The following is a 40,830-nucleotide window of genomic DNA, read 5'->3' as shown; positions in this document are numbered from 1 at the left end:
GCAACAGAATGCGCAGGCAGCGTAGCCGCAATCTAGGATCTCGCAGCTAACCACACCGCCAACATGCCGGTGAGCGATTTGCCGCGCTGCGCAAGGCCATCACCAGGCACCAGCACGACCTCTATTTCGTCGCGTTCGATCTGCTGCATCTCAACGGCCACGACTTGCGCGACATGGTGCTGGAGGACAGGCGGGAAATCCTGGCCGGCCTTATAGGGTCTGACAGCCGCATCCAGTTCAGCGAGACGATGCCAGGCGAAGCCAACGGGATCTATCATCTGATCGACGCGGCAGGCCTGGAAGGGATGGTATCGAAGCGTCGAGACAGCAAATATCGCAGCGGCCCGACTACAAATTGGCTGAAGACAAAATCCTTCACCGAAAGCGAGTTTGAACTTCTCGGAGTTGAACGCGAGAGGGGCAAGCCGGCGTTTGCTCTGATGGCTGACCCAGGTACCCGGAAATATGTCGGCAGTGCGTTCGTGAGCGTCAATCGCGAGATGCGGGAGCGGCTTTGGAAGCGCGTCCAGGAACATGCCGGGCCACCGCCCAAGGACATGCCAAAGCGGCCGGCAACGCAGTGGGTTAAGCCGGGGATCAAAGCCCGCGTAAAGCACCTCAGAGGCGAGGAAGACCTTCGGCACGCCTCACTGCAGGATTTCTGGACGACGATTGAAGACGACGACGTGTGTCTCCCTCTATTCATGGCCCATACGCCACTCCATCCGGCCCCACGCATACCCACGGCTGCTGAACGCCTCCGATCTGGAGGTTCCCCTGGGTGTAGCACTCGGTCCGCGATCCTCGAATGTTATCCAGCACGAGGATGCAGACGATGAGAATGGCCGCGACGACTAGCGTCTTCATGTCGACGCCTCATCCAAAGAAGTAGTGCTCGCCGCCACCGAGGTCGAGGCGGCCAGCTGGACCCCACTTGTCGTCGCTCTTGGGGTCTGCTTGTCCATGAGGAGGCGGGCGTAGTCGGCTGGCTCGATGCCCGGTGGCAGGTCGATCATGGTGCCCCCGCTTGATGTGATAGAGCAAATTTTGATGCCGGTTATACCACAAAATGTTAGAAGCTGCTAATGTTCAGGTGCCCTGGATGGGGCCGCGGCGTAGTTCGAGGGTGGGGCAGCGAACGCCTCATGTCCGCTATGACGCCGGGCCAGTTAGCCGGGCGGCATCGCTGAAGACTCGAGACGCTATCAGCGAGGCCGAGAAGCGAGGGTCGGCAAGCTTCCTCGCGCTCCAACCCGCTTGCCAGCGACATCAAATTTTAGGAATATAATCTCCATTGCGGCGAACCCCTTTTACGGAGATCGCCATGCCTTTAAAAACCCTCGCCGACACCCTGGCCGCCCGCGAAACCATCTATGTCAATTGTGCGCACCCGATGTGCTGCAAATCGACGAAGCTCGACATCCAGGCGCTGATTGACAGGCTCGGGCGTGACCACGGCTCGATGCATGACGACCTGGTCGGGCTCTTTGTCTGCTCAAATTGCAAGGCTGCTGGCCGTGACCGCCGGCAAGTGTTCTTCACAGCAGCGGGCGCGCAATCGCGACTGGAAGCCAACCTTCGAACGAAAGGGCTGAAAGTGGCCGGCGCCGCTTGCTGCAAGGCGCGCTCGACGATTTGAGCGTAGCTCGTCTTGTGCTTAGGGCCCTGCTTTGACGGCGCATTGCGGAAACTGTCCCGCGGCCCGATCTGCAAGCGCCTTTTTCGTCTCAGCTTCTGTCACGCAGGCTCGGCCATCCATCTTGACGGTGAAGCCGTTGGACTGGAGGCAGCGAACTATATATCGGTCGCGCAATTCGCCATTAACGTCATAGGTTGTCGAAGAGGCCGGGATATTCACGGCGCCGATTCGGTTGCACGTCACCATCGTTCCATAGGTGTTGCACTGGATTGTGCCTGGGTTGTTGTATCCAGGGCGAACATCCGTCGCGAGCGACTGCGGAATCTCTTTGAAGGAGTCGATCTTGCATTGGTCAAGCGCTACGACGGTCGAATTCAGATCCACGCCCGGCTTGAAGATGATCGGCGCCGGACCTGTCTGACAGCCGGCAATCACAGCGGCGGGCTGCAAGTAGAAAGCGTTTGCGCATTGTGGTTCCCCCTCCACACACTGAACTTCAAAAGCTGCGCCCCCGCAAGAGGCGCCCCTGACGTCTCAACGCGATATTCCCGGTTAGCCCGCTGCCTCATGGTGGCGGCTTCGTCCTTTGGGGAACAGGCTAAGAACGTGCTGCTACGCTTTTTGCAACGCAATGCTACGGTATCGGACGGGACGACTTGGCACAAACGGCGCTGGCGAGTCTTCAAACCCTTGCTAGAGAAGGCTTTGCAGGGACGCTGCGATATGGCTCGGTATGGCTGGCACCGAATTTCAAGACCGGTGCCTTAAACCGCTCGGCCATCCCTCCATCGTGATTTTTCAACCACCTGGATGCTCGTCCTGATCGCAACGCGTACCCTGTGGGCACGCCTTGGAGATCGTTCGCGCTTCATTGCTCTAGTGCGCCCAACGAAGTCCTGTCAACCGGCTGTTGCCGGTTCCTGCCAGGGGCAGGGCACGGGCGCTTGACGGCGGGGCTTGAGCAGGACGAGCAGCGCTGCGCCAAAGCTCGATACGCTGTGATTTCTCACAGCGATCGCCGGGACGGCTTGTGCCACAATCTCGCCCGGTTCCGACCATAATCGGTTAATACGGTGATAAACAATTCCTGTGCACAAGGGATTGCGAATCAAGGCGGCGCTGGCATTGTCGGGTAGGTTTTGGCCCTGCCGACGGTCAAGTTGCGGTGCCTTTGTTGAGAGGGGACAATCAAAAAATGCCAAGCACGACGCGCCCGCGTCTTCGTCGCGCTTCCGCTTTCGCGTTGTGTGCCCTGTCGGCTGCCTTGCTGGCGGCTTGCGCGGCGCCGCCACAGCCGAAGGCAATGGTCAACAAGAAGCCTCGCTCCAAGGAATATTTTGCCGAATCCGAATATGGCGTAAAAGCCAGCCCGCGCGTTAGCTTCAAGATGTCGGGCCTGCAGCGTGGCGGCGGACGCGATCAGCTCGGCAAGCCCTATCAAGTGCGCGGCAAGTGGTATTATCCGAAGGAAGACAAGCGCTACGCCAAGAAGGGTCTCGCCTCCTGGTATGGCGAAGCCTTCCACGGCAGGCTGACCGCAAACGGCGAAGTCTATGACATGACACATCTGACCGGCGCGCATCCGACAATGCCACTGCCGAGCTATGCGCGCGTCACCAATCTGAAGACCGGCAGCTCGGTCGTCGTGCGCGTCAACGATCGCGGTCCTTACCATGACGGGCGCATCATCGATGTGTCGAAGCGCGCCGCCGAAATGCTCGACTATGCCAATATCGGCACGGCCAAGGTGAAGGTCGAATATGTCGGACGGGCGCCGCTGCACGGCAATGACGAACACTATCTGATGGCCTCTTACCATCCCGGCAACAGGGCGCCGGATCCGTCGGACGGCCTGCCCATCGGCGTCATGATCGCCATGAATGGACCATCGCCGAGCACGGCGTTGGCCGCCGCCGCTGCCTTTCCCGGTCAGTTGACGAATTCCGCATCGGCACAGCCTGTCGTGGCAGCGCAGACGCCGGCCGCTGGCAGCGTGACGCTGCCCGATTTCGGGCCGATCGTGCCGGAACGGCCGCAGATCAATCTGCCGCCGCAATCGCCGTTCAGGGTAGCGACGCTGTCTTATGCGAGCGAACGCGTGCAGCGCTCCTCCACTGTCTTTGCCGCGATGGATGGCGCCGGCATGTCGCCTGCCGAAATCCTGCAATCGTGGAAGCGGCAAGGTCCTTCGGCCGCTTCGCCCACCGACTATATCGCGGCGGGCTCGTTCGAGGATGCCGCCGAGGCGCAGCAGGTGGCAACCCAGCTTTCCGGCTTTGGCAAGACCGAAATCCAGCGCTCCGAATTCGAGGGCAAGGACTGGTATTCGGTCAATCTCTATCCGGACGGCCATGGCAGCCTGGACGACATGCTGCAGGCGGCATGGTCGCACGGCGCGCCGGACGCGCTCGTGGTTCGGAATTGACCGGCAAAACCTGAAGTTTTGGCCGGTTGTCCATCGCGCGGTTGCTCGGCCGGGACAAAGCCTGATAATGCATGTCGCGCAAAGGTGTGCAGCGGTTTTGCGATAACGACATGCATAAAACAACAGCCTAAAGCACGTCGCGTGAGGTCGTCGAAGGCGACGCGCTTTACAGCTTGCCCGGAACTACCGGCTGACAGGTCGAACTTCTCATGAAATTTCGCTTCGCCGCGCCTCTCGCCGGGCTTCTGGGTTTTGGCCTCCTGCTGCTTTCGCTGGCTCCAGCCGCGGCGCAGCTTTTCGAAACCAAGGCCGCGCAGGCCTTCATGATCGATGCCGAAACCGGAACGGTGCTGTTTTCCAAGGATGCCGACAGGCCGATTCAGCCGGCGTCGCTGGCCAAGCTGATGACGATGGAGGTGGTTTTCAACGCCATCAAATTGGGGCGCGTGACGCTCGACGATACATACGTGGTGAGTGAGAACGCATGGCGCACCGGCGGCGCGCCATCCGGTACGTCGACGATGTTTGCCCAACTCAAGTCGACGATCCGGCTTCAAGACCTGATCCAGGGCGTGACGGTCCAGGCAGCCAATGACGGCTGCATCATCATCGCAGAAGGGTTTGCCGGGTCGGAGGCGAATTTCGCGACTGAGATGACCGAGCGCGCAAGGCAGATTGGCCTCGAGAAATCGACATTCGTCAATGCAACCGGCCTGCCGGCCGATGGTCAGCAGACGACGGTTCGAGAGCTTGCGCTCCTTGCCCTGCATATCTGGCGCGAGTACCCGGACATCTATCGCTACTACGGCCAGAAGGATTTCACCTGGAACAAAATCACCCAGAGGAACCGCAACCCGCTGCTGGCGATGGATATCGGCGCCGACGGCCTGGCGATGGGCAGGAGCGAGGCATCCGGCTTCGGCATCGTCGGCTCGGTCAGCCAAGGTGGCAGGCGGGTCATTGCGGCGATGAGCGGCCTGGCAAGCGACCGCGAGCGCGCCGAGGAAGCGCGAAAGCTGCTCGATTGGGGCCTTCGTTCCTTTGAGAAAACCGAGATTTTCGCCAAGGACGAGGTGGTCGGCGAGGCCCAGGTTTTCGGCGGTGCGAAATCCGGCGTGGCGCTGAAGGCAAAAGCGCCCGTGGTCATCTTCCTGCCGATCGCCAACCGCGACAAGCTGACCGCCAGGATCGTCTATGAGGGACCGGTTGCAGCCCCCGTGGAGGAGGGGCAACCGGTGGGTGCGCTGCGGGTCTGGATCGGTGACACGCTGAGCCAGGAGACGCCGCTTTTTGCCGCCGAGCCGGTTGACGTCGGCTCGCTGCCGCAACGCGCGCTCGATGCCGCCAAGGAACTGGCGGTCGGCTGGCTGCGTTAGCAGCCGCGGCGTGGACCTTTTCTCAAGTCAGGACTATTACGGTCCCGCAGCATGGACAAAGGCTTTGGTGAGCGGATTCTTCATCACCTTCGAAGGCGGAGAAGGGGCAGGCAAGTCGACGCAGATCGAGCGCCTGGCCGGCAAGATGCGCGCCAAGCAATACGATGTCGTTGTCACGCGCGAGCCGGGCGGCTCGCCAGGCGCAGAGGCGGTCCGGCATGTCCTGCTTTCCGGCGCTGCCGAGCCATTCGGCCCCAGAATGGAGGCGCTGCTGTTCGCCGCCGCGCGTTCCGACCATGTCGAGCAGGTCATCCGGCCGGCGGTCGAGCGCGGCTCGGTCGTGCTTTGTGATCGCTTCATGGACTCCTCGCGCGTCTACCAGGGCGTCACCGGCGGCCTCGATCCAGCCTTCATGGACGCGCTGGAAAAGGTCGCCATCAACGGCATGGTGCCCGACATGACGCTGATCTTTGATCTCGACCCGGCCGAAGGACTGCGGCGCGCCACCGCACGGCGGGGCACCGATGCCGGCGCCGACCGCTTCGAAAAGGAAACGCTTGATATCCATCAGCGCCGCCGCGAAGCGTTTCTGGCGATCGCCGCGGCAGAACCCGAGCGCTGCATCGTCGTCGACGCGTCCGCCGACCCCGACACGGTGGAGAATGTCGTCGCCGGCGCCGTGTTCGCGGCGCTGGAGACGACGACGCCGAGACACAGGAAGCAGGCGCCGGGATGATTTTCGAACGGATCGCACCAGAACAGCACGACACACTTGACGGCGTACCGGAGCCATCCGAGACGCCGCGCCTGGTCGGACATAACCAGGCAGCGAACATGCTGGCGTCAGCCTATCGCTCCGGGAAGCTGCCGCACGCGCTGATCTTTGTCGGGCCGGTCGGCATCGGCAAGGCGACGCTCGCTTTTCATCTGGCGCATCATCTGTTGAAGCATCCGGCGTTCGAACAGGCGCCGGAGGTCCTTGCCGTTCCCGATCCGGCGTCATCGCTGTTTCGCCAGATCGCCACCGGCGCGCATCCCTCGGTGCTGCATCTGACCCGCCCACCGAACGACAAGACGAAAAGCTTCAAGACGGTCGTCACTGTCGACGAGATCCGCAAGGTCAGCCGTTTCCTGTCGCTGACCTCGCATGACGGCAGCTACCGGGTGGTGATCGTCGACCCGGCCGACGACATGAATACCAATGCGGCTAACGCCTTGCTGAAGAATCTTGAAGAACCACCTGCACGCAGCTTGTTCATCCTCATCGTCCACGCGCCGGGCAGCCTGTTGCCGACGATCCGCTCACGCTGCCAGATGGTGCGGCTCACGCCGCTCGATGCCGAGAGCCTGATGACGGTTTTGGAAAGCGTCGAACCACCGCCTCCGGACGATCCCGCGGCGCGCGCGGCACTGGCCAAGCGGGCAGGGGGCAGCGCCCGCACCGCAATCCTGTTGACGCAGTATGGCGGGCTGGAAATCGCCGAGACGCTCGACGCCCTGGCGACAGCGGCAAAGAGCGATGTTGCCGGCGCCTATCGCCTCGCCGAGGCGGTCGCCGGGCGCGACCGGGCGATCCAGTTCGATATTTTCAATCGCCGTGCGCTCGACCTGCTCTCGACCGGCGCAAGCCAGGCCGCGCTGGCGGGCGATCTGGCGCGGGCCAAAACGCTGTCAGACACTTGGCACGAGGCTTTGAACGCTATATCTGAAACCGACACCTACAATCTCGACAAGAAGCAGCATGCCTTGACCATGATCGACCGCCTGAATTCTGCAATGCGAATGTGACGGCCCATCGGGATGGCAATCGCCGTTTCGATGCGATATCCACCGACATCTTTCATTCAGACATTCATGACGGTTCATTCATGTCACGCGAAAAATACTACCTCACGACGCCGATTTTCTATCCGAACGGCAAGCCACATATCGGTCATGCCTACAATGTCATCGCCAGCGACACGCTGGCCCGTTTTCAGCGGCTCGACGGTAAGGACGTCTTCTTCGTCTCGGGAACCGACGAGCACGGTTTGAAGATGCAGCAGACGGCGGACGCCGAAGGCCTGACGCCGAAAGCGCTTGCCGATCGCAATTCGGCGATCTTCCGCTCGATGCTTGAAGCGACCGGCTGTTCGAACGATATTTTCATCCGCACCACCGAGGAGCGCCACTACAAGGCCTGCCAGGCGATCTGGACACGCATGGCGGAAAATGGCGACATTTATCTCGACCGCTATAGCGGTTGGTATTCGGTGCGGCAGGAAGCCTATTTCGACGAGGCCGAAACCAAGGTCGGCGACGACGGCGTCCGTCGCGAACCGCTCGGCTCGCCCGTCGAATGGACCGAGGAAGAGAGCTATTTCTTCCGCCTTTCCGCCTATCAGGATAGGTTGCTCGCGCTCTATGAGAACAGCCCCGAATTTGTCGGACCGGCGGAGCGGCGCAATGAAATCGTCAGCTTCGTCAAATCCGGGCTGAAGGACCTGTCGATCTCGCGCACCACGTTCAAATGGGGCGTGCCGGTGCCGGGCGACGACAAGCATGTGATGTATGTCTGGGTCGATGCACTGACCAACTACATCACGGCTGCCGGTTATCCGGATGCGGCCGATGACAGATGGTCCTTCTGGCCGGCGAACGTCCACGTCATCGGCAAGGACATCGTCCGCTTCCATGCCGTCTACTGGCCGGCCTTCCTGCTGTCGGCAGGGATCGAACTGCCGAAGCGCGTATTCGCGCATGGCTTTCTGTTCAACCGCGGCGAGAAGATGTCGAAGTCGGTCGGCAATGTCGTCGACCCGTTTGCGATGATCGAGCATTACGGCCTCGATCAGGTACGCTATTTCTTCATGCGCGAGGTGCCGTTCGGCCAGGACGGCAGCTACAGCCACGAGGCCATCGTCAACCGCACCAATGCCGACCTCGCCAACGGCCTTGGTAATCTGGCGCAGCGCTCGCTGTCGATGATCGCCAAGAATTGCGGCGGCGTGGTGCCGAAACGCAGCGATCTGGCGGAGGCCGACAGGGCGATCCTCGACCAGACGGTGGAGGCGGTTGCTGCTGCACGCAAGATGATGGCGGAGCAGGCCATCCATCTGGCGCTGGCGGCGATTTTTGGCGTCGTGGCGGAGGCCGATCGCTACTTCGCCTCGCAGGAACCCTGGGCGCTCAGAAAGACCGATCCGGCGCGCATGGAAACGGTGCTGTGGACGACCGCGGAAGTCGTCCGACGCGTGGCGCTGCTGTGCCAGCCCTTCATTCCGGGGTCGGCCGCCAAGCTGCTCGACCTGCTGGCTGTGCCACAGGACCGTCGCGATTTCGCGCATGTCCACGCGGACTATGCGCTGGTATCGGGGGTTGCCTTGCCCGCGCCGGAGGGCGTGTTTCCGCGTTACGTCGAGCAGCCGGACGCGAACATCTGATGTTGGTCGACAGTCACTGCCATCTCGACTTTCCGGATTTCGCTGAGGAGCGGACGGCCATCGTCGCCCGCGCCTTGGCCGCTGAAATCGGTCGCATGGTGACGATCTCGACGCGTGTGAAAAAATTTCAGCAAGTGCTTGAGATCGCAGAATCTTTCGACGAAGTCTATTGCTCGGTCGGCACCCATCCGCACAACGCCGCCGAGGAACTGGACGTGACTGTCGAGGCGCTTGCCCGGCTGTCCGCGCATCGCAAAGTGGTGGCGATCGGCGAGGCCGGGCTCGACTATTTCTACGATCATGCGCCGCGCGACGCGCAGGCTCAGGGCTTTCGCACGCACATCGCGGCAGCGCGCGAGACGGGCCTGCCTCTGGTCATCCATGCGCGTGATGCCGACAGCGACATGGCTGATATCCTCGAGGACGAAACAGGGAAGGGCGCCTTTCCCTTCGTCCTGCACTGCTTTTCGTCCGGGCGCAGGCTGGCCGAGATCGGCGTGGCGCTCGGCGGCTATGTTTCCTTTTCCGGCATCGTGACTTTCAAGAATTCGGCCGAGCTGCGCGCCATCGCCGCCGATGTGCCACACGACCGCCTGCTGGTCGAAACCGACGCGCCGTACCTGGCGCCGATCCCGTTTCGCGGCAAGCGCAACGAGCCTGCCTATGTCGCGCATACGGCCAAGGTGCTGGCCGAAACGATCGGCGTCAGCGAGGCCGACATTGCTGCCATTACCACCGACAATTTCTTCCGGCTGTTCAGCAAGATGCCGCGCCCGACCGCGCTGAGCGCCTGACGCATGAGCGACCGGCTGCGCCTCACCATTCTCGGCTGCGGCTCATCGCCGGGCACGCCGCGCATCACCGGCGACTGGGGCAATTGCGATCCGGCCAATCCGAGGAACCGGCGCATGCGCACCGCAGCGCTCATCGAGCGGATCGCGGCAAACGGCGACAGGACCACAGTCGTCATCGATACCGGGCCGGACTTTCGCGCGCAGATGCTGCTCGCGGCGGTCAGGCGCATCGATGCGGTCGTCTATACGCACCCGCATGCCGACCATATCCACGGTATCGACGATTTGCGCGGCTTCGTGCTCGAGCAGCGTCATCGGATCGATATCCACGCCGACCAGCCGACCATGCTGCGGTTACGGGAAGCGTTCGCCTACTGTTTTGAAACACCGCCAGGCAGTTCCTATCCGCCTATCGTCGAGCCTCATATCATCGACCATGCCAGGCCGGTGGTGGTCGAAGGCGAGGGGGGTGCCCTCACCCTCGAGCCGCTGCCGCAGATCCATGGCGACATCATATCGCTTGGTTTTCGCATCGGCGGCCTCGCCTATTGCCCCGATGTCAGTGATTTCCCCGACGCCACCGCCGAACGACTGCGCGACCTGGACGTGCTGGTCATCGACGCGCTGCAATATAGGCCGCATCCGAGCCATCTGTCGCTCGGCCAGGCACTCGGCTGGATCGAAAAACTGGCGCCGCAAAAGGCCGTTCTGACGCACATGCATGTGCCGCTCGACTACGCTGCGGTGATGGCCGAGACGCCGGCCGACGTCGACCCGGCCTATGACGGCATGGCGATAGAAATCCCTTTTGAATCATTATGATAGGTTTGGTTCTTCATGGCTGGAAGCATTGAACGTGTGACCAGGGCAGCGGCCGATGCCGGCCTCGACATCGAAATCAGGCGCATGGGCGCCTCGACACGCACCGCCGAGCAAGCCGCCGCGCAATGCGGCTGCACAGTCGCCCAGATCGTCAAGTCCCTGGTGTTCCAGGGAGAAACCAGCGGAAAGCTGTTTCTCTTCCTGGTTTCCGGCTCCAATCAGCTCGATCTGGCCAGGGCTGCCGCACTGGCTGGCGAGCCGCTGAAGCGCGCCGATCCGCGGCAGATCCGCGACGAGACCGGCTTTGCCATCGGCGGCGTGGCGCCGATCGGCCATCTGATTGCAATCCCGGCGTTCGCCGACGAAACGCTGCTCGGTTTCAATCGCGTTTGGGCTGCGGCCGGCGCGCACGACGCGGTGTTCGCCGCCGAGCCACAGGCGATGGTCCAGGCAGCGCAGGCTGTCGTCGCGACGCTGGCAGTCTGAATCGAACACGCTGGATATCGCAGCGCGGCGAACAGCCGGGGCAATGGGACCTCGGCGCGCCGCAACGTGCGACCGGAGCACTCTATTCGGCGGCGATGGCGGTGGGCGGCTGCATGATTTCGGGCGCCGCCGGCGCGAACAACATCTTTATGACGTTGCGGAAGGCGAGGATCTGGCGTTCGAGGACACGCGGGTCGCCGAGCCCCCGCGACATGATGATGCCGCCGTCGATCACACAGGAGAACATGATGGCGACGTCGTCGAGGTCCATGCCCTTGCGGGCAGGGTAAACGGCCGCGATCTCGTTCAGCGCATCGCGAAACCGCCCGTTCCAGGAGCGGACGGCGGCGGCGGCGATGTCGCGAACGGTACGGTCGAAGAGGCGCTCCTGATAGGTGAATGTCGCGATCAGGCAGCCGGGGTGGCCGTTCGGCAAGTCACCCATCAGCTCGGCAAGCAGCTTGAGCGTGATCAGGAACGACTGCAACGGATCATCGGACAATTGCCGGCCGCGGTGAAACACATCGTCGAAGATGCGGTCGTTCTCCTCGACGTAGCGCAGCATCAAGGCGCGGGCGAGTTCGTTCTTGTCCTTGAAGTGATAGAAGAAGCCGCTCTTGGTGATGCCGGCTTCGGCGATCACCTCCTCGATGGACGTCGCGCCGAACCCTTTGGCGAGCACCGAGGCCTCGGCGATCTCCAGAATGCGTTCGCGCGTTTCCGCACCCTTGCGCATGACCGAATGCCCTCAAATCTACTGTACCGGCGGTATGGTTTTCACACCCGGCAACGTCGGCACCGACAGCAATACGACCGGCCCAGCGCGGCTATCCCTCTGTAATTGCTGCGGTTTCCGCTTCGGTGGAGTACCGGACCACAAGCCTTCTACCGCACTGGCGGCACGTGCTGCTAAAACTTGGCTATTCCGAGCCGGCCGCCATCAGGGCGGCATGGTGTCATCTTACCACTGGAGACAAACATGGCCAAGTACCGCCAGAATCTGCCGCAACTCGCCAACAGAACATTCCTGAGCGATGGCGGCATGGAAACGACTTTCATCTTTCACGACGGCCTCGACCTCCCGCACTTTGCTTCATTCACGCTGATGGCAACGCCTGAAGGCCGGCAGAAGCTGAGGGAATATTACGTCCGTTATCTGACCATTGCGCGCAGAAGCGGAACCGGCTTCATCCTCGACACGCCGACGTGGCGGGCCAACCCGGATTGGGGAGCGTTGCTCGGCTACGGGCCGGAAGCGCTACGCGCCGTCAACGAGGCCTCGATCGAGCTTCTTCTCGACCTGCGCCAAGAGTTCGAGACCACCGAAACGCCTTGCGTCATCAGCGGCGCGATCGGGCCGCGCGGCGACGGCTACAAAGCCGGCAAGATGGACGCCAGCGAGGCGGAAGCCTATCACGCGGCGCAGATCGAGAGTTTCGCGCGGACCGAGGCCGACATGGTTGCGGCCTATACGCTCACCAATTTCCACGAGGCAATCGGCGTGGCGCGGGCGGCCAAGGCGCATGATATGCCGTGCATGATCTCGTTCACGGTGGAGACGGACGGCAAGCTGGTGACCGGCACGACGCTCGGCGAGGCGATCGACAGGGTCGATGACGCGACAGACGGTGCGCCGGCCTACTATATGATCAACTGCGCCCATCCGACGCATTTCATGCAGGCGCTGAACAAGGGCGAGCGCTGGCTCGATCGCGTCTATGGCGTGAAGGCGAACGCTTCAACCAAAAGCCATGCCGAACTGGACGAATCGGAAACGCTCGACGCGGGCGACCCGGACGATCTCGGGCGGCACTACAGCAGGCTGACAGCTTCGTTTCCGACGATGCGTATCCTGGGCGGCTGCTGCGGCACCGACCATCGGCACATCGCGGCGATCTGCGAGGCCTGCGTGCCGCAAGCGGCGTAGGACTTGGGTGCGTTGCAGGAGACGCGCAACGCACTACCAACCGCAGTTCCGCTGGTTCCAAGGAAACAAGGAACTGCGGCTGGGCCGAAAAGCAGCGCTATCAGTTCCATAATCTATCTTATGCGACTTTATGATGGGTGGAAGCGGGTTCTATCTTGAAGTGCGACATTGCAGCCATATCAACGTCTTATCGCATAGAAGGAGTCACTCACGTCGGAAGATCGAGTGCTGGCGACGCGTCCGGCGTCGCTGTCGACGCCCGCAATGCCATGGAGGTGCATGCCGCCTGTGGATTGTTCGTCGACCGGCCCATCGAAAGATTGCTGCGGGATGCGCACCAAATCTTCGCGCCGGCGGGGACCTCTGACGTGCAGCTCCTCAGGTTGGCAGAGTTCGCCTTGGGCACCTCGAAGACACAGTGGTCACAGCGGCTTGCTTTTCGGCTGGATCGCAGGCGTATCGCCACCATGGATGCCCGGTCTCCTACCAGCCAGCTTCGCCCGATGCAGCCACTCAGCGACAGGCCCGTATCAGCCCGACCTTTTCCTCGATTGCCGTGCCTCCTACCCTCCCCGGCGCCATGTAGTATGGGGCGCCGGGCTGCACGACAATCTGATCGTTGATGAAGCGTTCCGCTGGCGGCGCGCGGCGGCGTCTGCCGCTCGACCTTGGCAAGTTTCTCGAAAAGAGTGGCGATCGCCTGCTGATCGTTCCTGTCCATGGGAAGCAACTCCGATATCCAGGCGCGCCGCGTCCCGAGAGATTTTCGCGGCGCGTTTTCCAAGTCTCTGTTCACGCATGTCGCTGCTCCAAAACCGCTGCCGCGACATGCATGGATTTGACGCGGCTATTCGCGCTCGCCGGTGAAGTTCAACAGCAGCTGGAAGATGTTGATAAAATTCAGATAGAGTGAGAATGCCCCGAAGACGGCGAGCTTCTGCTGCGATTCAGCACCAAAATTTTCCGCAAACTGCTCCTTGATCGTCTGGGTATCCCAGGCGGTGAGACCGATGAACACGGCGATGCCGATCACCGAGATAGCGAACTGGAGCGCGGTCGAGCCGAGGAAGATGTTGACGATGCTGGCGATCACCACGCCGATCAGACCCATGATCAGGAAGGACGAGAACTGGGTCAGGTCGCGTTTGGTCGTATAGCCGTAAAGGCTGGTCGCGCCGAACATGGTGGCGGCGATGAAGAAGGTGCGCGCGATGCTGGTCCCGGTGAACACCAGGAACACGGAGGCCAGCGACAGGCCCATGACCGCACAGAATGCCCAGAACATCGCCTGAGCGCCGGCTGCGGACATCGTCTGTATCCGGAACGAGAACAACAGCACGAAGGCGAGCGGCGCCAGCATCACCACCCATTTCAACGGAGTGGAAAAGATCGGCACGTAGAGGGCTGGCGTCGAAGCCACGACGAAGGCGATCACGCCGGTAACGACGAGGCCAACACCCATGTAGTTGTAGACGCGCAGCATGTGCTGGCGCAGGCTTTCGTCATAGACGGCGCCGGTTTGGGCTCCGACGCCGGTGCGGTATCCTAGATTGGGGGTGTTCATGCGGGTTCTCCTTTGTGAAGGTCAGTAAAGCGTGTTGGCGAGCGTTTCTGCGGTGCGATCGAGATCGCGGACACCGCTTCGGGCGACGACTGCGTAAGCAACTTCGCCGATCTGGAAATAGGCCGAGGAAATTTCGCCCGACGGGGCGACGGTCGGCTGGACCACGTCGAACGTTCCGGGCCTGATCGCGAACAGCGAGACCAGTCCCAGGTCTGTTGTTTCGACAGCCATCTCGACGCTCGGGCCGAACTGCGATGGATAGATCTGGACGTCACGGACCTTCCAGTCCTTCGGCAGCGACGGCATGACGATCGCCGTGGCGGCGCGGATTTCGTCCGCATCGTAATCCGGCGCCTCGGGCTGGGATGACATGGCTTCGCGCAGGATCGTAGTCCTGTGCGCCCGGATCGCCTCCTCCAGATAGACGGGCGGCTGGGTCGAGGCGACGACCTTCGTCACCGATATCGGCCCGACGATGCCGTTGGCCAGCCAGCCCGCAGCCACCAGGACTGCGACCGCCGCAGCCCGCTGCAACGTGCGCAAGGCGCGCCCTCGAGCCAGTCCCCGTTCCAGCCGCCGTGCCGCATCAGCCGTCGCCAGCCGCGCCATGCCCTTGCATCCGGCAAGCGCCAGGCGCAGTTCGTCGCGCGTCCTGAGGTCGGACATCACGCGGGCGGCAGCCTCCGGACGGGCGGACAGAAACGCCTCGACCTCAATGCGGCGGGCAACGTCCAGCTGGTCGTCGACATAGGCGTCGAGGTCGGCATCGGTCACCGGGTCGCGCAGTTCGCTCATCATGGACATCACGGGCCTCCCACGATCTTGAGGTGGGTTTTCGCATGTGGCGGCAATTTGTCCTCCATCTCGCGAAGCGCTGCGCGCGCCCTGCCGATGCGCGACATCAGCGTTCCCAGCGGCACGCCGCTGGCCTCGGCCGCCTGGCTGTAGGTAAGTCCCTCGATGGCGACGAGATGCAGCGCCGAACGCTGCTCATCCGGCAATTTGAAAAAAGCTTCGCGCACCTGTGCCAGGCGGACGGAATGCTCCTGGGGTGCCTGCATGCTGGCGTCGGCAAGATACCCGGCCTGCTCGACGCGCGCCGCTTCGGATTTGCGGGACCGCAGGCCGTCAATGAAAGCATTGTGGACGATCGACAGCAGCCATGCGCGCAGGTTTCCGCCGGATCGAAAGGTGCCGCGCCGCTCATAGGCACGCACCAGCGCGTCATGCACCAGATCCTCTGCTTCTGCGCCGTCGCGCGTCAGCGAACGCGCGTAGCGCCGCAGAGAACCAAGCTGTCCTACGATATCGAAGCGTGGCATCGACCCTCTCACGTCCTGTTTACGGAGCATGGCAGGTTTTTAATCCCGCTCTTTGAGTTTTTTGCGATCCGGAATGTCAGGCACAACCGGTACAACGCCACCAGCGCGCGTACGGCTTCCTTGTCCGGGAACGAGCGGCCCTCCCCGCAGCCGCCTCAATTCGCCGCGCGGTTTTAGCGCCACCGGGGATTTCGATGTTTATCCCTGAATTAATTTGTGACGCGAAAAATCGCGAAAGTGTCATCTTTTTCGGGGCACTTGCGAGTTATAGGCAGGAAACATTCACCGCCGAATCTTCCCTTCGCCGACGGCGCTTTGGGCCCGCTTTTGTTCAACGAATTATCGACCCGACATGACAAGCCCCGACATGACAGGCAATGTGCCAGCCCAGCGGGATACCCGCATCGATGTCTTCCGCGCGCTAGCGCTGCTGACGATCTTCGTCAACCACGTGCCGGGGACGATCTTCGAGTATGTCACGCACAAGAACTTCGGCTTTTCCGATTCGGCCGAAGCATTCGTACTGATTTCGGGGATTGCCGTTGGGCTCGCCTACGGACTGAAGTTCCAGCCGGGGAATCGGTTGCTTATCACCCTGAAGGCCTGGCGGCGTGCCGGTGTCCTCTATGTCACCCACGTCATGACCACTGTCGCGACGCTGGCGATCTTCTCGGCGGCTGCATTGCATTTCTCGCGGCCCGATCTTTTGAAGCTGATCAACATCCAGATGATCATCGAGGACACGCCGGAAGCGCTGCTCGGCATCGCGGCGCTCGGGCATCAGATCGGCTATAACAACATTCTTTCCATGTATGCCGTCGTACTTCTGATGATGCCGCTTTTCCTGTGGATCGGCACTTTCAGCCTGCGCCTGATGCTCGCTGCGTCCGCTTTCCTCTGGCTCATCGCCGGCATTTTCCAGATCGCGCCTTCGAATTTTCCCGGCGACGGTTTCTGGTTCCTGAACCCGCTCTCCTGGCAGTTTCTTTTCGTCATCGGCATCGCCGGCATGCTGCATATCAAGCGCGGCGGCGAAATCCGCTTCAACTGGATGATGGCGAGCGCGGCCGTCCTGTATCTGGTCGGCGCGCTGATTTGGGTGCGGCTGCCGCTTTGGGGTATCGAGACGGCCTCCGGCCTGCCTACCGTGCTGACTGGCTTCGACAAGACGTTCCTGTCGCTGTCGCGCCTCATGCACATTCTGGCGATCGCCTATCTGATCGTGGCAATCCCGGCGCTTTCCAACCTGGCGAAGACGAGGCCCGGACACCCGCTCGCGGTTCTCGGCAAGCATTCGCTGCCGGTCTTCATCGCCGGAACGATCCTCGCCATGATCGCGCAGGTCATGAAGGTCGTCAGCCCGGGCGGCCTCCTCGACGACGCGATCCTGATCTCGACAGGCATCGCGCTGCAGTTCGGGTTCGCCTACTACCTCGAATGGTTGCCGCGGATCGGTTGGGGCGGCAAGAAGCGGCAATCTGGAGCCGCCTTGCCGTCTGCTGCTCTCAAACCGGCATGATAGAACGGCGCGACGCGCCGTGCGATCAAGGCCTTTCGCCGGTGCGAGCCTCGCCTCCAGGCCACGCTTTGGATTCCTGTGTCCAGTCTCCCGGTTGGCGGTTTTCAGCCTGGCGCAAATGAAAACCGCTGGCGCAGCACAGCCGATTTGCGTATCACTCCGCCGCCAACGGAGCCGCGCCGATGTTCGAAAACCTCCAGCCTGCCCCAGCCGACAAGATCCTCGCCTTGATCGGCCTCTATCGTGCCGATCCCCGCCCCGGCAAGGTCGACCTCGGCGTTGGCGTCTACAAGGATCGCGATGGCAAGACGCCGGTGATGCGCGCCGTGCGCGAAGCCGAAAAACGATTGCTGCAGAGCCAGGACACCAAGACCTATCTTGGGCTTGCCGGCGATACCGGCTTCAACACGGCGATGGCGAGGCTGGTTTTTGGCCCTGCGGCCGAGCTAATGCGCATCCGTGCGGCGCAGGCGCCCGGCGGCTCGGGCGCGCTGCGGCTGGTGGCCGAGCTGCTCAAGAGGACGCGATCCGACGCGACGATCTGGCTGTCGGACCCGACCTGGCCGAACCACATGCCGGTGATGCGCGCCGCCGGCCTGCAGATACGCGAATATCCCTACTTCGACGCAGCCTCAGGTGCTGTTCGCTTCGCCGATATGATGAGCGCGCTGGCGACCGCCAGGAGCGGCGACGTGGTGCTGCTGCATGGTTGCTGCCACAATCCGACAGGCGCCAATCTGGACATCGCGCAGTGGGCTGAAATAGCAGACCTCGTCGTCGAGCGCGGCCTGCTGCCCTTTGTCGACATTGCCTATCAGGGGTTTGGCGAGGGCCTTGACGCTGACGCCGCCGGCTTGCGCCTGCTGGCAGCAAAAGTCCCGGAAATGGTCGTTGCCTCGAGCTGCTCGAAGAACTTTGCCGTGTATCGTGACCGCGTCGGCGCGGCAATGATCCTGGCAAAAGACAGCGCGCAGGCGGATGTCGCAATGAGCCAGATGCTGTCGGCGGCGCGCGCCATGTACTCGATGCCGCCGGACCACGGCGCGGCCGCCGTGCGCATCGTGCTTGAAGACGCCACGCTGCGCGCCGACTGGGAAGCGGAGCTCGAGGAGATGCGCCTGCGCATGCTGCGGCTTCGGGTGCAATTCGCCGAAGCGCTGCGGCGGCAGTCCAATTCCGATCGCTTCGATTTCGTCGCCAGCCATCGCGGCATGTTTTCCCGGCTTGGCCTGTCCGAAGCGCAGGTCGAGCGGCTGCGCGCCGAGCACGGCCTCTATATGGTCGGCGACAGCCGCATCAACGTCGCCGGCCTGCCGGAGGACGGCATGGACGCGCTCGCCAAGGCGATCGTCTCCGTGCTCGACTGAGACTTTGAGCGGCGCTGTGGACAATCGCCCCTCGCCTTGCCACGGCGTTGGCTGCAGCGTCGGACGCAGGCTAGCATGCGACCGATGAAACCCTCGAAAGATATTTCCCGGCTGATCGAGATCATGGCGGCGCTGCGGGCGCCGGAAACCGGCTGCCCGTGGGACGTCGAGCAGGATTTCTCGAGCATCGCGCCCTACACGATCGAGGAAGCCTACGAGGTGGCGGACGCCATCGCGCGTGGCGACCTGGACGATCTGCGCGACGAGCTCGGCGACCTGCTGCTGCAGGTCGTCTACCATGCGCAGATGGCCGAGGAGGCCGGTGAATTCGCCTTTGGCGACGTGGTCCAGGCCATCACCACAAAAATGATCCGCCGCCATCCGCATGTCTTCGGCGACGATGAGGCGCGCAGCGCCGGCATGGCCAAGGGCATGTGGGAGAAGATCAAGGCCGAGGAAAAAGCGGAAAAGCGAAATGCCCGCCTCGCCCGCGGGCACGATCCGGAGGATCATGGCAAGGGTTTTCTGGACAGCGTTCCGGTTGCCCTGCCCGCTTTGACGCGGGCGCTCAAGCTGCAGGAAAAAGCGGCCCGCGTCGGCTTCGACTGGAGCGAGGCGACGCCGATCCTCGACAAGATCGAGGAAGAGATCGGCGAGTTGCGCCAGGCCCTTGCCAATGGCGATACGGCTTCGATCAAGGACGAGTTCGGCGACATGCTGTTTGCCTTCGTCAATCTCGGGCGTCATCTCAAGGTTGATTCCGAAGCGGCGCTCAGCGGCACCAACGAGAAATTCCGCTCGCGGTTCCACTATGTCGAGCTCGCTCTGGAAAGGTCCGGAAACACGCTTGAAAAGGCGACGCTCGACGAGATGGAGGCGCTTTGGCAGCAAGCCAAAAGCGCGAAGTAACGGCGATTACCCGTTGTTTTTACGGTGTAATCTGGTTTCTATCTCTTCGTGTGCGCTTCGCGTCGCTTTGAGCGACACGGTTATACCGCCATCTTCATTGTCGGTGCGCGAGACGACGTCGCCATTGCGGTAGAGCCAGTCGACGAACCCAAGCTGGTCAGGCTTGAGCGTGACGGTCTGCGTTTCCAGTTCGCCTGAAACTCGTGTCTCGATGATCGCCTTCAGCACATCGATGCCCTCGCCGGTGGCGGCCGATATGGCAATCGGCGGTGCCTTGTTGCCGTCGATGCCGTCGGCGAGCAACCGCTCCCGGTTGCCCGCATCGAGCCGGTCGATCTTGTTCCACACTTCGATGACGCGCCTGCTGTCGCCGGCATCGACGCCGAGATCGGCGAGGATGCGCTCGACATCCTCGGCCTGGGCGGCGGTGTCGGGGTCCGAAATATCGCGCAGATGGATGACGAGATCGGCCTCGACCACCTCTTCGAGCGTTGCCCGGAAGGCCGCGATCAGATGCGTCGGCAGGTCCGAAATGAAACCGACCGTGTCCGAAAGGATGACCGGCGTGCCGTGCGGCAGCCGGACCCGCCGCAGTGTCGGGTCGAGCGTGGCGAACAGCATGTCCTCGGCCAGCACCCCTGCTCCGGTCAGCCTGTTGAACAGCGTCGACTTGCCGGCGTTGGTATAGCCGACGATGGCCACGACCGGGAACGGCACCTTCTTGCGCTTGGCGCGGTGCAGGTCACGGGTGCGTCGCACTGTTTCCAGCTCGTGCTTGAGCTTGTTGATCTTGTCCTGCAGGACACGGCGGTCCGATTCGATCTGCGTTTCGCCAGGGCCGCCGAGGAAACCGGCACCGCCGCGCTGGCGCTCGAGGTGAGTCCAGCTTCGCACCAGCCGGCCCTTCTGATAGTTGAGGTGCGCCAGATCGACCTGCAGCGTGCCTTCCTTGGTCCGCGCGCGCTCGCCGAAAATTTCCAGGATCAAGCCGGTGCGATCCAGCACCTTGGCGTTCAATTCCTTTTCCAGGTTGCGCTGCTGCACCGGCGTCAGCGGATGATCGACAATGACCAGTTCGGCACGGCCCTCCTTGACGATCTCGGCGAACTCCGCGACCTTGCCGCTGCCGAGCAGGGTTGCAGGCCGGGGATCGTTGACGGTCACCACCGCGGTATGGATCGGGTCGAGGTTTATGGCTTGGGCAAGGCCGACCGCCTCGTCGTGGCGGGCCTCGGCAGAACGCGTCAGTCGCGGACGATTGGTGTCTTCGTCGCCGCGCGGCTGGCGAGTAAGCACCGGCACGATGACCACGGCCCGGGTCGGGCCTTCGGCCTCCGCCCCCGGCTGATATGCTGGTTTTTCGCGAACGCTGCGGTCCGCGTCTTTCTTACGTGCCAATCAGGCGCCCTGGCTTTCCTCGCCATCGAACATCTGAACCGGCTGGCTCGGCATGATCGTGGAAATGGCGTGCTTATAGACGAGCTGGGAATGGCCGTCTCGACGCAGCAGAACACAGAAATTGTCGAAGGAAGTGACCACACCGGTCAGCTTCACGCCGTTGATGAGAAAGATGGTGAGTGGGTTTTTGCTTTTGCGAACTGAATTCAGGAACAGGTCCTGAAGATTTTGCGATCGTTCCGCCATTGTTCTTGTCTTTCGCCGATCCCCTTCGGTTTGCAGGCCAATGCGCCAAATTAACTGGCACATGTCAAGCGCGCAAACACCGTCTTGTCGTCAATAACGACAAGCAGAACGAGATATATTGATGTTCATTCCACCTGTGCGGTTATCAGGCTGGACTTTTTTCCGCAACGTCAAAAAAGGCGTGCCGCAAGGAAAGTGTTATCGAGCCCGGGTGGCCGTTGGCGACGGGAGCACCGTCGATCGCCACGATCGGCATGGCGATTGTAGTCGCGGAGCTGATGAAAACCTCGCGCGCGGCCTTGGCTTCGGTGACCGAAAAGCCCCGCTCCTCGATCTTCAGGCCGAGCCTGGCGGCCACGTCGAAGAGCGTGGTGCGGGTGATGCCGCGCAGGATGCCGTGCTCGGCCGGACGCGTCACCAGCACGCCGTCCCTGGTGATGATCCAGGCGTTCGACGACCCACCTTCCTTGACGGTGCCATCGGCATCGACGAACCAAGCTTCCTGGGCGCCGGCTTCCTTGGCCTTCTGCTTGGCGAGCACGTTTGGCAGCAGGCCGACCGACTTGATGTCGACGCGGTCCCAACGGTTCTCAGGCACGGTGATGACCTTGATTCCGCTTTCGGCCCTCCTGGTGGCAGCAGCGGGGTCGGCTTTCCTGGCGGTAACCACCAGCGACGGCTTCGTCTCTGCCGGGAAAACAAAATCACGGCTGGCGACGCCGCGCGTCACCTGAAGATAGACCAGGCCATCGGCGACATGGTTGCGGCGGACCACCTCGCGCAGGATAATCGGCAACACGCCCGGCGTGACCGGCCAGTCGATCGACAATTCGGTCAGCGAGCGGTTCAGCCGTCCGAGATGGCGAGGCATATCGACGATGAAGCCGCGCGCCACCTCGCAGACCTCGTAGACACCGTCGGCGAACTGATAGCCACGGTCCTCGATATGCACGAAAGCGTCGGCGTGAGCGACATAGCGCCCGTTCACATAGGCAATGCGCGGCATGGGTCACCCCTGAAGAAGTCAGCGCATGGCCCCCGAAAATCGGAATCCATTTTTCGGGGAAGACCATGCGCAAAAAACAAAATGCTACAGCGTCCGTTGCGCGTCTCGAAAGACGTGCGGCAGCGTTTCTTATGCGATTCCGCCGCCGCCGTAACCGATAATTGCGTAGGCCACGACCGGATTGGCTGTCAGACGCCCAGCGACTTCAGCTTCCGGTGAAGCGCCGAGCGCTCCATGCCGATGAACTCGGCCGTCTTCGAGATGTTGCCGCCAAAACGGTTGATCTGGGCGATCAGATAGTCCTTCTCGAACTGTTCGCGCGCTTCACGCAACGGCAGCGCCATGATGTGCTGATCGGATTGGTTCGGCGTGCGCGGCATGACATCGCCGATCTCGGCAGGCAAGAGATCGGCGGTGATCGGTGCGTCGATATCGTCGCCGCGCGCCAGGATCATCAGCCGCTCGACGTTGTTGCGCAACTGGCGAACGTTGCCTGGCCAGTTGTGCGCCTGCAGCACCGCCAGCGCGTCGTCGCCGATGCGCCGCGGCCGGATGCCGGCCTGCCGGGCGATCTGCTTCATGAAATTGTCGACAAGATAGGGGATGTCCTCACGCCGCTCGGCCAATCCCGGCACCATGACCGGAACCACCGCCAGGCGGTGATAGAGATCCTCGCGGAAACGACCGTCGGCGATCATCGCCTCCAGGTTCTGCGACGTCGACGAAATGATACGGACATCGACCTTGACCCGTTTGGTGCCCCCTACCCGCTCGAACTGCTGCTCGACCAGCACGCGCAAGATCTTGTTTTGCGTTTCGCGCGGCATGTCGGCCACTTCGTCGATGTAGAGAATGCCGCGATGGGCTTCCTCAAGCGCGCCGACCTTGCGTTCGACACCGTTTGATTCGGTGCCGAACAGCTCGACCTCCATGCGTTCGGGCGTGATGTTGGCGGCGCTCAGCGTGACAAACGGGGCGCCCTTGCGCGCCGACAGCGTGTGGATGGCGCGTGCCGCGAGTTCCTTGCCCGAGCCGGAGGGGCCGATGATCATGACGCGGCTGTTGGTCGGCGCGACGCGCTCGATGGTCTGGCGCAACTGGCTCATCGCCGACGACATGCCGATCAGGTCGAAGGTTTCGCCGCTGCGCAGCTTGAGATCCGAAACCTCGCGTCTCAGCTTAGAGGTTTCAATGGCACGTTCGGCGATGAGGATCAGCCTGTCGGCCTTGAATGGTTTTTCGATGAAGTCATAGGCGCCGCGGCGGATGGCCGAGACCGCGGTCTCGATGTTGCCGTGGCCCGAGATCATCACCACCGGCAGGCTCGGATGCATCGTCTTGATCTCATCCAGCAGCGCCAGTCCGTCCAGGCGTGAGCCTTGCAGCCAGATGTCGAGGAAAATCAGCCTCGGCGCCCGGTCGGCGATCGCCGCCAGGGCGCTGTCGGCGTCGAATGCCGTGCGGGTTTCGTGACCTTCGTCGCTCAGGATACCGGCGACAAGCTCGCGGATGTCTTCCTCGTCATCAACGATGAGAATGTCAGACGCCATTGCCGACCTTTTCAGTTTCTCTTTCGGGTTCTGTCCTGCCTTCGCCGCGCGACGGCACAGTGGCGGCGAGTGGCAGGATGATGCTGATCATCGCGCCTCGCCCGTCGTGGAAATCCGCCGGCGCGTCATGCAGTTCGAGCCGGCCGCCATGGTCCTCCACTATCTTCTTGACGATAGCGAGGCCGAGCCCGGTGCCCTTCTCGCGTGTCGTCATGTAAGGCTCGAGCAATCGCTGGCGGTTCTCGCGCGGCAAGCCCTTGCCGTTGTCGATGACATCGATGCGAATCGTACCATTCTCGCGCCCGGCTTGAATCCGGATTATGCCGTGCGAGCGGTCCTTTTGATCAAGTCCGTCAATCGCCTCGGCTGCGTTCTTGATGACGTTGCCAAAGGCCTGCGCCATCAGGCGGCTGTCGAACGTGCCTTTGAGCGGTTCGTTGCCGAATACGCGCTCGAAGGTGATATCGGAGCGGCTCACTTCGACGAGGAACGAGGCTTCCCGCAACGATTCGCGCAAATCAAGGGCCTTCATTTCGGGCTTGGGCATGCGTGCGAAAGCGGAGAACTCGTCGACCATGCGGCCGATGTCCTCCACTTGCCTGATGATCGTATCGGTGCACTGATCGAAAACCTCGCGGTCTTCGGTGATGACCTTGCCGTAGCGGCGCTTGATGCGCTCGGCGGAAAGCTGGATCGGTGTCAGAGGGTTCTTGATCTCGTGGGCGATGCGCCGCGCCACATCCGCCCAGGCCGAGGAACGCTGCGCCTGGACCAGATCGGTGATGTCGTCCACCGTCACGACATAGGATTTCTCCTCCGAACCGTCGTCGCCGGCCTCGACCGTGATCTGCACGTTGAAGGTGCGCTCCGCACCGGCGCGATAGAAGGTCACCTGTTCGCGATGGACGGGCTTGCCCGACTTGCGGCCGATCTCGAAGACGCGGCCAACATGCGGCAGCACGGCGGAGAGATTTTGCCCGAGTGCGGCGGTGGCGGATATGGCCAGCATCGTTTCGGCCGACCGGTTGACGATGGTGACGATGCCATACGGATCGACGCCGATCACGCCGGCGGTGACACCGGCAAGCACGGCTTCCGAAAAACGCCGCCGCTCGTCGATCAAATCCTTGGCGGACAGAATCTCGTTACGCTGCGATTTCAGCTCCAGCAGCATCTTGTTGAAGGTGTCGCCGAGCGAGGCGACGTCGCCGTCGGAGGGCCGAACCGGCACGGCAACGTCGAGATTGCCGGTCGCGACCTCGTCGGCCGCGCCGATGAGCTGGCGGATCGGCCGCACCAGGCGGTCGGCAACGGCGATGCCGGTCCAGATGGCGGACAGGATGATGATCAGCGTCAGCGACAGATAGGGAAGTGCAAAGGCCACCTGCGAGGTACGGCGACTGTCTTCGAGGCCGCGATATTCGTCGCTATTGGACCTGACAATCTGCCGCGCCTTGATCACCTCGGGATCGACGAGTCGGATGGTGTAGAGATAGAGCCCTTCGATCTCGCGCAGTTTGACGATGGCGCCCATGATGTTGCGCGTCTTCGGCTCGATCAGCACCGGCCTGCCGTCAGCGGCACCGCTCATGGCGCCTTCCGGCGGCTCCGGCATGGCAAAATCGGCGTCGGTCTTGGCGCTCATGACGAACGAACCGTCGGACCTGATCAGTGCGGCATGGGCCAGCGAGCGTCCAACGGCTTCCTTGTTCATCAGATCGAGGAAGCCGGTTCGATCGAGGCCGTAGAGCGTGCGGGAGGCGTCGAGATCGTAAGCCATCGACAGGGTCGTTCCCTGGAGGTTGCGCGCGTTCTCCTGCACATAGGCATCGGCTATCGACAGCGACGAATTGACGATCGTCTTGGTGCGGATTTCGAACCAGCGATCAAGACCGATATCGAGCGTGATCGAGGCGATGATCGCCACCATGATGGCGGGAATCGCGGCGACCAGCGCGAACATTGCGACGATCCGCACATGCAGCCGCGACGCCGCCTTGCCGCGCCGGCGCGCCATCACGATACGATGCACTTCGCGGCCAACCAGCGCGATCAGGAACAGGATGAACGCCGCATTGACAGCGATTAGCGCCAGCGTTGTCGTCTCGTCCGGCGTGATCGGCGTGGCACCGACGAGGATGGCGAAGGAGATCGCCGCCGTAACCAGCGCACCGGCAATTGCCACGACGCCCGGCAGCGCAAGCAGCCGGCGCCCGTCCCTTGTGCGGGGTTCGCTGAAAAGCGTTTCGCTCAGTCTCGATGCCCGTGGAGCCATGTCGCCGTCTAGAGCCAGTGATTGCGTCGGATGTATGCAACGCATTGTGGCGATTATGCAACAAGTGTGACCTGGACGGAACTGTTTCGGCGGTCGATCCCCGGAAAAAGGCTTCGCTCTGTCACACCGGCCCGAAAATCGGGATCGATTTGTTGAAAGAAAACGGCGCTCTAAGCTTGTCTGGTCGATTTGTAGACGTTGACGCCGAGTTCGCGAATCTTCTTGCGCAGGGTGTTGCGGTTGAGCCCGAGGAGCTCCGCAGCCTTGATCTGGTTGCCGCGGGTTGCCGTCATCGAGGCAAGCACCAGCGGATACTCGACCTCGGAAAGGATGCGCTGATAGAGGCCGGCGGGCGGCAGATCGCCGGCGAACGAAGCAAAATAGCGCTGCAGGAAATGTTCCACCGCCTGGCCGATGGACAGATCGTCGGGTATGAGGTTACCGCCGCCGGGAACGACCGGCCTCTCGCCGGTCTTCAGTTCCGCCTCGATGACTTCGGCGGAAATCTCGTCCTGCGAATAGAGCGCGGCAAGTCTGCGGACAAGATTTTCGAGCTCGCGCACGTTGCCTGGCCACGGATAGCGCTTCATCAACTCGATGCCGCCCGTGGAAATACGTTTGGTCTGCAGGCCTTCGCTGGCGCCTAGCTTGAAGAAGTGCCGGACGAGATCCGGAACGTCCTCGGACCGCTCGCGCAGCGCCGGCAGCCTCAGCGGCACGACATTCAGGCGATAGAACAGATCCTCGCGAAAAAGCCCTTGATTGATCAGCGTGCGCAGATCCTTGTTGGTGGCGGCGACGATGCGCACGTCGGTCTTGATCGGCGTGCGGCCGCCGACGGTGGTGTATTCGCCCTGCTGCAGGACACGCAGCAGGCGGGTCTGCGCCTCCATCGGCATGTCGCCGATCTCGTCAAGGAAGAGCGTGCCGCCTTCGGCCTGCTCGAAACGGCCGGTTGAGCGGTTCTGCGCGCCGGTGAAGGCGCCTTTCTCGTGCCCGAACAGTTCCGATTCGATCAGGTCGCGCGGGATAGCAGCCATGTTGATCGCAACGAAGGGGCCGCCGCGGCGGCGGCCATACTCGTGCAGCGCGCGCGCGACCAATTCCTTGCCGGTGCCCGATTCGCCTGAAATCATCACCGTCAGGTCGGTCTGCATCATGCGCGCCAGCATGCGGTAGATATCCTGCATGGCGGCCGAGCGGCCAACCAGCGGCATGGTTTCCGGCGGCTCGTCCGCCCGCGCATCGATTTTCGGCCGTCGGGGCTCGGAAAGCGCCCGGTTGACGATGTTGAGAAGCTCGGTCAGGTCAAACGGTTTTGGCAGATATTCGTAGGCGCCGGTTTCGGAGGCGCGAATCGCGGTCATGAACGTGTTCTGGGCGCTCATGACGATGACGGGCAGTTCCGGTCGCGCCTTCTTGATGCGCGGCAGCATGTCGAAGGCGTTTTCGTCGGGCATAACCACGTCGGTGATGACGAGATCGCCCTCGCCCGCCGCCACCCAGCGCCACAGCGTCGAGGCGTTGGACGTCACGCGCACCTCATGGCCGACGCGCGAAAGCGCCTGATTGAGGACGGTGCGGATGGCCGCATCGTCGTCGGCGACGAGAATATTGCCGCGAACCGTCATTTGCGGTCTCCTTCGCCATCGTCGTCTGTGCCGAACGGCGTTTCTTTCCAGGCTGGCATCAGGATGCGGAAGGTGGTTGCGCGCGGCGTCGAATCGCATTCGATGATGCCGCCATGCTCGCCGACGATTTTCGCGACCAGCGCCAGACCAAGCCCCGACCCGTTCGGCTTGGTGGTGATGAAGGGGTCGAACAGGATCGGCAGGATATCTTCGGAGACGCCAGAACCGTTGTCGCGCACGCAGAATTCCAGCGGCAGCGACACGCGGCCCTGCGATCCCGGAACGGAAACACGGATGCCCGGCCGGAACGCGGTCGACAGGGTGATCTCGCCTTGCGGATCGCCGCCAATGGCCTCGGCCGCATTCTTGACCAGGTTGAGGAACACCTGGATGAGCTGGTCGCGGTTGGCGAAAACCGGAGGCAATGATGGATCATAATCCTCCAATATCTTGATCCGCTTGGCAAAACCGTTCTTGGCAATCGCCTTCACATGGTCGAGCACGACATGGATGTTGACCGGATAGCGATCGACGGGCCGCTCGTCGGAAAACACCTCCATGCGATCGACCAGCGAGACGATGCGGTCGGTCTCGTCGGTGATCAGCCGGGTCAGCGCGCGATCCTCGTCGGAAGCCGACAGTTCGAGCAGTTGGGCGGCGCCCCGGATGCCGGATAGCGGGTTCTTGATCTCGTGGGCAAGCATCGCGGCAAGGCCGGTCACCGAGCGTGCCGCACCGCGGTGCGTCATCTGCCGGTCGATCTTGTCGGCCATCGACCGTTCCTGGAACATCACCACGACGGAGCCCGGGAATTCCGACACCGGCGCGACATAGAGATCGACGACCTTCTCGATGCCGAGGCGCGGCGACGATACGTCGACCCGGTATTCGTTGACGGGTGCCCGGCGCTCGCGCACCTGGTCGACAAGCGTCAGCAACGGACTGCCGAATGGAATGAGCTTGGGTAATGTGTTGCGGGCGAGCATGGTCGCGCTCGAGCGGAAGAAATCCTCGGCATCGGCGTTGGCGAAGGTGATGAACCCTTCCGCATCGAGCATGATCACCGGGCGGCGGATAGTGTTGAGCACGATGTGTGCGGCGTCCGCCATGTCCATGTTCTGTGCAACGGTGGCATTCATGCTGCGCTCCGCAGGTTCATCGCCTCGGCAGCGCTTGAAAACACCTCACGCAACGCGGCGATGACGCGGACGGGTTCGAAGCAGGTAAGGATGGCCTTTCGCTGCTCATCAACGACGCCAGCGGCGTGGCGGTCGAGATACCAGCCAAGATGCTTGCGCGCCTGGCGCACGCCGCTTTCGATGCCGTAGAGCGACAGCATGTCCTGGTAGTGGGCAACGACGTAGTCGGCCAGCGCTTGCGGGCTTTCCGGCACACCGGGCGTCGCCTCTTTTGCCGCGCCTGCCGCGATGCTGCCTGCCGTCCATGGCACGCCGTAGTGCGCGCGGCCGATCATCACCGCGTCGGCGCCCGACTGGTCGAGGATCATTGCTGCCTCCGCCGGCGAGCCGACATCGCCATTGGCAACGACCGGGATCGAAACAGCCTGCTTTATGCGTGCGATGGCGCGCCAGTCGGCCTTGCCCTGGTAGAACTGGCAGCGCGTGCGGCCATGCACCGTCACCATCTGAACCCCCGCCTGCTCGGCGCGGCGCGCCAGTATCGGCGCATTGAGCGCGCTTTCGTCCCAGCCGAGCCGCATCTTGACCGTGACCGGCACCTCGACGGCGCCGACCACCGCCTCGATCAGCGACAAAGCGTGATCGAGATCGCGCATCAGCGCCGAACCGGCATAGCCGCCCGTCACCTTCTTGGCCGGGCAGCCCATGTTGATGTCGATGATGTCGGCACCCTCGCCCGCGGCTATACGGGCGCCCTCTGCCATATGCACCGCCTCACGGCCGGCAAGCTGGACCATGTGCACCGGCAGCCCGGAATGGCGGATGCGCAGGCCGCAACCGGCTCTGCCCCTGGCAAGTTCACCGCTCGCCACCATCTCCGACACCACCAACCCGGCGCCATGCGCATAGGCACGCTGCCGGAACGGCTCATCTGTTATGCCCGACATGGGCGCGAGAAAAGCGCGATTGCGGATTCTCACACGACCCACATCCAGCGGAGATGCCAATTTTGTCAGGTCAAGCATGCACAAAAACCAAGCATTTTTAATAGCTGCACATTCACTAGCCAGAATGGCGGCAATGTGCAACGCGCAATGACGTCGCATTAAGCGCATTTGGGAAAATGCTGGCACTAGCTAAAGTGCGGTGCGTGTAGGGGACGCTATTGGCACTTTGCATCTGCGCATGATCTCTTCCGAAAAGCGATTCCACTTTTTGGGATGATGCGCTAAGCGTCTCGGCATGACAGACGCAAGCGAAAAGCAGGCTTTGGCTGCAGACGACAAGGTTGCCGTCGTTATCGTCGCCGCCGGCCGCGGCGCGCGCGCCGGTCAGGCCGATGGGCCGAAGCAATACCAAAGGATCGGCGGCCGTGCCGTCATCGCGCGCACATTGGACGTGTTTTTGGCGCATACGAAAATCGGTCCTGTCGTCGTCGCCATTCATGCCGACGACAGCGGGCTTTTTCGCAGCGCCGCTGGCGCCAACGCCGACCGGGTGGTCACGGTGACCGGTGGCGCGTCCAGACAGGACTCCGTCCGGCTCGGATTGCTTGCGCTGAGAGGCCATGCACCGCGCCGGGTTCTGGTCCATGACGCCGTCCGCCCGTTCGTCGACGCGGAATTGATAGACCGCACGATCGCCGCCATCGGCGAGCGCCAGGCAGCGCTGCCTGCCCTGCCCGTCGCCGATACGCTGAAACGCGAGTCGGCCGCGGGCATGATCGGCGAGACGGTTTCCAGGAACGGGCTTCATGCCGCGCAGACGCCGCAGGGCTTCCCGTTCTGGCCGATCCTGGCCGCCCATGAAAAGGCCCATCATCTGGGCAAGGCGGACTTCACCGACGATGCCGCGATTGCCGAATGGGCACATATTCCAGTGAAAATCGTCCCGGGCTCGCCGGACAATGTCAAACTCACCTGGGCAAGGGATATCTCGATGGCGGATCAGCGGCTTTCCGGCGAACGGCCGCGTTTTCCGGACATCCGCACCGGCAATGGCTACGACGTCCATGCCTTCGAGCCCGGCGACCATGTCGTCCTGTGCGGCGTCTCGATCCCGCACGACAAGAAACTGTCCGGCCATTCGGACGCCGATGTCGGCCTGCACGCATTGACCGACGCGCTGCTCGCCACTTGCGGTGCGAGCGACATCGGCACGCATTTCCCGCCGTCGGACCCGCAGTGGAAAGGCGTGGCCTCGCGGATCTTCGTCGAACATGCGGCAGAACTGGTACGCGCGCGCGGCGGGCGCATCGCCAATGCCGACATCACGCTGATCTGCGAGGCGCCGCGCGTCGGCCCGCATCGCGAAGCGATGACCGAAATCCTTTCGGCAATGCTGGCGATTTCCCGGGACCGCATCTCGATCAAGGCGACAACCAACGAAAAGCTCGGCTTTGTCGGACGCGAGGAAGGCATAGCCGCCATCGCGACCGCCAGCGTCGTGTTTCCAGGTGATGTCCCCGAATGAGCAACAGCGATCTCGCAGATGCCCTGCTTCAAGCCTGCCAACAGCGCGGCATCATGCTGGCGACGGCCGAGAGCTGCACCGGCGGCATGATCATCGCCGCCTTGACCGACATCGCCGGCTCTTCGACAGTGGTCGACCGGGGTTTCATCACCTATTCCAACGAGGCCAAGACTGAGATGCTCGGCGTTTCCGCCGCCACGCTCGAGGCGCACGGCGCGGTCTCACGGGAAACGGCGGTCGAGATGGCGGCCGGCGCCTTGGACCATTCGCGCGCCGGGCTAACTCTTGCCGTCACCGGCATTGCCGGTCCGGGCGGCGGCTCGACGGAAAAGCCCGTCGGCCTAGTCTGGTTCGGTATCGCCTTGACCGGCCGGCCGGTCGTCAGCGAATGCCAGTTGTTTGCCGACAAAGGCCGCAAGTTCATCCGCCGGGAGACCGTCAGACACGCGCTTGAACTGGGCTTGCGCGCGCTCGCTGCGGATCAGGCTGCCGGCGCTGCGCCATAGATGACGTCGGCGCGCTTCTCGAACGCCTCGGAAAACATGCGGAAGGCGCGATCGAACATCGCTCCCATCACCGCACCCAGAATACGACTCTTGAATTCGTAGTCGATGAAGAAGCAGACATTGCAGCCGCCGTCGGTCGGCTCGAAACGCCAGGCATTGCTCAGATATTTGAACGGACCGTCGATATATTTGACGTCGATGGCCTTCTCGTCAGGCTTTAGCAGCACCTGCGTGGTGAAAGTCTCGCGGATCGCCTTGTAGCCAATGCTCATGTCGGCGACGAGGAGGGTGCGTCCGTCGCGTTCCTTGCGCGAGCGAACCGTCAGCGCCTCGCAAAGCGGCAGGAATTGCGGATAGGATTCGACATCGGCGACCAGAGCGAACATCTGTTCCGGCGTATGCGCAACGCGGCGATGGGCTTCGAATTGTGGCATGAAACCAGTGTGTTAGGCGGACTTCCTGAGAAACGCTTCCCGTGCCGCGCGCAGCTTGGCGAAATCGTCGCCGGCGTGATGCGACGAACGCGTCAACGGGCTCGATGCCACCAGCAGGAAGCCCTTGGTCTTGCCGATCGTCTCGAAGGACTTGAATTCCTCCGGCGTGACGAAACGGATCACCGGATGGTGCTTTTTCGATGGCTGCAGATACTGACCGATGGTCATGAAGTCGACATTGGCCGAACGCAGATCGTCCATCAATTGCAGGATCTCGTTCCGCTCCTCGCCAAGGCCAACCATGATGCCGGATTTGGTGAAGATCGAGGGATCGAGTTCCTTGACCCGCTGCAGCAGCCTGATCGAATGGAAATAGCGGGCGCCCGGCCGGACCGTCAGATAGTTCGACGGAACGGTCTCCAGATTGTGGTTGAACACATCAGGCTTGGCCGCCACCACGATCTCCAGCGCGCCGTCCTTGCGCAGGAAGTCGGGCGTCAGGATTTCGATCGTCGTCGAAGGCGTTGCCGCCCTGATGGCGCGGATGACCTCGGCGAAGTGCTGAGCTCCGCCATCGGCGAGATCGTCGCGGTCGACTGAGGTGATGACGACATGGGTTAGACCCATTTGCTTGACGGCGTGGGCGATACGCGCCGGTTCATCGGGATCGAGCGCGCTCGGAATGCCGGTGGCGACGTTGCAGAAGGCGCAGGCGCGCGTGCAGATCTCGCCCATGATCATGAAGGTGGCGTGCTTCTTCTCCCAGCACTCACCGATATTGGGGCACCCGGCCTCTTCGCACACCGTCACCAGCCTGTGCGACTTCACGATGTCGCGCGTCTCGGCATAGCCTTTCGACATCGGCGCCTTGACGCGGATCCAGTCGGGCTTGCGCAGCACATCCTGGTCAGGCTTGTGCGCCTTTTCAGGATGCCGCAGGCGCGGCGCATTGGCGATCGTGTCGAGGACGGTGACCATCAGAAATCCAGTTCATTCGCGATCGCTTCCGGCGTTCGCTTTCCATCTAGGACTTTTCGCTGCAAAGAAAAAGGCCGCGGCGACGCATGCCGCCACAGCCGTTTTCGCATGGCAAGAGTTCAGCAATTAACGGCGCACCATGCGCCCTGCCAAGATCAGCAGGCAGGCGCCAACGAAACCGGTGATCAGATAGGCGATCCAGCCGGTGCCGAAGACGCCGATGTTGAGCGCCTGCAGGATGGCATTCAGCACGATCGCGCCGACGATGCCCAGAACGATGTTCATCAAGATGCCCATGTTGCTTTTCATGAACATCTCGGCAAGCCAGCCCGCCAGCCCGCCGATGATGATGGCTGCGATCCAGCCCACGCCATTCACGTCCATATGCCCTCTCCTCTGGTGATAAATGCATCCGGAAACGAATTACCTTACGGTTGAGTTCCTTGGCTCTCACCTTTTGAGTCTCACGCGGTCAATTTATCACGCGTTGAGCGCGCGGCCATAGGCGTCGAGCACGCTTTCCTTCATCATCTCCGACAGCGTCGGGTGCGGGAAGATCGTGTGCATCAGCTCTTCCTCGGTGGTCTCCAGGTTCATCGCCACGACAAAGCCCTGGATCAGCTCGGTCACTTCGGCGCCGACCATATGTGCGCCGAGCAACTGCCCGGTCTTCCTGTCGAAGATGGTCTTGACGAAACCCTGGTCCTCGCCGAGCGCAATGGCCTTGCCGTTGGCGGCGAACTGAAAGCGGCCGACGCGGATGTCCTTGCCTTCGGCCTTGGCTTTCGCTTCAGTCAACCCGACGGAGGCAACCTGCGGGTTGCAATAGGTGCAGCCCGGAATTTTCAGTTTGTCAGTGGCGTGCACGCCGGGGACGTTGGCGATCTTTTCCACGCAGACCACGCCTTCATGCTCGGCCTTGTGGGCGAGCATAGGCGGGCCGGCAACGTCGCCGATGGCATAGATGCCGGGCACATTGGTGCTGCCGTAGCCGTCGACGACGACGCAGCCGCGATCGGTCTTCACGCCGAGCGCCTCGAGGCCGAGATTCTCGATATTGCCCTGCACGCCGACGGCCGAGATCATCCGGTCGGCGGTGATCTTCTCGACCTTGCCGTCCTTCATCTCGACATGCGCGGTTACCGAGTTCGCAGCTTTTTCGACCTTGGTGACCTTGGCATCGAGGATGATCTTCATGCCTTGCTTCTCGAACAGCTTTTGCGCGAATTTCGAGACCTCTGCGTCCTCGACCGGCATCACCGCCGGCAGCAACTCGACCACCGTCACCTCCGCGCCCATGGTGCGGTAGAATGAGGCGAATTCGATACCGATTGCGCCCGAACCCATCACCAGCAGCGATTTCGGCATCTCCTTCGGCACCATCGCTTCGAAATAGGTCCAGATCAGCTTGCCGTCGGGCTCGATGCCGGGCAGCGCCCGCGGCCTGGCGCCGGTCGCCAGGATGATGTGCTTGGCGGTGTAGGTGCCCTCGCCCTTGACGCCCTTGGGCGCCGGCGGCTGAGGCTCCATCGGCTTCTTCGACGATTTTGACACGACGATCTCGCCCGGTCTGTCGCCGGAAGCCGCTTTGGACAGCCTGGCTTCGCCCCAGATGACATCGACCTTGTTCTTCTTCATCAGGAAGGCGACGCCGCCGTTCAGCCGCAGCGAGACCTTTCGCGAGCGGTCAACCACGGCAGCGGTATCGACGCTGACCTTGCCGTCGATCTTCAAGCCGTAGTCCTTCAAATGATCCGAATAGTGCATGATCTCGGCCGAACGCAGCAGCGCCTTGGTCGGGATGCAACCCCAGTTGAGGCAGATGCCGCCGAGATGCTCGCGCTCGACGATCGCTGTCTTGAACCCGAGTTGGGCGGAACGCACCGCCGTGACATAGCCGCCGGGGCCGGAGCCGATGATGATGACGTCGTAGTTCTCAGCCACGGATTTCTCCCATGATTCTCTAGAGTTCCAGCATCACGCGCACGATTGGCGCCAATGCCTGCCCGATTTTGCGCGTGTTCTCTGCATCGAGATGGACGCCGTCGAGTGGCGTGGTCTCGGCCACCGAGCCGGCATCGAAGAAGCCGCAGCCGACCTCGTCGGCAAGGACGGAAAATTGTGGCGCCAGCCGCTTCGACGCTTCATCGCCGCCGGCGAACATTTCTTTGAATTCGGCGTTTTCCGTGCGGCTGACGGCGGGCGGCGCGACGATCAGGATTTGCGGCGACGGCCAATCGAACGGGTAGTCGTGACCGCGCACGATGTCGATCAGGCGCTGCATGCCTTGCTTGGCGGCGACCGGATTGCCGTGAATCCACGGCTTCATGTCGTTGGCGCCGAGCATGATGATGACCAGGTCGATCGGCGCATGCGTCATCAGGATCGTCGGCAGCACTCTTGCGCCGTTACGGTCGGCGCCGGCCAGATGGTCGTCGAAAGCCGTTGTGCGGCCGTTCAAGCCTTCGGCGATGACCTCGATACCGCCTCCCAACGTCGCCTGCAGCACACTCGGCCAGCGGTCGTTGAGCGGGTGACGATCCAGACTTGCCGCATCATAGCCCCAGGTGAGCGAATCGCCGTAGCAAAGGACTGTTTTCATGCGTTTGCCCCACTCCGGTCGAAATTCGCCTGCGCGCGCCTCACCCGCCAACCCACGAACAGCCAATGCACGACGATCGTTGCAACGCTGGAAAGGCTGAAGGCAAAAAGGCTGGTGAAGAGTTTTTCCGCACCCCCTCCTTCCTTTCTAGACCAGCATGCCCATCGGGTTTTCGATCATGCGTTTGAAGGCGACGAGGAGTTCGGCGCCGAGCGCGCCGTCGACGGCGCGGTGATCGGTCGACAATGTCACCGACATGATTGTCGCTGTTCTGATCTCACCGTTCTTGACCACCGCGCGCTCCTCGCCGGCGCCGACCGCCAGGATCGTCGCATGCGGCGGGTTGATGACGGCGGCAAAGTCCTTGATGCCGAACATGCCGAGATTGGACACCGCCGTGGTGCCGCCCTGGTATTCTTCCGGCTTCAGCTTGCGGCTGCGCGCGCGGCTGGCAAGATCCTTCATCTCGTTGGAGATGACCGACAGCGTCTTTTCGTCGGCGCGCCGGATGATCGGCGTGATCAGCCCGCCGGGGATCGACACGGCGACACCGACGTCGGCATGCTTGTGCTTGACCATGGCGCTCTCGGTCCATGACGCATTGGCATCCGGCACCGCGATCAGCGCCATTGCCATCGCTTTGATGACCATGTCGTTGACCGACAGCTTGTAAGCCGGCGCCTCACCCTTGTCGGTCTTCTTCACCGGGGCGGCCGCATTGACCTGCGTGCGCAGGGCCAGGAGCGCATCAAGCTCGCAGTCGAGCGTCAGGTAGAAATGCGGGATGGTGGTCGTGGCCTCGACCAGCCGGCGCGCAATGGTCTTGCGCATGTTGTCATGCGGGACAAGCTCGTAGGAGCCGTCGGCAAACAGTTTCAGCACTTGGTCGTCCGACATTGGCTTGGCTGCGGCCGCCGGAGCCGGAGCGCCGGTAGGTGCGGCTTTCGCGGCCGGTGCCGCCTTGGCGCCGCCGCTGGAAATCGCTGCATCGACATCGGCCTTGACCACGCGGCCATGCGGGCCGGAGCCTGTCACCGCGGAGACATCGACACCGGCTTCCCGGGCGATGCGACGGGCCAGCGGCGAGGCGAAGGTGCGACCGTCCGACTGGCTGATCTCCCCCCTTGTGGGGGAGATGGCCGGCAGGCCAGAGGGGGGCGCCTCGTTTCTTGCCGCTGGCGGGACAGCGCCTCTCTCTGTCGACTTCGTCGACATCTCCCCCACGGGTGGGGAGATTGGCGCCTTATCCTGTTTTGCCTCGGCCTTTGCCGGCGCAGCGCCGTCGCCGCTTTTCGCGGCAGCCGCCGCATCTTCACCTTCGGCCGCGAGCACGGCGATCAGCGCGTTGACCTTGACGCCTTCGGTGCCGGCTGGAACCACCAGCTTGGCCACCGTGCCCTCATCGACAGCTTCGACTTCCATCGTCGCCTTGTCGGTCTCGATCTCGGCGATCACATCGCCCGGCGAAACCTTGTCGCCCTCCTTGACCAGCCACTTGGCAAGATTGCCCTCTTCCATCGTGGGCGACAGGGCCGGCATGGTGATGTTGATCGGCATAGGTATTCTTCTCCCAAGCGAAATGCGTTCACCGTGTCAGCAGCGCTATACAGATAGCGAAAGAGTCTCTCTCGCAGTCGCCACCGGATCCTCCCCATTCATCAGCGATATGTGACGGCCTTGACCGCCTCGACGACCTCGCCGACATTGGGCAGCGCCAGCTTTTCGAGGTTTGCCGCATAGGGCATCGGCACGTCCTTGCCGGCAATGGTGATGACCGGCGCGTCGAGGAAATCGAAGGCGCGCTGCGACACCTGGCTGGCGATGTGGTCGCCGACCGAGCTCTGCGGAAATCCTTCCTCCACCACCACGAGACGATTGGTCTTCTTGACCGAGGCGATGATGGTGTCGAAATCGAGAGGGCGGATGGTCCTGAGGTCGATGATCTCGGCATCGATGCCCATGCCACGCAATTCCGCCTCTGCCTTCACCGTGTAGCTCATGCCGATGCCGAAAGAGACGATGGTGACATCCTTGCCCGACTTGTGGATGCGCGCCTTGCCGATCGGCAGCACGAAATCGTCGATCTTCGGCACATCGAAGGACTGGCCGTAGAGGATTTCGTTCTCGAGGAAGATGACCGGGTTCGGGTCACGGATCGCGGCCTTCAGCAATCCCTTGGCGTCGGCGGCGGTGTAGGGCATCACCACTTTGAGGCCGGGAATGTGGCTGTACCAGGCGGCATAGCACTGTGAGTGCTGGGCGGCGACGCGGGCGGCCGCGCCGTTTGGCCCGCGGAAGACGATGGGCGCGCCCATCTGGCCGCCGGACATGTAGAGCGTCTTGGCGGCAGAGTTGATGATATGATCGATCGCCTGCATGGCGAAGTTGAAGGTCATGAACTCGACGATCGGCCTCAGGCCGGCCATCGCCGCGCCAACACCGACGCCGGCAAAACCGTGCTCGGTGATCGGTGTGTCGACGACGCGACGCGCCCCGAATTCCTGCAGCAGCCCTTGCGTGATCTTGTAAGCGCCCTGGTACTCGGCGACCTCCTCGCCCATCACGAAGACATCTGCGTCACGGCGCATTTCCTCGGCCATCGCGTCACGCAGCGCTTCGCGCACCGTGGTCGAGACCATCTCCGTGCCGGCCGGGATGTCGGGATCGGCGGCGATTTCGGTTCTCGGCGCCGCGGCGACAGGTGCTGCGCCCTCGCTTTTGGCCGCAGCAGGCGCTGGCGCTGCAGTTTCCGCCTTGGCAGGTTCCTCGCCGATGCCTTCGCCTGCCTTGTCGATGTCTTCACCATCAACGGCGAGCACGGCGATCAGCGTGTTGACCTTGACACCTTCGGTGCCGGCAGGAACCACGATCTTGGCTAGCGTGCCTTCGTCGACGGCCTCGACTTCCATCGTCGCCTTATCGGTTTCGATCTCGGCGATGACATCACCAGCGACAACCTTATCGCCCTCTTTCTTCAACCATTTGGAAACATTGCCCTCTTCCATAGTCGGCGAGAGAGCGGGCATGAGAATTTCGATCGGCATGGCCTTGCCCTCTCGTTACAGTACGATATCGGTCCAGAGCTCGGACGGATCCGGCTCTGCGTCGTTCTGGGCAAATTCGGCGGCGTCGGCGACAATGTCGCGGACCTCCTTGTCGACGGCCTTGAGCTCGTCCTCATCAGCCCACTTCTTGTCGAGCAGGCGCGCCTTGACCTGCTCGATCGGGTCGCGCTCGGAGCGCATCTTCTGCACTTCTTCCTTGGAACGGTATTTTGCCGGATCGGACATCGAGTGGCCGCGGTAGCGGTAGGTCTGCATTTCGAGAATCAGCGGCCCCTTGCCGTCACGGCACCATTCGGTGGCGAGATCGCCGGCTGCCTTGACTGCACGGACGTCCATGCCATCGACCTGGATGCCGGGAATCTTGAAGGAGGCGCCGCGGTGCGAAAAATCCGTCTCGGCCGACGAACGCGTTACCGAGGTGCCCATGGCATAGCGGTTGTTCTCGATGATGAAGATCACCGGCAGCTTCCACAGCGAGGCCATGTTGAAGCTCTCATAGACCTGGCCCTGATTGGCGGCGCCGTCGCCGAAATAGGTCAGTGTCACATTGTTGTTGCCACGATAGCGATTGGCGAAGGCGAGGCCGGTGCCGAGCGAAACCTGCGCGCCGACAATGCCGTGGCCGCCGTAAAAATGCTTCTCCTTGGAGAACATGTGCATGGAGCCGCCCTTGCCCCTGGACAGGCCGCCGCGGCGCCCGGTCAATTCGGCCATGACGCCGCGCGGCGACAGTTCCATCGCCAGCATGTGACCATGGTCGCGGTAGGCGGTGATCATCTGGTCGCCGTCGATCAGCGCCATCTTCATGCCGGTGACAACTGCTTCCTGGCCGATATAGAGGTGGCAGAAGCCGCCGATGAAGCCCATGCCGTAGAGCTGGCCGGCCTTTTCCTCGAAGCGGCGGATCAGCAGCATGCGCCGGTAGGCGTCAAGCTCCTCATCCTTGGTGAAGTCGACAGGTTTGGGGGCTGAAAGCCCTGCCGATTTGCCGTCGGATTTGGGTTTGGTTTTGGCAGGCGCTTTTCTGGCGGTGGTGGCCATTCATCACTCCCTGTTGGCGTCTCTTGCGGACACTGAGGGAGATCAGTTCTCCCCACCGATTTGGCAAAGGCTAACACGCGGGAAAGCGTTTCGCCATGCTGAAAAATGCATGGCTGACATGCGTCTAAGCGATTAAAATCGTTGAAAATATCGGCGATTAACTTGAATTCGGTTATCTTGCCATAGCCGGCAACATGATGGTGATTTCGTCGGCGTGGGACACATTGAGCGCCTTGCGCGCCTGCTCGTCGAGCATGTCCTTCTCCAGCGTGCCCTGATGCATGAGCTGAACACGCCGCTGCAGATCGAGCCGTCGCGCCTTGACGGCATCGAGCTTACCTTGCAGGTCGACGGCTTCGGCTTGCAACCGGTATTTGGAATAGATGCCGAATTCGCCGTGGTAGGCATGAAAGCCGAAATAGGCGAGGAACGCCACGCAGAGCGAGGGGATGATCAGCCGACCGGTATTTCTCTGCTTGTGCTGACGTGTCCACATGACCCAAATCCCTTAGAGCGCCGCGCGCGCCTGGACGCGCAAAGGGCGCTCTAACCACTCTGCGACCTAGCCCTTTCTCGCCCGATTGTGCTTAATGGACGGTTACGGACGACCGGATCTGGCGGTGTTGAAACAAAAAAGGCGAGAATGCCCCGCCCTTTCGTTTTCGGATTTTCTGGGTTTTAGGATTTTCTGCGACTCAGCCCTTCACGATCGACTTGCCGGCGTAGAGCGCCTGCTTGCCGAGCTCTTCCTCGATGCGGATGAGCTGATTGTACTTGGCCATGCGATCCGACCGCGACAGCGAACCCGTCTTGATCTGCCCGCAATTGGTGGCGACGGCGAGATCGGCGATGGTCGAATCTTCGGTTTCGCCCGAGCGGTGCGACATGACCGCGGTGTAGCCGGCTTTGTGCGCG

General features: G+C 62.3%; 39 protein-coding genes (1 of these 39 cut by a window edge). 16 read left to right on the top strand and 23 right to left on the bottom strand.

The genetic code is table 11. From position 1 onward, the window contains the following. Positions 1-86: 86 nt before the first annotated feature. Both AC0L2Z_RS22205 and AC0L2Z_RS22200 read left to right on the top strand, forming a co-directional pair. Entirely contained in the window at positions 87-839 is a 753-nt protein-coding gene (locus AC0L2Z_RS22205; RefSeq protein WP_473629309.1) for an ATP-dependent DNA ligase, read from the top strand. A 485-nt stretch (positions 840-1,324) separates the two neighbouring features. Then, a complete protein-coding gene (locus AC0L2Z_RS22200; RefSeq protein ID WP_473629307.1) occupies positions 1,325-1,639 on the top strand; it encodes a hypothetical protein in 315 nt (104 codons plus the stop codon). 18 nt (positions 1,640-1,657) lie between these two features. Here AC0L2Z_RS22200 and AC0L2Z_RS22195 read toward each other — a convergent pair whose 3' ends face one another. Then, positions 1,658-2,089: a hypothetical protein gene (locus AC0L2Z_RS22195; protein ID WP_128248162.1), complete on the bottom strand. Its 432-nt coding sequence runs from the start codon at positions 2,087-2,089 to the stop codon at positions 1,658-1,660. Positions 2,090-2,834: 745 nt separating this feature from the next. On the opposite strand from AC0L2Z_RS22195, the gene AC0L2Z_RS22190 reads away from it, so the two are divergent. The 8 genes from AC0L2Z_RS22190 (at position 2,835) to AC0L2Z_RS22155 (ending at position 10,964) form a co-directional block, all read left to right on the top strand. Beyond that, complete coding sequence (locus AC0L2Z_RS22190; RefSeq protein WP_473629306.1) at positions 2,835-4,064, top strand: septal ring lytic transglycosylase RlpA family protein; 1,230 nt, start codon at positions 2,835-2,837, stop codon at positions 4,062-4,064. Positions 4,065-4,273: 209 nt separating this feature from the next. Beyond that, positions 4,274-5,440 carry a D-alanyl-D-alanine carboxypeptidase family protein gene (locus AC0L2Z_RS22185; RefSeq protein ID WP_473629305.1) on the top strand — a complete coding sequence of 389 codons (1,167 nt, stop codon included), beginning with the start codon at positions 4,274-4,276 and terminating at the stop codon, positions 5,438-5,440. 64 nt (positions 5,441-5,504) lie between these two features. Further along, positions 5,505-6,176 carry a dTMP kinase gene (gene tmk / locus AC0L2Z_RS22180; protein ID WP_473629308.1) on the top strand — a complete coding sequence of 224 codons (672 nt, stop codon included), beginning with the start codon at positions 5,505-5,507 and terminating at the stop codon, positions 6,174-6,176. After that, on the top strand, positions 6,173-7,228 hold the full coding sequence (locus AC0L2Z_RS22175) for a DNA polymerase III subunit delta' (protein ID WP_473629304.1): 1,056 nt from the start codon (positions 6,173-6,175) through the stop codon (positions 7,226-7,228). Before tmk ends, AC0L2Z_RS22175 begins: the two co-directional genes overlap by 4 nt. 80 nt (positions 7,229-7,308) lie before the next feature. Continuing rightward, positions 7,309-8,862, top strand: a complete 1,554-nt coding sequence (gene metG, locus AC0L2Z_RS22170) for a methionine--tRNA ligase (protein ID WP_023799204.1) — start codon at positions 7,309-7,311, stop codon at positions 8,860-8,862. Further along, positions 8,862-9,656, top strand: a complete 795-nt coding sequence (locus AC0L2Z_RS22165) for a TatD family hydrolase (protein ID WP_473629303.1) — start codon at positions 8,862-8,864, stop codon at positions 9,654-9,656. Before metG ends, AC0L2Z_RS22165 begins: the two co-directional genes overlap by 1 nt. 3 nt (positions 9,657-9,659) lie before the next feature. Then, positions 9,660-10,478 (top strand): MBL fold metallo-hydrolase, encoded by an 819-nt coding sequence (locus tag AC0L2Z_RS22160; protein WP_473629302.1) that lies wholly within the window; start codon positions 9,660-9,662, stop codon positions 10,476-10,478. Between the two features lie 15 nt (positions 10,479-10,493). Continuing rightward, positions 10,494-10,964: a YbaK/EbsC family protein gene (locus tag AC0L2Z_RS22155; protein ID WP_473629301.1), complete on the top strand. Its 471-nt coding sequence runs from the start codon at positions 10,494-10,496 to the stop codon at positions 10,962-10,964. An 82-nt stretch (positions 10,965-11,046) separates the two neighbouring features. Here AC0L2Z_RS22155 and AC0L2Z_RS22150 read toward each other — a convergent pair whose 3' ends face one another. Next, positions 11,047-11,700 (bottom strand): TetR/AcrR family transcriptional regulator, encoded by a 654-nt coding sequence (locus AC0L2Z_RS22150; RefSeq protein WP_287346941.1) that lies wholly within the window; start codon positions 11,698-11,700, stop codon positions 11,047-11,049. Positions 11,701-11,943: 243 nt separating this feature from the next. Here AC0L2Z_RS22150 and AC0L2Z_RS22145 point away from each other — a divergent pair, with 243 nt between their 5' ends. Further along, complete coding sequence (locus AC0L2Z_RS22145; RefSeq protein WP_473629300.1) at positions 11,944-12,891, top strand: homocysteine S-methyltransferase family protein; 948 nt, start codon at positions 11,944-11,946, stop codon at positions 12,889-12,891. 847 nt (positions 12,892-13,738) lie between these two features. On the opposite strand, the gene AC0L2Z_RS22140 is transcribed toward AC0L2Z_RS22145, so the two are convergent. From AC0L2Z_RS22140 to AC0L2Z_RS22130, 3 genes are read right to left on the bottom strand one after another with little or no spacing between them, the layout of a single operon-like run. Then, positions 13,739-14,455: a Bax inhibitor-1/YccA family protein gene (locus AC0L2Z_RS22140; RefSeq protein WP_128169061.1), complete on the bottom strand. Its 717-nt coding sequence runs from the start codon at positions 14,453-14,455 to the stop codon at positions 13,739-13,741. Between the two features lie 21 nt (positions 14,456-14,476). After that, positions 14,477-15,250, bottom strand: a complete 774-nt coding sequence (locus tag AC0L2Z_RS22135) for an anti-sigma factor family protein (protein WP_287260815.1) — start codon at positions 15,248-15,250, stop codon at positions 14,477-14,479. Between the two features lie 8 nt (positions 15,251-15,258). After that, positions 15,259-15,777, bottom strand: coding sequence for a sigma-70 family RNA polymerase sigma factor (locus AC0L2Z_RS22130; RefSeq protein WP_473629299.1), 519 nt, complete (start codon positions 15,775-15,777; stop codon positions 15,259-15,261). Positions 15,778-16,144: 367 nt separating this feature from the next. Between AC0L2Z_RS22130 and AC0L2Z_RS22125 the strand changes: the two genes are divergently transcribed. From AC0L2Z_RS22125 to mazG, 3 genes are all read left to right on the top strand, one after another. After that, on the top strand, positions 16,145-17,296 hold the full coding sequence (locus AC0L2Z_RS22125; protein WP_473629298.1) for an OpgC family protein: 1,152 nt from the start codon (positions 16,145-16,147) through the stop codon (positions 17,294-17,296). A gap of 182 nt (positions 17,297-17,478) precedes the next feature. After that, positions 17,479-18,663 (top strand): amino acid aminotransferase, encoded by a 1,185-nt coding sequence (locus AC0L2Z_RS22120; RefSeq protein WP_128169064.1) that lies wholly within the window; start codon positions 17,479-17,481, stop codon positions 18,661-18,663. An 84-nt stretch (positions 18,664-18,747) separates the two neighbouring features. Continuing rightward, complete coding sequence (gene mazG / locus AC0L2Z_RS22115) at positions 18,748-19,572, top strand: nucleoside triphosphate pyrophosphohydrolase (protein ID WP_473524687.1); 825 nt, start codon at positions 18,748-18,750, stop codon at positions 19,570-19,572. 6 nt (positions 19,573-19,578) lie between these two features. Here the strand turns inward: mazG and hflX are convergent, their stop codons facing one another. The 8 genes from hflX to dusB form a co-directional block, all read right to left on the bottom strand. Further along, positions 19,579-20,970, bottom strand: coding sequence for a GTPase HflX (gene hflX, locus AC0L2Z_RS22110; protein ID WP_128169066.1), 1,392 nt, complete (start codon positions 20,968-20,970; stop codon positions 19,579-19,581). Then, the gene (gene hfq, locus AC0L2Z_RS22105) at positions 20,971-21,216 is read right to left on the bottom strand and encodes an RNA chaperone Hfq (RefSeq protein WP_006202172.1); all 246 of its coding nucleotides are present in this window, start codon (positions 21,214-21,216) and stop codon (positions 20,971-20,973) included. A 145-nt stretch (positions 21,217-21,361) separates the two neighbouring features. Next, a complete protein-coding gene (locus tag AC0L2Z_RS22100; RefSeq protein ID WP_287260796.1) occupies positions 21,362-22,222 on the bottom strand; it encodes a D-amino-acid transaminase in 861 nt (286 codons plus the stop codon). 188 nt (positions 22,223-22,410) lie between these two features. Further along, positions 22,411-23,772 (bottom strand): nitrogen assimilation response regulator NtrX, encoded by a 1,362-nt coding sequence (gene ntrX, locus AC0L2Z_RS22095; RefSeq protein ID WP_027153990.1) that lies wholly within the window; start codon positions 23,770-23,772, stop codon positions 22,411-22,413. Beyond that, entirely contained in the window at positions 23,762-26,047 is a 2,286-nt protein-coding gene (locus AC0L2Z_RS22090) for a sensor histidine kinase NtrY-like (RefSeq protein ID WP_473629297.1), read from the bottom strand. The genes ntrX and AC0L2Z_RS22090 overlap by 11 nt, the downstream gene beginning before the upstream one ends. 170 nt (positions 26,048-26,217) lie before the next feature. Then, a complete protein-coding gene (gene ntrC, locus AC0L2Z_RS22085; RefSeq protein ID WP_023799224.1) occupies positions 26,218-27,678 on the bottom strand; it encodes a nitrogen regulation protein NR(I) in 1,461 nt (486 codons plus the stop codon). Beyond that, complete coding sequence (locus AC0L2Z_RS22080; RefSeq protein ID WP_023799225.1) at positions 27,675-28,817, bottom strand: two-component system sensor histidine kinase NtrB; 1,143 nt, start codon at positions 28,815-28,817, stop codon at positions 27,675-27,677. The genes ntrC and AC0L2Z_RS22080 overlap by 4 nt, the downstream gene beginning before the upstream one ends. Continuing rightward, positions 28,814-29,842: a tRNA dihydrouridine synthase DusB gene (dusB, locus tag AC0L2Z_RS22075; RefSeq protein ID WP_473629296.1), complete on the bottom strand. Its 1,029-nt coding sequence runs from the start codon at positions 29,840-29,842 to the stop codon at positions 28,814-28,816. Before dusB ends, AC0L2Z_RS22080 begins: the two co-directional genes overlap by 4 nt. Positions 29,843-30,059: 217 nt before the next feature. Here dusB and AC0L2Z_RS22070 point away from each other — a divergent pair, with 217 nt between their 5' ends. Together AC0L2Z_RS22070 and AC0L2Z_RS22065 are read left to right on the top strand one after the other, a co-directional pair. After that, positions 30,060-31,289 carry a bifunctional 2-C-methyl-D-erythritol 4-phosphate cytidylyltransferase/2-C-methyl-D-erythritol 2,4-cyclodiphosphate synthase gene (locus tag AC0L2Z_RS22070; protein WP_473629295.1) on the top strand — a complete coding sequence of 410 codons (1,230 nt, stop codon included), beginning with the start codon at positions 30,060-30,062 and terminating at the stop codon, positions 31,287-31,289. Beyond that, positions 31,286-31,795: a CinA family protein gene (locus tag AC0L2Z_RS22065; protein ID WP_023799228.1), complete on the top strand. Its 510-nt coding sequence runs from the start codon at positions 31,286-31,288 to the stop codon at positions 31,793-31,795. Before AC0L2Z_RS22070 ends, AC0L2Z_RS22065 begins: the two co-directional genes overlap by 4 nt. Here AC0L2Z_RS22065 and AC0L2Z_RS22060 read toward each other — a convergent pair. From AC0L2Z_RS22060 to eno, 10 genes are all read right to left on the bottom strand, one after another. Next, entirely contained in the window at positions 31,771-32,229 is a 459-nt protein-coding gene (locus AC0L2Z_RS22060; RefSeq protein WP_473629294.1) for a type II toxin-antitoxin system RatA family toxin, read from the bottom strand. The two genes, AC0L2Z_RS22065 and AC0L2Z_RS22060, sit on opposite strands and share 25 nt — an antisense overlap. A 12-nt stretch (positions 32,230-32,241) precedes the next feature. Next, positions 32,242-33,207 carry a lipoyl synthase gene (lipA, locus tag AC0L2Z_RS22055; protein WP_473629293.1) on the bottom strand — a complete coding sequence of 322 codons (966 nt, stop codon included), beginning with the start codon at positions 33,205-33,207 and terminating at the stop codon, positions 32,242-32,244. Between the two features lie 126 nt (positions 33,208-33,333). Beyond that, positions 33,334-33,591, bottom strand: a complete 258-nt coding sequence (locus AC0L2Z_RS22050) for a GlsB/YeaQ/YmgE family stress response membrane protein (RefSeq protein WP_287346964.1) — start codon at positions 33,589-33,591, stop codon at positions 33,334-33,336. Positions 33,592-33,687: 96 nt separating this feature from the next. Further along, on the bottom strand, positions 33,688-35,151 hold the full coding sequence (gene lpdA / locus AC0L2Z_RS22045) for a dihydrolipoyl dehydrogenase (protein ID WP_473629292.1): 1,464 nt from the start codon (positions 35,149-35,151) through the stop codon (positions 33,688-33,690). A 19-nt stretch (positions 35,152-35,170) separates the two neighbouring features. Then, a complete protein-coding gene (locus tag AC0L2Z_RS22040; protein ID WP_023799234.1) occupies positions 35,171-35,809 on the bottom strand; it encodes an SGNH/GDSL hydrolase family protein in 639 nt (212 codons plus the stop codon). Between the two features lie 147 nt (positions 35,810-35,956). Continuing rightward, positions 35,957-37,366: a pyruvate dehydrogenase complex dihydrolipoamide acetyltransferase gene (locus tag AC0L2Z_RS22035; RefSeq protein ID WP_473629291.1), complete on the bottom strand. Its 1,410-nt coding sequence runs from the start codon at positions 37,364-37,366 to the stop codon at positions 35,957-35,959. Positions 37,367-37,467: 101 nt separating this feature from the next. Further along, positions 37,468-38,853 carry a pyruvate dehydrogenase complex E1 component subunit beta gene (locus AC0L2Z_RS22030; RefSeq protein ID WP_023799236.1) on the bottom strand — a complete coding sequence of 462 codons (1,386 nt, stop codon included), beginning with the start codon at positions 38,851-38,853 and terminating at the stop codon, positions 37,468-37,470. 15 nt (positions 38,854-38,868) lie between these two features. Further along, positions 38,869-39,915, bottom strand: a complete 1,047-nt coding sequence (gene pdhA / locus AC0L2Z_RS22025; RefSeq protein ID WP_473629290.1) for a pyruvate dehydrogenase (acetyl-transferring) E1 component subunit alpha — start codon at positions 39,913-39,915, stop codon at positions 38,869-38,871. A 172-nt stretch (positions 39,916-40,087) separates the two neighbouring features. Further along, positions 40,088-40,411: an FtsB family cell division protein gene (locus AC0L2Z_RS22020; RefSeq protein ID WP_473629289.1), complete on the bottom strand. Its 324-nt coding sequence runs from the start codon at positions 40,409-40,411 to the stop codon at positions 40,088-40,090. Between the two features lie 199 nt (positions 40,412-40,610). Next, positions 40,611-40,830 carry the 3' portion of a phosphopyruvate hydratase gene (eno, locus tag AC0L2Z_RS22015; protein ID WP_023799239.1) on the bottom strand. It continues 1,055 nt past the right edge of the window, so the window shows 220 of its 1,275 coding nt (coding positions 1,056-1,275); the start codon falls outside the window, past its right edge — the gene reads right to left on this strand; the stop codon is at positions 40,611-40,613.

It is taken from the genome of Mesorhizobium sp. WSM4850 (assembly GCF_055811735.1).
This window is presented reverse-complemented; position numbering and strand designations above follow the sequence as displayed.

Excerpts from the sequence above, each read along its gene's own strand:
- AC0L2Z_RS22200 (WP_473629307.1), top strand. The coding sequence starts at position 1,325 with ATGCCTTTAAAAACCCTCGCCGACACCCTGGCCGCCCGCGAAACCATC.
- AC0L2Z_RS22190 (WP_473629306.1), top strand. The coding sequence starts at position 2,835 with ATGCCAAGCACGACGCGCCCGCGTCTTCGTCGCGCTTCCGCTTTCGCG.
- AC0L2Z_RS22185 (WP_473629305.1), top strand. The coding sequence starts at position 4,274 with ATGAAATTTCGCTTCGCCGCGCCTCTCGCCGGGCTTCTGGGTTTTGGC.
- AC0L2Z_RS22175 (WP_473629304.1), top strand. The coding sequence starts at position 6,173 with ATGATTTTCGAACGGATCGCACCAGAACAGCACGACACACTTGACGGC.
- metG (WP_023799204.1), top strand. The coding sequence starts at position 7,309 with ATGTCACGCGAAAAATACTACCTCACGACGCCGATTTTCTATCCGAAC.
- AC0L2Z_RS22165 (WP_473629303.1), top strand. The coding sequence starts at position 8,862 with ATGTTGGTCGACAGTCACTGCCATCTCGACTTTCCGGATTTCGCTGAG.
- AC0L2Z_RS22160 (WP_473629302.1), top strand. The coding sequence starts at position 9,660 with ATGAGCGACCGGCTGCGCCTCACCATTCTCGGCTGCGGCTCATCGCCG.
- AC0L2Z_RS22155 (WP_473629301.1), top strand. The coding sequence starts at position 10,494 with ATGGCTGGAAGCATTGAACGTGTGACCAGGGCAGCGGCCGATGCCGGC.
- AC0L2Z_RS22150 (WP_287346941.1), bottom strand. The coding sequence starts at position 11,700 with ATGCGCAAGGGTGCGGAAACGCGCGAACGCATTCTGGAGATCGCCGAG.
- AC0L2Z_RS22145 (WP_473629300.1), top strand. The coding sequence starts at position 11,944 with ATGGCCAAGTACCGCCAGAATCTGCCGCAACTCGCCAACAGAACATTC.
- AC0L2Z_RS22140 (WP_128169061.1), bottom strand. The coding sequence starts at position 14,455 with ATGAACACCCCCAATCTAGGATACCGCACCGGCGTCGGAGCCCAAACC.
- AC0L2Z_RS22135 (WP_287260815.1), bottom strand. The coding sequence starts at position 15,250 with ATGAGCGAACTGCGCGACCCGGTGACCGATGCCGACCTCGACGCCTAT.
- AC0L2Z_RS22130 (WP_473629299.1), bottom strand. The coding sequence starts at position 15,777 with ATGCCACGCTTCGATATCGTAGGACAGCTTGGTTCTCTGCGGCGCTAC.
- AC0L2Z_RS22125 (WP_473629298.1), top strand. The coding sequence starts at position 16,145 with ATGACAGGCAATGTGCCAGCCCAGCGGGATACCCGCATCGATGTCTTC.
- AC0L2Z_RS22120 (WP_128169064.1), top strand. The coding sequence starts at position 17,479 with ATGTTCGAAAACCTCCAGCCTGCCCCAGCCGACAAGATCCTCGCCTTG.
- mazG (WP_473524687.1), top strand. The coding sequence starts at position 18,748 with ATGAAACCCTCGAAAGATATTTCCCGGCTGATCGAGATCATGGCGGCG.
- hfq (WP_006202172.1), bottom strand. The coding sequence starts at position 21,216 with ATGGCGGAACGATCGCAAAATCTTCAGGACCTGTTCCTGAATTCAGTT.
- AC0L2Z_RS22100 (WP_287260796.1), bottom strand. The coding sequence starts at position 22,222 with ATGCCGCGCATTGCCTATGTGAACGGGCGCTATGTCGCTCACGCCGAC.
- ntrX (WP_027153990.1), bottom strand. The coding sequence starts at position 23,772 with ATGGCGTCTGACATTCTCATCGTTGATGACGAGGAAGACATCCGCGAG.
- AC0L2Z_RS22090 (WP_473629297.1), bottom strand. The coding sequence starts at position 26,047 with ATGGCTCCACGGGCATCGAGACTGAGCGAAACGCTTTTCAGCGAACCC.
- ntrC (WP_023799224.1), bottom strand. The coding sequence starts at position 27,678 with ATGACGGTTCGCGGCAATATTCTCGTCGCCGACGACGATGCGGCCATC.
- AC0L2Z_RS22080 (WP_023799225.1), bottom strand. The coding sequence starts at position 28,817 with ATGAATGCCACCGTTGCACAGAACATGGACATGGCGGACGCCGCACAC.
- dusB (WP_473629296.1), bottom strand. The coding sequence starts at position 29,842 with ATGCTTGACCTGACAAAATTGGCATCTCCGCTGGATGTGGGTCGTGTG.
- AC0L2Z_RS22070 (WP_473629295.1), top strand. The coding sequence starts at position 30,060 with ATGACAGACGCAAGCGAAAAGCAGGCTTTGGCTGCAGACGACAAGGTT.
- AC0L2Z_RS22065 (WP_023799228.1), top strand. The coding sequence starts at position 31,286 with ATGAGCAACAGCGATCTCGCAGATGCCCTGCTTCAAGCCTGCCAACAG.
- AC0L2Z_RS22060 (WP_473629294.1), bottom strand. The coding sequence starts at position 32,229 with ATGCCACAATTCGAAGCCCATCGCCGCGTTGCGCATACGCCGGAACAG.
- lipA (WP_473629293.1), bottom strand. The coding sequence starts at position 33,207 with ATGGTCACCGTCCTCGACACGATCGCCAATGCGCCGCGCCTGCGGCAT.
- AC0L2Z_RS22050 (WP_287346964.1), bottom strand. The coding sequence starts at position 33,591 with ATGGACGTGAATGGCGTGGGCTGGATCGCAGCCATCATCATCGGCGGG.
- AC0L2Z_RS22040 (WP_023799234.1), bottom strand. The coding sequence starts at position 35,809 with ATGAAAACAGTCCTTTGCTACGGCGATTCGCTCACCTGGGGCTATGAT.
- AC0L2Z_RS22035 (WP_473629291.1), bottom strand. The coding sequence starts at position 37,366 with ATGCCGATCAACATCACCATGCCGGCCCTGTCGCCCACGATGGAAGAG.
- AC0L2Z_RS22030 (WP_023799236.1), bottom strand. The coding sequence starts at position 38,853 with ATGCCGATCGAAATTCTCATGCCCGCTCTCTCGCCGACTATGGAAGAG.
- pdhA (WP_473629290.1), bottom strand. The coding sequence starts at position 39,915 with ATGGCCACCACCGCCAGAAAAGCGCCTGCCAAAACCAAACCCAAATCC.
- AC0L2Z_RS22020 (WP_473629289.1), bottom strand. The coding sequence starts at position 40,411 with ATGTGGACACGTCAGCACAAGCAGAGAAATACCGGTCGGCTGATCATC.